Source organism: Bacillus sp. B2-WWTP-C-10-Post-4, from assembly GCF_009183805.1.
GTDB lineage: Bacteria > Bacillota > Bacilli > Bacillales > Bacillaceae_G > Bacillus_A > Bacillus_A cereus.
This window is the reverse complement of record NZ_WEII01000033.1, coordinates 1-47,585: the sequence shown is the minus strand read 5'-3', so window position 1 is coordinate 47,585 and position 47,585 is coordinate 1. Positions and strand designations below refer to the sequence as shown.

Below are 47,585 nucleotides of genomic sequence, written 5' to 3'. Positions count from 1 at the left end.
GCTCTAACACGTGCATATAGTTTAGAAGAGATGGCTACCAAAATGAAAAAAGAAGTAGGAAAAGAGTTTGAGAAAAAGTATGGTATGGCTGTCTCTGAAATACAAATAGTCGCAGCAGAAAATATAGAAGAAGTAAAGTCAGCGAAAGATATTCAATCTGTTGTTGTGACGTTGAAAGAAAAAGAACGTAGTAAAAATGATGCAATCGAAACAGTAAAGCCAATTGAAATTAACACGAAAGAGCCTCCAAAAAAAGTGGAAGAAACGAATGGAGAAATGAAAGATTTCTTTTCAAGCAGGTGGCAACTAGAGGGTAAACAAATCCAAGTTCAAATGGAAGGGAGGACAGGTAGAGTAAATGGACAATAAAGATAAAAATTCGAAGTTCTCATTTTTTCGAAACTTATTGAATGGGGATCAAAAAGAAAGCAACGAGAAGGGTAAAAAGGTAACACCTAAGTTTTTACTTGTCCTACTCATACTTGGAATTTTGCTTATGTTTTCTAGTAGTCTCTTTTCAAGTAAAAAAGAAGAAGTACCTGTATTTAAAGAACAAAAAACTCAAAACCAAGAAAAAGACGTACCAACTTTCGGACAAAAAAGTAATGATAGTATGTCAAATGTAGAAAAATATGAAAAAGCGTATGAACAAGAATTAAAAACTGCTTTAGAAGAAATAGCAGGAGTAAAAGACGTAACGATTAAAGTGAATTTAGATTCATCTGAAGAAAAAATTTTAGAAAAAAATACAGTGAAACGCTCACAAACAACAGGTGAAACAGATAAAACAGGCGGTAAGAGAGAAGTAGAGGACGAGTCTCTTGATGAAAAGACTGTCATTATACGTGAAGGGGATAAAGAAACTCCTGTTGTTTTACGAACAGAGAAGCCGAAAGTACGTGGTGTTCTTGTCGTAGCAAAGGGAGTGGATAATATACAAGTTAAAGCAATGGTAAAAGAAGCTGTGATAAGGCTGCTAGATGTACCGGCCCATCGCGTTTCAGTTTCACCGAAAAATTGATAGGGAGGAAATAAAGTGTTAAAAAAACAAACAGTTTGGTTATTAACGATGTTAAGTTTAGTTGTTGTACTATCTGTGTATTACGTGACAACTCCTGACAAAATGAATACAGCATCGCCAGCAACAGGTGAAAAGATTGGACAAGAAAAACAAGGTACTGATAAAGCAGTAACAAACGAAGCGCCTAAAGAAACTCCGAAAAAAGAAAATACAAGCAAAGAAACAATAAATAAAGAAACAGACAAAAAAGAAAATGCAAAAAAAGAAACAAGTAAAAAAGAGGGCAATGTATCAGTTCAATCAAGTGATGAGAATTTCACAGCTTTACGTATGCAAATGGAAGATCAGCGTAGTGAACAAAAAGCAAAATTACAAGAAGTGATGAGTTCAACAAAAGCTTCAGCAACAGAAAAGAATAAAGCGAAAGAAAATTTTGATGCCATTACGACAATGGAAACGAAGCAAGAATTACTTGAGACAGTAATTAAATCTCAAGGAGGATATCCAGATGCTCTTGTAAGAGCTGATGGTACTGATATTAAAGTAACGGTTAAAGCGGCAAAACATTCACAGAAAGAAGCAAATAAAATTATTCAACTTGTAAGAAGTGAAGGCGGATCAAAAGATGTAGGTGTGAAATTTGATCCACCAGCGAAATAAGTGAAACCTTAATCCGTAGGGATTTCCCTACGGATTATTATCTTTTACTAAGCAAAGGGTATGCAAATAGTAAAATAGAGTATGTAAGTAAACGTGTGTATAGAAAAAAGCTATCATTTTCGATAGCTTTTTTCTATTTCGTCTTTGTAATTATTTTTACTATGTTCAACTCGGAATGGAGAAACACGTTGTGAGTAAAAGATTAATGGTTCATGGTACTGATGATTACTTTTTCCGGATTTGACGTGGATGCAAAGAACGCATGCCCAAACGATTACGGCAGGTAAAAAGAGAATGAGCCATATCATATTTCCACACCTCGACACAATATATTTTCTACACTTTGAACATACTATTCTTATATGAAGGAATGATGAATGGCGTGTAAACAAAAAAATAATATTTGGTAAAAATATGTTGTTGACTATAGATGTGGTGAAGAGTGGAGAGGGGATGGCATGTTTGCTGTGTAACGTTTTGAAAAAGTAGTGAATGTTTTTTAAGAAGTGGTCTTGCCAATTTCGTGTGAAACTTGGTATTATTACTAGGTATTAAATTTTTATTGGAATAATATTTTTACAGGAGTTTCGATTTATTATAAAGAAATATAAATTGGAATGTTTAAAAAATTTATCGTAAGATGGAAATAGTAAATATTTCTATTAGTTAATGAAATATATTTTCTAATAGAATACATCGTATTTTTACAGTCAATCTAGTTTTCGTGACGAGAATCTGTAAAAACGGGACAAACAAGAGTATGGGAGTGGATTTTACATGTTTAAAATTCAAGAAGTTCGCGAATTAATTAAATTAATTGATAGCTCTAATATTGATGAATTTGAATACAAAAAAGACGGTACAACAATCAAAATGAAAAAGCGTGGTAATGAAGTTGTTGCTGTGCAAGCACCTGCAGCAAAACAAGCTATGCAACCAGTAGCGCCTGTTGAAGTTGAAACGAAAGTAGCAGCAGCACAAGCAGAAGCGCCAAAACAAGAAGAGAAGAAGGCTGTTCAAAATGAAAACCTACATAAAATCACATCACCGATGGTAGGTACATTCTATTCTTCTTCTTCGCCTGATACACCTCCATATGTAAGTGTTGGGGATAGAGTATCGAAAGATTCTATCGTATGTATTGTCGAGGCTATGAAGTTATTTAACGAAATTGATGCTGATGTAGAGGGCGAAATTGTTGAAATTCTTGTTAATAACGGACAGCTTGTTGAGTATGGACAACCGCTATTTCTTGTAAAAGCGTAATAAGGGAGTCTTTGTGATGATAAAAAAAGTATTAATAGCCAATCGTGGGGAAATTGCTGTACGAATTATTCGTGCTTGTAAAGAAATGGATATTGAAACAGTTGCAATTTATTCAGAAGCAGATAAAGAGTCACTTCACGTACAGATTGCAGACGAGGCGTATTGTGTAGGACCAACGATTTCGAAAGAAAGCTATTTAAATTTGACAAACATTATTAGCGTTGCGAAGTTAACAGGCTGCGATGCTATTCATCCGGGATACGGATTTTTAGCAGAGAATGCAGATTTCGCAGAGTTATGCCGTGAATGTAACTTGATTTTTATCGGTCCAAGTCCAGAAGCTATTTCAAAGATGGGCACAAAAGACGTTGCTCGTGATACAATGAAAGAAGCAGGGGTTCCGATTGTACCAGGTTCACAAGGGATTATTAAAAATACCGAAGAAGCGATCGAGCTTGCTGATCAAATTGGATATCCAGTTATTATTAAAGCGACTGCAGGTGGCGGTGGAAAAGGTATTCGTGTTGCACGCCATGAAGAAGAGCTTATAAAAGGAATTCAAATTACACAGCAAGAAGCTAGTACCGCTTTTGGGAACCCTGGTGTATACTTAGAAAAGTACGTTGAAGATTTCCGCCATGTTGAGATTCAAATAATGGCAGATACACACGGAAATGCCATTCATTTAGGAGAGCGTGATTGTACAATTCAGCGCCGTTTGCAAAAACTATTAGAAGAAAGTCCATCACCTGCACTTGATGAAGATATTCGCAAGCAGATGGGTGAAGCGGCAGTTAAAGCGGCGGTAGCGGTTGATTATACAGGTGCTGGTACGGTTGAGTTTATTTATGAATATAAAACGAAAACCTTTTATTTCATGGAGATGAATACGAGAATTCAGGTTGAGCATCCGGTTACTGAAATGGTAACGGGAATGGACTTAATTAAAGAGCAAATTCTTGTTGCTTCAGGAGAAAAGTTATCGTTACAGCAAGAAGAAGTACAATTTAATGGTTGGGCAATTGAATGTCGAATTAATGCGGAAAACCCTGCCAAAAAATTTATGCCATCTCCAGGTAAAGTAGAAATGTACTTACCACCAGGAGGATTTGGTATTCGCGTCGATTCAGCTGTATATCCGGGATATTCAATCCCACCTTTCTATGATTCGATGGTTGCTAAATTAATTGTTCACGGAAAAACACGTGAAGAGGCAATTGCAAAAATGAAGCGCGCACTTAGTGAATTTGTCATTGAAGGCGTACATACAACAATCCCGTTCCATTTGCAATTGCTAGATCATCCTGATTTTGTAAAAGGTGAGTTTAATACGAAATTTTTGGAAGAGCATGAACTTGTGACGCAGTGATACATTAAAGGAGGTTTTTTTCATGGCTGAACATATGTTAGATATGGGTCAAGATACAACTCTTGGTAAAGTAGAAATTGCACCAGAAGTAATTGAAGTAATTGCAGGTATTGCAGCTGCTGAAGTAGAAGGTGTAGCGGCAATGCGCGGTAATTTTGCTACAGATGTTGTTGAGAAGTTAGGTAAGAAAAATCATGGTAAAGGTGTAAAGGTTGAATTAGCAAACGAAGATATTATCGTTGACCTTTATGTTGTAATGTATTTTGGTGTAGCAATTCCAGTTGTTGCACAAAAGATTCAAGACAATATTCGCCAAGCACTCTTTACAATGACAGGACTTGAGCCAAAAGAAGTGAATGTTCACATCGTTGGCGTAACATTCGAAACACAAAAAACAGAAATCGAACCAGTGTAAGAATGAAAAGGTGCCTAGTAACATAGGCATCTTTTTTATCGTTTCATTTCTTCACAAATTACAACCCTCTAATTATTATACTATTTCAAAAAATAAGAAATAAACAAGAAAATGTGTCGTTTTTCCAAAAAACGTACATTGTGATAAGATATGGAACTTGAAGTTAATCTTTTTATTATTTTTCAGCCTTGTAACCCGTGTGTGAAACGATAAATTGTGTTATTATCATTGTATTATAAGGTTGGAAAATCAATGAAAACTGTAAGAGTAAGTGAATTGACGGCTTATAAATTATAATAATATAACAAAGTATAAGGAAAGACTTGAAGCATAAAGGAGAGTTACAATGAAACGTAGGACGGCTAGAGAAAGAGCAATGCAAGCATTATACCAAATGGATATTACAGGTGAATTAGAACCGAAAGTAGCAGTGGAAAACACGCTGGATGAAGGCGAAGAAACAAATGAGTTTCTAGAGTCACTTGTAGTAGGTTTTGTAGAAAATAAAGAAGCAATCGATGAAGCGATTCGTCAAAACTTAAAAAAGTGGAAGCTTGAGCGTATTAGTATTGTTGATCGCAGTATTTTACGTGTAGCTGTGTATGAAATGAAGTACATGGAAGAAATTCCACACAACGTAACAATTAACGAAGCAATTGAAATTGCAAAAACATTTGGGGATGAGGAATCTCGTCGTTTTATTAACGGCGTTTTATCTAATATAAAAGATACACTGTAAATTCTTTAAGGGGGAATCTTAAAATGGTAGCAGTAATCATCAAAGGAAATGAAGTTGCGGAGAAAAAACGAGCACAATTAACAGAAGAAGTTGTGAAGTTGAAAGAGCAAGGTATTGTACCAGGATTAGCAGTTATTTTAGTTGGAGAAGATCCAGCATCTCGTTCTTATGTGAAAGGAAAAGAAAAAGGCTGTGAACAAGTAGGGATTTACTCAGAGCTAATTGAACTTCCTGAAACAATTACTGAGGAACGTTTGCTTGCTGAAATCGATCGCTTAAATGGAGATGACCGTATTAATGGCATATTAGTGCAATTACCTTTACCAAAACATATTGAAGAAAAAGCTATCATTGAAAGAATTTCACCAGAAAAGGATGTAGACGGATTTCACCCAATCAGCGTGGGACGTATGATGACGGGACAAGATACATTCCTTCCATGTACACCGCATGGTATTGTAGAATTAGTAAAAGAAACAAATCTTGATATTTCTGGAAAACATGTAGTAGTAATTGGAAGAAGTAATATTGTCGGTAAACCAGTGGGACAATTGTTTTTAAATGAAAATGCCACTGTAACATATTGTCATTCTAAGACGCAAAATATGAAAGAGTTATCGAAGTTAGCTGATATTTTAATCGTAGCTGTTGGACGACCTAAAATGATAACAGCGGATTATATTAAAGAAGGAGCGGTTGTAATTGACGTTGGTGTTAACCGTTTAGAAACAGGAAAACTTTGTGGTGATGTTGACTTTGACAATGTGTTAGATGTTGCGGGTTACATTACACCTGTGCCAAAGGGTGTTGGTCCAATGACAATCACAATGCTTCTTCATAATACTGTTGAATCTGCCAAACGTGCAGGTGTCGTTTGTAAATAATTTGAGTCGGCTATGAGGAGAGAGAAATGGAGAAGCAATATTTAACCGTTACAGCGTTAACACGCTATATAAAAACAAAAATAGAATATGATCCGCATTTGCAGTCTGTTTGGTTAAAAGGTGAAATTTCCAACTTTAAAAATCATAGCCGTGGCCACATGTATTTTACATTGAAAGATGAAAATGCAAGAATCGCAGCGGTTATGTTTGCGGGCCATAATCGTAATATTAAATTCAAACCTGAAAATGGGATGAAGGTACTCGTGAAAGGGAAAATCTCTGTTTACGAGGCGAGTGGTTCTTATCAAATTTATATTCAAGACATGCAGCCTGACGGAGTCGGGAATTTACATTTAGCGTACGAACAGTTAAAAGTTCGTTTAGAAGAAGAAGGACTTTTTTCTCAAGTTTATAAAAAAGCGATTCCTCCTTACGCTAAAACAATAGGTGTGATTACGTCGCCAACAGGAGCAGCGATTCGTGATATTATAACAACGATTAAACGTCGTTATCCAATTGGGAATGTTATTGTATTTCCGGTACTTGTACAAGGGGAGTCAGCGGCTCCCTCGATTGTACAAGCGATTCGTACAGCGAATGAAATGGGAGAGATAGATGTACTAATCGTTGGTCGTGGTGGAGGTTCTATTGAGGAATTATGGGCTTTCAATGAGGAAATGGTTGCAAGAGCAATCTTTAAGAGTGAAATTCCTATTATTTCGGCAGTAGGCCATGAAACGGATTTTACAATCGCAGATTTTGTTGCAGATTTACGCGCGCCAACACCGACTGCAGCAGCTGAGCTGGCAGCACCTAACATTATAGAGTTACAAGAAAAGGTATTACAAAGAACTCTGAGATTGCAAAGAGCAATGAGAGAGTTAGTACATAAAAAAGAAGAAAAACTACAAGTGTTGCAAAAATCGTATGCGTTCCGTTATCCAAGACAAGTATATGAGCAAAAGGAAGAGCAATTAGATAGAGCGCTAGAACAGCTTGTTTTAGCGAAAGAGCGCTATATTGATAAAAAGGTGAATCAGTTAAAGCAACTTTCATTTTATTTAGAGAAGCACCACCCATCTCAAAAAATTATGCAAACGAAGGTAGCTGTTGAAACGTTGCAAAAGCAATTACAACGTGAAATGCAAACGTTACTTCAAACGAAAGAATTTGCCTTTGTAAGAGCTGCTCAAAAACTTGAAGCGTTAAGTCCGCTTAAAGTAATGATGAGAGGGTACGGGCTTGTATATGATGAAGAGAAGCAAGTGTTAAAAAGTGTGAAAGATGTAAGCCTTGGAGATGCTGTTTCAGTTCAATTACAAGATGGAATACTAGATTGTAGCGTATCAGGCATAGAGGAGCGTGAATTGAATAATGGAAAATAAATTAAGCTTTGAAGAGGCAATTTCGCAACTTGAGCATCTTGTTTCTAAGCTAGAACAAGGTGACGTACCTTTAGAAGAAGCGATTTCTTATTTTAAAGAAGGTATGGAATTATCTAAGCTTTGTGATGAGAAGCTGAAGAATGTACAAGAACAAATGGCAGTTATTCTTGGGGAAGATGGAGAGCTTGAACCGTTTACTGCTTTAGGAGATGAAGCATAGTGACGATTGCTTTTGATACTTTTTTGAAAGAAAGTAAAACTTTCGTAGAAGAAAAACTTGTAAGCTATGCAAATGAATTACAATGTCCAAATGTACTTCGTGAAGCGATGGCATATTCTTTGGAAGCGGGTGGAAAACGTCTCCGCCCGTTACTTTTGTTTGCAACATTACAAGCGTTTGGGAAAGAAAGAAATCTTGGAGTAGGTGCAGCTTGTGCTCTTGAAATGATTCATACATATTCATTAGTTCATGATGATTTACCTTGTATGGATGATGATGATTTAAGAAGAGGAAAGCCCACAAATCACAAAGTATTTGGTGAAGCGATGGCAGTTTTAGCAGGAGATGGCTTATTGACGTATGCTTTTCAAGTTATTATGGCATATGAGCAAAAAGAAATTTCTGCCGAAAAAAAAGTAAGACTTGTACTTGAACTTGCAAAAGCAGCAGGACCAGAAGGAATGGTTGGCGGACAAGTGGCAGATATGGAAGCTGAAGGGAAACGCCTTACGATTGATGAATTGGAGTACATCCATAAACATAAGACCGGAAAACTGCTTGAATTTGCTGTACTTGCGGGTGCGATACTTTCTGATGCGACAGAAGAGCAAGAAGAAAAGTTGCTTACGTTTGCCAAATATATCGGTCTAGCTTTCCAAATTCGAGATGATATTTTAGATGTCGAAGGAACTGAAGAAGAGATTGGAAAACCGATTGGTAGCGATCTTTCTAATGAAAAGAGCACATATACAACGTTGTTTACTGTAGATAGAGCAAAAGATATTTTAGAAGAAACAATTGCAGAAGCAAAAGGTGCGATTAGTTCCTTGCAATTACAAGATGAATATTTACTATCTATTTGTGATTTGATTGCAAAACGTAATAACTAATATAACAGCGTTTTCATTTGTTGAGTCATTCATCATTTTATGATATAAATGTAGGAAAAGGTTTTTCTTTTCTTGTTATTGGCAAAAATATATGTAGATTACATTGCCGTTATCACTTCGTGTTAGCGGCTATTTTTTTCATCGCCTAAAGAAATATGGTTTATAATAGGATTAGGGCGCAATAGACTGGTTAATAGCGGGACAAGACGAAAAATAGAAAAGAGAATTTCTTGTTTTGTGTAAATGTTTTTTATAATATTTGACATGTTGACAGATTATGAAATGAAAGTGAGTGATCCATGTGGATCTAACGCAAATTCAAAACCCTAGTTTTTTGAAAGATATGTCTATCAGTGAACTAGAGGGATTGAGTGAGGATATTCGTAAGTTTTTAATTGAAGAGCTCTCTCAAACAGGTGGACATATTGCACCTAATTTAGGTGTAGTAGAACTCACAATTGCTCTGCACAAATTATTTGATAGCCCGCAAGATAAATTTTTATGGGATGTAGGACATCAATCCTATGTACATAAAATTTTAACTGGACGTGCGAAAGAGTTTGGTACATTAAGGCAATATCAAGGTCTATGTGGTTTCCCGAAACGTTGCGAGAGTGAGCACGATGTATGGGAAACTGGTCATAGCTCGACTTCGTTATCGGCTGCAATGGGAATGGCTCTGGCACGTGATTTAAAGAAAACGAAAGAATATGTTATACCAATTATTGGAGATGGTGCTTTAACAGGCGGAATGGCTTTAGAGGCATTGAACCATATTGGACATGAAAAAACAGACATGATTGTTATTTTGAATGATAATGAAATGTCAATTGCACCAAACGTTGGTGCGCTTCATAATGTGCTCGGTCGTTTACGTACCGCAGGAAAATATCACTGGGTAAAAGATGAATTAGAGTATATATTAAAGAAAATCCCAGCAGTTGGCGGGAAAGTGGCTGCGACAGCAGAGAAAATAAAAGATAGTCTTAAATATTTACTAGTATCTGGTGTCTTTTTCGAAGAGTTAGGCTTTACATATTTAGGTCCAGTCGATGGGCATGATTATGAAAAGTTATTCGAAACGTTGCAATATGCAAAGAAAACAAAAGGCCCAGTGCTTGTTCACGTTATTACGAAAAAAGGAAAAGGTTATAAACCGGCTGAGAGTGACGTTATTGGAACTTGGCATGGAACAGGACCTTATAAAATTGAATCAGGTGACTTCGTTAAGCCGAAAGAAGTTGCACCAGCATGGAGTGCTGTTGTTAGTGAAACAGTACTTAAGCTAGCGAGAGCGGATGAGCGTATCGTAGCAATTACACCTGCAATGCCTGTTGGATCAAAACTTGAGAAATTCCAAAAAGAATTCCCAGATCGTATGATTGATGTAGGTATTGCAGAACAGCATGCTACAACAATGGCAGCAGGTATGGCAACGCAAGGAATGAAGCCATTCTTAGCGATTTATTCAACATTTTTACAAAGAGCATATGACCAAGTTGTTCATGATATATGCCGCCAAAATTTAAATGTTTTCATCGGAATAGATCGCTCGGGATTAGTAGGAGCAGATGGTGAAACGCATCAAGGCGTATTTGATATCTCATTCTTACGTCACTTGCCGAATATGGTGCTTATGATGCCGAAAGATGAAAATGAAGGGCAACATTTAGTTTATACGGCGATGCAATATGAAGATGGACCAATCGCATTGCGTTATGCTCGCGGTAATGGACTTGGCGTTCATATGGATAAAGAATTAAAGGCGATTCCAATCGGTACGTGGGAGACGTTAAAAGAGGGTACACAAGCAGCTATTTTAACGTTTGGTACGACAATACCAATGGCAATGGAAGCAGCTGAGCGTCTTGAAAAAGCTGGGGTTTCAGTGAAAGTAGTGAATGCTCGCTTTATTAAACCAATGGATGAAGCATATTTACATGATCTTCTAGGAAAGAATATACCGATTTTAACGATTGAAGAAGCTTGTTTAATCGGTGGTTTTGGAACAGGAGTAGTTGAATTTGCATCTGAAAATGGTTACCATAGTGCATTAGTTGAACGAATGGGTATTCCAGACCGCTTCATAGAGCACGGAAGTGTAACAAAATTATTAGAAGAAATTGGTTTAACGACAGATGCTGTTGTAGACCGTATTCATACAATGATTCCATCAAAACAAAAAAGGGCGTAACAAATGAGCGTAAAAAAAGAAAGAGTAGATGTACTATTAGTAGAGCGAGGACTTATAGAAACGCGTGAGAAAGCAAAGCGCGCCATTATGGCCGGACTCGTATATGCAAATGAGATGAGACTTGATAAGCCAGGAGAGAAAATCTCGCAAGATACTGAGATTACGGTGAAGGGACAAGTTATGCCGTATGTAAGTCGTGGTGGTTATAAACTTGAAAAGGCATTAGAGACATTTCATCTTGATTTACAAGATAAAGTTATGATAGATATTGGTTCATCAACTGGTGGCTTTACAGATTGCGCGCTTCAAAATGGAGCGAAATTATCTTATGCATTAGATGTAGGATACAATCAACTAGCGTGGAAATTACGTCAAGATGAGCGTGTTGTTGTAATGGAACGAACAAACTTCCGTTACGTGACACCAGCAGACTTAGAACGTGGTTTACCTCAATTTGCAAGTATTGATGTTTCATTTATATCATTAAAGCTTATACTGCCAGTTTTAAAAACAATGCTTATGCCTAACGGAGATGTAGCAGCGTTAATTAAACCGCAGTTTGAAGCTGGAAGAGAGCAAGTTGGGAAAAAAGGTATCGTTCGTGATAGAAAAGTACATGAAGCTGTTGTAGAAATGATTGTCGAGTTTGCTTTAAAAGAAGGCTATGATGTGGAAGGTTTAACATTCTCACCAATTACGGGTGGGGATGGTAATATTGAATTTTTAATTCATCTGAAATGGCATGGTGAACGTGAGAATGGCGAAAATCATTCTCCGATTTCTATAGAGCAAGTTGTTACAGAAGCGCATGACGTTCTAAAACAAAAAGGGAAAGGGGAATAACATATGTTGTTCCTCTTTTTGCTGTAATTGTATAATGATTGTAAAAACAATTGTGTACAAGAAACGAATTATAAGTTAACATAAATAAGTGAAGTATACCAATGTTTAAACTATGGTAAGAGATAGTGTGAGGTGCAAATGTATGAATAAAGGTCAGCGCCATATTAAAATCAGGGAAATTATTGCAAACAAAGAAATTGAAACACAAGATGAATTAGTTGATATTTTACGTAATGAGGGATTTAATGTAACGCAAGCAACAGTATCGCGTGATATTAAAGAACTGCACTTAGTGAAGGTGCCATTACATGATGGGCGCTATAAATATAGCTTGCCAGCAGATCAACGATTTAACCCGTTACAAAAATTAAAACGAAATCTAGTGGATTCATTTGTAAAATTAGACACGGCAGGACATATGCTTGTGCTAAAAACATTGCCTGGTAACGCTCATTCACTTGGAGCACTTATTGATCATTTAGAGTGGGATGAGATCATCGGAACCATCTGTGGTGATGATACTTGCTTAATTATTTGCCGTACACCTGACGATACAGGTGTTGTCTCTGATCGTTTCTTAAATATGTTGTAACAAAAAATCTTGTTTGCTTTCCATCGTAAAGTGGAAAGTGAACAAGATATTTTTATTGGTTAAAAATATGAATTTTCAATTGTAATATAATATTTTGTTTGCATAAAGTTAAAAAATAGATGGATTGACCCGTAAAACAAATGTTTGGTACAATGAAGCGGGTTAGAAGAGTATATACATACAAATATATAGCATGATTATTTGAATGAAGAACTGAGAAAATCCTTTAGTAAGGGATTATTTTATAACGAGGTGAATGGGGCATTGTTATCGGAATTATCGATTAGAAACTTTGCTATTATTGAAGCATTAAATATTTCTTTTCAAAAAGGTTTAACGGTTTTAAGCGGTGAAACAGGGGCCGGAAAATCGATTATTATTGATGCAATTAGTTTACTTGTAGGTGGCCGTGGGTCAGCAGAATTTGTTCGATATGGAACAGAAAAGGCTGAGATTGAAGGGCTATTTTATGTTGAAGATGAGAAGCATCCATGTATTGAAAAGGCAGAAGAGTTAGATATAGAAATAGAAGATGGTATGATTATTTTAAAGCGTGATATTGCTGCGAACGGGAAGAGTGTATGTCGTGTAAATGGGAAGCTTGTTACACTTAGCATATTAAAAGAAATTGGGAAAACACTTGTTGATATTCATGGACAGCACGAAACGCAAGATTTAATGAATGAAGAACGACATCTGTTTATGCTTGATCACTTTGATGGGGATCGAATCGTTAAACAATTAGACATATATCAAAACGTATACGCTGACTATGAAAAATTAAAAAAACAATTGAAATCGTTAAGTGAAAATGAGCAACAAATGGCACATCGCTTAGATTTAATTCAATTTCAGCACGAGGAAATTCGCAAGGCGGATTTAAAGATGGATGAAGAAAATGAATTAACTGAGGAACGATTGCAAATTTCTAATTTTGAAAAGATTTATAAAGCGTTAGGTGATGCATATCGTTCTTTAAGTGCCGACGGACAAGGATTAGATAATGTAAGAAGTGCAATGGGGCAAATGGAAAGTATTACACATTTAGATGATGTGTATCAAGAGAATCATGATTCAATTGCAAATAGCTATTACTTATTAGAAGAGGTTGCCTATCAACTGAGGGAAAAGCTCGATATGATGGAATATGATCCAAATCGTTTAGATGAAATCGAAACACGTTTGAATGAAATTCGTATGCTAAAGAGAAAATATGGAAATAATGTAGAAGAGATTTTAGCGTATGCTGATAAAATTGAACAGGAAATTTTTACGATTGAAAATAAAGACGTTCATATTGAAACGACGAAGAAACAGTTGAAGGAATTAGAAAGTGTTATTATGAAAGAAGCAACGTTGTTAAGTAATATGCGTCATGAGCTTGCAGAACACCTTACAAATGCAATTCATCAGGAATTAAAAGAATTATATATGGAAAAAACGAAATTTGAAGTGAGAATTATGAAGAGAGAAGGAAATGCAGAAGAGCCCCTTGTGGAAGGTGCGCCGGTAAGACTTACGGCGGATGGTTACGATCATGTGGAATTTTATATTTCAACGAACCCAGGAGAGCCGCTAAAACCACTTTCAAAGGTTGCTTCTGGCGGAGAGTTATCTCGTATCATTTTAGCTTTAAAAAGCATTTTTTCTAAGCATCAAGGGGTTGCATCTGTTATTTTTGATGAAGTGGATACGGGTGTAAGTGGCCGGGTCGCACAGGCTATTGCGGAAAAAATTTATCGAGTATCAGTAAACTCGCAAGTACTTTGTATTACGCACTTACCTCAAGTAGCTTCAATGGCGGATTCACATTTATTTATTCGAAAACAAGTAGCGAATGATCGGACAATTACATCAGTTACTGTTTTAACTATGGAGGATAAAGTAACAGAAATAGCTCGAATGATTTCTGGTGTGGAAATCACAGATTTAACGACAGAGCATGCGAAAGAATTACTTACGCAAGCGCATCATTTTAAACAGACAGCAGAGGCTATCCAGTAATGGATAGCTTTTTTTCTCAAATGACGATTTCTTAATTCTTCCGGTTATAAATAAAGCACTGCAAGGAGAGATTAAAAAGTGAAGCCAAGAGGCTGAATGTGGGGTAGGAGCGAGGAGAGTGAACAAGTTGAAATTAGAAAAATTTCGAAAAATAATAGGTCTTTGTCTCCTTGTTTCTTTAGTTTTTATTGGATGTTTTAAACCGCTTCGAACGTTTATTTCATCACCGAAACAACTTGTTGTTTTTGAAGGACAACAATCAGAAATATCATCATTACCAGTTTTCAAAGCTTCATCCACAAATCGTCATGTATTTACAGTGAGTTCGAATGAACAAAAACAAGGACTTATGGTAAATTCTCATCAAAATGGTGAAGCTGATATGGTATTTCAGCTTGCTGGTTTTCCAGTGAAAAAAGTAAATGTGAAAGTGTTAAAAGATTTTAAAGTGATTCCAGGTGGACAATCAATTGGTGTGAAATTAAATACAAAAGGTGTACTTGTTGTAGGCCATCATTTAATTCAAACTGAAAAAGGTAAAATATCTCCTGGTGAAACAGCAGGTGTACAAATTGGAGATATGATTACTGAAATTAATGGTAAAACAATTGAAAGAATGAGTGATGTAGCACCGTTTATTCATAATAGTGGAGAAACAGGTGAACCGCTTAATCTTGTATTGTTAAGAGATGGAAAATATATTCGTACGAAGCTAACTCCACAAAAAGACAACGGTGAATCGTCTTATCGAATTGGCTTGTATATCCGTGATTCGGCAGCTGGAATTGGAACGATGACATTTGTTCATCCAGATTCTATGAAATATGGGGCACTTGGTCATGTTATTTCTGATAATGATACGAAAAAGCCGATTCAAGTCGAAGATGGACAAATTATGCGCTCGACAGTTACATCAATTGAAAGAGGTAGTCATGGGAATCCAGGGGAGAAATTAGCAAGATTCTCACCAGACCGTGAAGTGATTGGCAATATTACAATTAATAGTCCATATGGTATTTTTGGAAAATTAAATACGAATATGAAAAACGGTATAATGGATAAAGCAATGCCTATCGCATTATCTCATCAAGTAAAAGAAGGACCGGCAAAAATATTAACAGTTATTGATCAAGATAAAGTAGAAGCGTTTGATATTGAAGTTGTTAGTACAGTGCAGCAAAAATTCCCAGCCACAAAGGGTATGGTAATAAAAGTAACAGATAAACGTCTATTAGCGAAAACGGGCGGTATCGTACAAGGAATGAGCGGAAGTCCAATTGTACAAAATGGAAAAGTAATTGGTGCTGTTACGCATGTATTTGTAAATGATCCAACATCAGGATATGGTGTTCATATTGAATGGATGTTACATCAAGCTGGAATTAATATTTATGATCAAGAGAAAAAAGCGAGCTAATATATATTATTAGCTCGCTTTTTCTGTTGAAAAATTCGTTGAAATTTTGTAAAAGCTCCGCAAGAGGTGTTTTTTGTTGTAAAATAAAAGGAAAGGGTTGAACGTTTCGTTGTATTTCTATGATGGAATGTGTTGCGAAAGGGAATAAATGAACGATAAACATATTTTTTTGTGATTTTATCGGAAAGTAAGAAACTTTAAAAGGGAATTTTCACACAATTGTCGAACAATTCATGTAGCCTAGAAGGATACACATGTCGGAGAATCGATTCGGTAAGGGAGGAAAAGCTGTGGAGAAAATTAAAGTATGTCTTGTGGATGATAATAAAGAACTAGTATCAATGTTAGAGAGCTATGTAGCCGCTCAAGATGATATGGAAGTAATCGGTACTGCTTATAATGGTCAAGAGTGTTTAAACTTATTAACAGATAAGCAACCTGATGTACTCGTTTTAGACATTATTATGCCACACTTAGATGGTTTAGCTGTATTGGAGAAAATGCGACATATTGAAAGGTTAAAACAGCCTAGCGTAATTATGTTGACAGCATTTGGCCAAGAAGATGTGACGAAAAAAGCAGTTGACTTAGGTGCCTCATATTTCATATTAAAACCATTTGATATGGAGAATTTAACGAGTCATATTCGTCAAGTGAGTGGTAAAGCAAACACTATGATTAAGCGTCCACTACCATCATTCCGATCAGCCACAACAGTAGATGGAAAACCGAAAAACTTAGATGCGAGTATTACGAGTATCATTCATGAAATTGGTGTACCCGCTCATATTAAAGGATATATGTATTTACGAGAAGCAATCTCCATGGTATACAATGATATCGAATTATTAGGATCGATTACGAAAGTATTGTATCCAGATATCGCAAAGAAATATAATACAACAGCAAGCCGTGTGGAGCGCGCAATTCGTCACGCAATTGAAGTAGCTTGGAGCCGTGGGAATATTGATTCTATTTCGTCCTTATTCGGTTATACAGTATCCATGTCAAAAGCAAAACCTACGAATTCTGAGTTTATCGCAATGGTTGCGGATAAGCTGAGACTTGAACATAAAGCTAGTTGAGAGTAAAAGTAGTAAGGGATTTAAGTTTTAGTAAAGCTTAATAATTCTTGAAATTGATACTCGATATCAAATTTAAAACCAATGAACTTTTTATTTAAAGACCAATGAATGTTATAATTCGTTGGTCTTTTTATTTTGTTGAGAAAAAGAGATTATTTGATGGTATGGAAAATAAAACCTATTTTTAGTAATATTACATGTAAGTGAGTTTTTTATAAGGCAATAAAATAGATATAGATAGGGAGAAGGGGAATGGAAAATAAAATTTCAACTTGGCTAGGAATAGTAGCAGCTATGGGAGTTCTTGCTATTGCAGTTACATTTGGAATGTTAGAACTTGCAGATAATCCCGTAGATAAAGAAGTGAGTGCTCAAATAGATAAAAAAGAAGACCGAACAATAGTAGGTAGAGAGGTAGATGGGGTCTTTGTTGATGTGTATGTTACTGAAAATTCTACTGAAAGCGAAGTCATTACAGCGATGCATCGCATGACTCATCAAAAAGTGGTGGCAGAACGAAAATCGGGCTCTATCCCAATGATTCAAAGTAATACTAAAAAATTAAAAGAAATTATAAATAAGAGTAGCTTTGCGAAGAAAAATGAACTTTTAGCAATTGCTGATAGATGGGCGAAAAAAGATTTTAGTAAAATTGTAGAAGATCACAATTATTTCTCAGATGCTCAAGAAGATAGCGTTTGTAAAGCAACTAGAGCAATGGATGCGTTAGAAGAGCAACATTATATTTTAACTACATTCGGGGAGGAAAAAGCGAAAGAACTATACGAATCAGGGGATGCTCCGCACGTTCAATAAAAACAATATAAAGGGCTTCTAGTTTTTTTATGATCGTGTTTTTAGGACGCAATGGGGACTTATAAATAAATGGTCTGCTTTCTTTATGACGTGTAACAAAAAAGAAAAGATGTGATTCATTATTAAATGATGAAGGAACGGCTAAATCACATCGTAGTACATCTGTTAAAGGATTTTAGTAGGAAAGGCATCCGTGATATAATAGAAAATAATAAAAAGTCCTGCAAAAAACAGGACTGTATTATTCTTCGTCTTTATTTTGTTTTTCTAATTCAACTAGTTTTTGAATTAAAATGTGCTGCGGCATATGCATGAGTTGTTCAAGTGGAACACCTAGTGCTTTTGATAAGCGGACTGCAGTATCTGGAGAGATTTGTAATGGTCTCATAGAAGTACCTCCTTTTTCGTATAGTATAGCATAAGATTGGGGGAGTGAGGATGACTCTTATATTTGCACATCGTGGTGCGGCTGGAACGTACCCAGAAAATACAATGATTTCATTTGAAGCAGCTGAGTCTTTTAGAGCGGATGGAATTGAACTTGATGTTCAATTAACGAAAGATGGAAAAGTTGTCGTCATTCACGATGAAACGGTGGACCGGACAACAAATGGAAAAGGTGCGGTTCGGAATTATGTATATGAGGACTTATGCAAGTTAGATGCAAGTTATAAATTTGGTGATAAAGTAGGTTTTTGTAAAATACCACTTTTAGAAGAGGTATTAGAATGGCTTGAACAAACGAGTTTGCTACTTAATATTGAACTTAAAAATAATAAAATTCCATACAGAGGTTTAGAGGAAGAAGTTATAACGCTTGTACGGAAATTTAGTCTAGAGGATCGTGTTATATTTTCTTCGTTTAATCACTACAGTATGAAACGGTGCCATATGATGGCTCCTGATATTCAAACAGCAATTTTATATCGCGAAGGTTTGCATAGTCCGTGGGCATACGCGAAAAAAATGGGGGCTACAGCAGTACATCCGAATTATCGTTATCTTCAAGATGCTATCGCCGAACTAACGATGGAAAGTGGTGTAGAAGTTCGCCCTTATACAATTAATGAAGAAACGCTTATGCGCAAATATTTTGATATGAATATATCGGCGATTATTACTGATTACCCTGAAACGGCAAGAACGTTATTGCCAATAAAAAAATGAGACCGCGTGTAACGGTCTCATTTTTTTATTTATAAATAGTGGGGTATTCCTATCTTCTAAAGCGAGCTTGTACTTTATTTCGTTTGCGATCTCGGTGCAAGACGAAGCCACCAAAGATATAAAACCCGAGCGCGAAGCAGAGAGCGCCGATTAAAAATTGTAACCACAGTATAGAAATTGGTGGAAATAGAATCCCGAATACAGTATCTCTCATTAACTTTATACCAAACACAGCTAATGAAATAGGGATGAGTGCTAATAGTAGAGCAACGTAACGCTGCATACATAACGCTCCTTTTCAGATTATTTCGTATATTTTAATGATGTTATACGGAAAGGGGGTTTGTCAAGAGGGTGCTGAACGAGTAAGATAAGGGTGTGAAAAAATTTGCAGAGTTACTTCGAGAGGAAGTGTAATATATGAAACAAAAAGTATTAATTGTTGGTGCAGGTGAAGGCGGGAGCGCGCTGCTGAATCTGTTACAAAGTTCGAATATATTTCAAATTATAGGGATTATTGATATAAATCCGTTGGCAAAAGGACTACAAATTGCTAAGGAATACGGGATTGCAATTGGAGAAAGTGTAACTCCATTTCTTTCTATGCATATCGATGTAATATTTGATATGACAGGTGAAGATGATGTACATAAAGTTTTATTAGAAAAAAAGAAAAAAGACACTCTTCTTATACCAGGTGATATCGCAAAAATTGTTACAGGATTAGCGCATGAGAAGGAAGAGCTAATTGGGCGGTTAGAGGAACAGACGCAACAAGGAGAATTAATTTTAAATTCTACACATGACGGCATGATTGTAATTGATCGAGAGGGACAAGTTCGTCTTTTTAATAAAAGTGCAGAGCGTATTATCGGATATAAAAAAGAAGAGGCGATAGGAAAGTATATTTTAGAAGTCATTCCAACTAGTAAATTACTTCGCATTATACGTACGAAACAAATAGAAGTAAATTATGAACTGACATTAGAGAATGGAAAGAAAATTATTACAACGCGTATTCCAATATTAAAAGAAGGAGGAGAGGTACAAGGGGCATTTGCAATTTTTAAAGATATAACAGAAGTTGTAGATCTTGCGGAAGAAGTTACAGACTTAAAAGAAATTCAAACACTATTAGAGGCAATTATTAACTCATCTGAAGAAGCGATTTCGGTTGTGGATGAAAAAGGAAGAGGTTTAGTCATTAACCCAGCATATACGAAATTAACGGGTTTAACAGAAGAAGATATTATTGGGAAGCCTGCTACAACTGATATTGTAGAAGGCGAAAGTATGCATATGAAAGTACTTCGAACGCGTCGTGCGGTGCGCGGAATACATATGAAGATTGGGCAAAAAAAGCGAGATGTAATTGTAAACGTAGCACCAGTTATTGTGGATGGAATATTGAAAGGAAGCGTCGGTGTTATCCGTGACGTGTCGGAAATTCAAAAATTAACAAATGAATTGAATAGAGCAAGGCAAATTATTCGTACATTAGAAGCGAAATATTCATTTGATGATATTGTCGGAAATTCAGATGAAACAACGGCAGCTATCGAACAGGCGAAGCTAGGAGCGAATACACCAGCAACAGTACTGTTACGCGGGGAATCTGGGACTGGTAAAGAATTGTTTGCACATGCAATCCATAATGGAAGTAATCGAAAATACAATAAGTTCGTCCGTGTAAACTGTGCGGCCATTTCGGAGACGTTGTTAGAAAGTGAATTATTTGGTTATGAGGAAGGGGCGTTTTCTGGAGCGAAAAGAGGCGGGAAACGTGGGTTCTTTGAGGAAGCGAATAACGGTAGTATTTTTTTAGATGAAATAGGGGAGTTGTCTGCAAATACACAAGCGAAACTCCTTCGTGTATTGCAGGAAAAAGAAATTGTAAAAGTTGGTGGAACGAAAGCGATACCTATTAATGTTCGAGTAATTGCAGCGACACATGTGAATTTAGAAAAGGCTATTCTAGAAGGGAAGTTTAGGGAGGATTTATATTATCGATTAAATAAAATTCCAATTCAAATTCCATCTCTTCGTCAACGTAAAGGAGATATACCGACAATTGCGGACAGATTGATTCAAAAAATTAATCAAGATTACGGTCGTAATGTAGAAGGGCTCACTGATTCAGCCGTTTTATATTTACAATCATACGAATGGCCAGGAAATGTGAGGGAACTTGAAAATATTTTGGGGAGAGCTATTATCTTTATGAATTATAACGAGACCTATATTGATGTACACCATTTACCGCCATTACATAACGAAGAGCAGGTGGAGTCAAAGCAATCTCATTTATTACCTGAATTAGAAGAAAAGCCACTTGAACATTTAGTGACAGAGTTTGAAGGGAATATTATTTATGAATATTTGGAGAGATTTGATGGGAATAAAACACAAACTGCAAAAGCGTTAGGAATTTCCGTTCGAAATTTATATTACAAGCTAGAAAAGTATGACTATGCAAAAAATAGCATGCAATAAATTGCGCACCGTGCAATTTATTGCATGGTATACAAAAAGCGACAAAATAAGACAGAATCTTTCGTTATTTTTCAAAGTATTGATTTTACTGCATTTTGAATGCGTTTTCATTATTGGTAAGACCACTTTTAAAAGTTGGCACGGTATTTGCTTTATAAATAGACGAGGGACGACGGAAAGGGTTGATTACAAAATATGAAGTTAGAATACTTAATTGATCAAGCAGCAGGAAAGCCTAAAAAAACTGTGGCTGTAGCAGTAGCTGAAGATCATGAAGTAATTGAAGCTGTAGCGAAAGCAATTAAATTACAGCTAGCTCAATTTCGTCTATATGGAAATCAAGAAAAAATAATGGGGATGCTACAAGAACATGGTTTACAAACTTCAGAACATGTTGAAGTGATTGCAGCAATGTCTAGTGCTGAAGCTGCAGAACTTTCTGTTAAAGCTGTGAGAAATGGTGAAGCAGATGTGCTTATGAAGGGGAACATCCCAACAGCGAATATTTTGAAGGCTGTGTTAAACAAAGAGTGGGGCCTACGTAAAGGTAGCGTACTTTCACATGTAGCAGCATTTGAAGTTCAAAATTACGACCGTCTTATTTTCGTTACAGATGCAGCGATGAACATCGCACCTGACGTAACACAAAAAGCTGCTATTATACAAAATACTGTAGAAGTTGCCCAGGCAATAGGAATCGACTTGCCCAAAGTGGCACCAATCGCAGCAGTAGAAGTTGTGAATCCAGCGATGCAGGCGACAATTGATGCAGCGATGTTAACACAAATGAATCGCCGCGGACAAATTAAAGATTGTATCGTTGATGGACCACTTGCTTTAGATAATGCAGTATCACAAATTGCAGCAGAGCATAAAGGCATAGTAAGTGATGTAGCAGGTAAGGCAGATATTTTACTCGTCCCAACGATTGAAGCTGGAAATGTGCTATATAAATCACTCGTATACTTTGCGGATGCAAAAGTAGGAGCAATGATTGCTGGCGCAAAAGCACCGATTGTTTTAACATCTCGTGCTGATTCAGCAGAAACAAAAGTATATTCATTAGCATTGGCAGTTGCGACTGCTTCAAAATAAACCAAAAAGGGTAAAACATTAGGGGGAAACGACAATGACATTAGAAATCTTCGAATACTTAGAAAAATATGATTATGAGCAAGTAGTATTTTGTCAAGATAAAGAATCTGGTTTAAAAGCAATTATTGCAATTCATGATACAACACTTGGACCGGCTCTTGGTGGAACAAGAATGTGGACATATGATTCTGAAGAAGCGGCGATTGAAGATGCATTGCGTCTTGCAAAAGGGATGACATACAAAAACGCAGCAGCTGGTTTAAACTTAGGTGGTGCGAAAACAGTAATTATCGGTGATCCTCGTAAAGATAAGAGCGAAGCAATGTTCCGTGCACTAGGACGTTATATCCAAGGACTAAACGGACGTTACATTACAGCTGAAGATGTTGGTACAACAGTAGATGATATGGATATTATCCATGAAGAAACTGACTTTGTAACAGGTATCTCACCATCATTCGGTTCTTCTGGTAACCCATCTCCAGTAACTGCATACGGTGTTTACCGTGGTATGAAAGCAGCTGCAAAAGAAGCTTTCGGTACTGATAATTTAGAAGGAAAAGTAATTGCTGTTCAAGGCGTTGGTAACGTAGCATATCACCTATGCAAACATTTACACGCTGAAGGAGCAAAATTAATCGTTACAGATATTAATAAAGAAGCTGTACAACGTGCTGTAGAAGAATTCGGTGCATCAGCAGTTGAACCAAATGAAATTTACGGTGTTGAATGCGATATTTACGCACCATGTGCATTAGGCGCAACAGTTAATGATGAAACTATTCCACAACTTAAAGCAAAAGTAATCGCAGGTTCTGCAAATAACCAATTAAAAGAAAATCGTCACGGTGACATCATTCATGAAATGGGTATTGTATACGCACCAGATTATGTAATTAATGCAGGTGGCGTAATTAACGTAGCAGACGAATTATATGGATACAATAGAGAACGTGCACTAAAACGTGTTGAGTCTATTTATGACACAATTGCAAAAGTAATCGAAATTTCAAAACGCGATGGCATAGCAACTTATGTAGCGGCAGATCGTCTAGCTGAAGAGCGCATTGCAAGCTTGAAAAATTCTCGTAGCACTTACTTACGCAACGGTCACGATATTATTAGCCGTCGCTAATCATTCATATATAACTTTTACAAAAGGCGTGGTTACCTCTTATGAGGTTTCCACTTCCTTTTGAATTTATTAGTGGAGGTAGCAACATTGTCTGTAAATCGAATTCTTGTTATTAACCCAGGTAGTACATCCACAAAAATTGGTGTTTTTGATAATGAAAGACCCGTTTTAGAAGAAACGATTCGTCATGACGTAGAACAGATTGGGAAATACAAGCGAATTATCGACCAATATGAGTTTCGAAAAGAAACGATTTTAGAAGTTCTACATTCTCATGGTATTAACATTTCAAAATTAAACGCTGTTTGTGGACGTGGTGGATTACTTCGTCCAATCGAAGGCGGTACGTATACAGTAAACGATGCGATGTTAGAAGATTTAAAAAATGGGTTTAGCGGTCATCACGCTTCAAACCTTGGAGGCATTTTAGCATATGAAATTGCTTCTGGATTAAACATTCCTGCATTTATTGTGGATCCTGTCGTTGTAGATGAGATGGAGCCAGTTGCTCGTATAAGTGGTATTGCTGGTATGGAACGTAAAAGTATCTTCCATGCATTAAATCAAAAAGCAGTTGCTCGTAAAGTAGCCGAACAGTTAAACCACAAATATGAGGATTTAAATTTATTAGTTACACATATGGGCGGTGGTATTACAGTTGGTGCTCATAAAAAAGGAAGAGTAATCGATGTGAATAACGGTTTAAACGGAGAAGGACCATTTAGTCCAGAGCGTGCTGGTACAGTGCCAGTAGGGCAACTAGTAGAAATGTGTTTCTCTGGTGAGTATTACCGAGATGAAATGATTAAAAAGCTTGTCGGACAAGGTGGACTTGTAAGTTTAATCGGTACAAATGATGCGATTAAAGTAGAGAAAATGGTTGAAAAAGGTGATCCTGAAGCAACTCTTATTTATAAAGCAATGGCATATCAAGTTGCAAAAGAGATTGGCGGAGCTAGCGCTGTACTTCACGGGAAAATCGATGCAATCGTATTAACTGGTGGACTGGCATACAGTAAAATTCTTGTCGATGAAATAAAAGAGCGAGTGGACTGGATTGCAGATGTTATCGTACATCCAGGCGAAGATGAGTTAGAAGCGTTAGCAGAAGGAGCACTTCGTGTATTACGTGAAGAAGAAGCTCCAAAAGAATACGTTGTACGTGAAAAAGAAACGGTAGCTAGGGGTTGAGATAATGGCAAAAGAATATGATTTAGTCATCGTTGGCGGCGGTACTGGTGGATATGTTGCTGCAATTCGTGCATCACAACTAGGGTTAAAAACTGCACTAGTCGAAAAAGAAAATCTTGGTGGTACTTGTTTACACAAAGGATGTATCCCTAGTAAAGCTCTTTTACGTAGTGCGGAAGTATATGCAACTGCTAAAAAAAGCGAAGAGTTCGGAGTTATTGCAAGCAATGTAGAACTAAACTTTGCGAAAGTACAAGAGCGTAAAGAGAAGATTGTAACGCAGCTTCATAAAGGCGTTCAACACTTAATGAAACAAGGTAAAATTGATGTGTTTGAAGGTATTGGCCGTATTCTTGGCCCATCTATTTTCTCTCCGATGCCAGGGACAATTTCAGTTGAACTTGCAAGTGGAGAAGAGAATGAAATGTTAATTCCAAAAAATGTACTTATTGCAACAGGTTCTCGTCCAAATTCATTACCAGGTTTAGAATTAGACGGAGAGTACGTAATGTCTTCAGATCATGCCCTAAAAATGGAAACGCTTCCTAGTTCGATTATTATCGTTGGTGGCGGTGTAATCGGTATTGAGTGGGCATCTATGCTTGCTGACTTCGGTGTAGAAGTTACAGTATTAGAGTATGCAAAAACAATATTACCACTAGAAGATCAAGACGTTTCAAAAGAAATGCAACGTCTATTTAAGAAAAAAGGTATTAAAGTGGTAACTGGTGCAAAAGTATTACCAGAAACATTGGTAAAAGATAATGGAGTAACAATCCAAGCTGAACACAACGGTGAAAATAAAGAATTTAAAGCAGAAAAAATGCTTGTATCTGTAGGAAGACAAGCGAATACGCAAAATATTGGCTTAGAGAACACAGATATCGTTGTGGAAAAAGGATACATTCAAACAAATGAGTTTTATCAAACGAAAGAATCGCATATTTACGCAATTGGAGATGTAATCGGTGGCCTGCAACTTGCTCACGTTGCTTCTCATGAAGGAATTGCTGCAGTAGAACATATTGCAGGGAAAGAAGTTACACCAATTGATTACTCTATGGTATCAAAATGCGTATATAGCAGTCCAGAAGTTGCTTCTGTCGGTTTAACAGAACAAGAAGCGAAAGAAAAAGGCTATAAGTTAAAAGTAGGTAAGTTCTCATTCCGCGCAATCGGAAAAGCACTTGTATACGGAGAATCAGATGGTTTCGTAAAACTTGTAGTTGATGAAGAGACAAATGACATTCTTGGTGTTCATATGATTGGACCACATGTAACAGATATGATTTCTGAAGCGGGTCTTGCAAGAGTACTTGATGCAACACCTTGGGAAGTAGCACATACAATTCATCCGCATCCATCATTATCTGAGGCGATTGGTGAAGCAGCACTTGCTGTAGATGGAAGAGCGTTACACGCATAAAAATGTGGATTTAGGAGGTTATGAAAAATGGCAGAAGTAAAAGAAAAGCGCCATGAAGAGCTTGGCTTAAGTGATGAGCAAGTATTAGAAATGTTCCGTACGATGTTACTTGCACGTAAAATTGACGAACGTATGTGGTTATTAAACCGCGCTGGTAAAATTCCATTCGTAATTTCTTGTCAAGGACAAGAGGCTGCACAAGTTGGAGCGGCGTTCGCTCTTGATAGAGAGAAAGATTATGCATTACCATACTACCGTGATATGGGTGTTGTACTAGCATTTGGTATGACAGCTAAAGAGCTTATGTTGTCTGCTTTTGCGAAAGCTGGAGATCCAAACTCTGGTGGTCGTCAAATGCCTGGTCACTTCGGTCAAAAGAAAAATCGTATTGTTACAGGTTCATCTCCAGTAACAACACAAGTACCACATGCAGTTGGTATTGCACTAGCTGGAAAAATGGAGAAGAAAGATTTAGTAACGTTCGTTACATTTGGAGAAGGTTCTTCAAACCAAGGTGACTTCCATGAAGGGGCAAACTTTGCTGGTGTACACAAACTACCTGTTATTTTTATGTGTGAAAATAACAAATATGCAATCTCTATTCCAGTCGAAAAACAATTAGCATGTAAAAACGTATCAGATCGTGCGATTGGTTACGGTATGCCTGGATATACAATAGACGGAAACGATCCACTTGCAGTATATAAAGCTGTAAAAGAAGCAGCAGATCGCGGTCGTCGTGGTGAAGGACCAACTTTAATTGAAACAGTATCATATCGTTTAACAGCACATTCTAGTGACGATGATGATCGTGTTTATCGTGATAAAGAAGAAGTAGAAGAAGCAAAGAAAAAAGATTCAATTATAACATTCGCAGCTTATTTAAAAGAAGCTGGTGTGTTAACTGAGGAATCCGAAAAACAAATGTTAGACGAAATTATGCATATCGTAAATGAAGCAACAGAATATGCAGAAAATGCTCCGTATGCAGCACCTGAAGATGCATTGAAGCACGTATACGCAGAATAGGGGGGAACGTTTCATGGCTGTAATGTCTTATATTGATGCTATTACATTAGCAATGCGCGAAGAAATGGAACGCGATGAGAAAGTATTCGTTTTAGGAGAAGATGTTGGTAAAAAAGGTGGCGTGTTTAAAGCGACACACGGTTTGTATGATCAATTTGGTGAAGATCGTGCGCTTGATGCACCGCTTGCAGAATCTGCAATTGCTGGGGTAGCAATTGGTGCAGCAATGTATGGTATGCGTCCAATCGCTGAAATGCAGTTTGCTGATTTCATCATGCCAGCAGTAAACCAAATTGTTTCTGAGGCAGCAAAAATTCGTTATCGTTCTAATAATGATTGGACTTGTCCAGTTACAATCCGTGCACCATTTGGCGGGGGTGTTCACGGTGCATTGTATCATTCACAATCTGTAGAAGCGATGTTTGCAAACCAACCAGGTTTAAAAATCGTTATCCCTTCTACACCATATGATGCAAAAGGCTTATTAAAAGCAGCCATTCGTGATGAAGATCCAGTATTATTCTTTGAACATAAACGTGCATATCGTTTAATTAAAGGTGAAGTACCGGAGGATGACTACGTATTACCAATCGGAAAAGCAGATGTAAAACGTGAAGGTGATGATATTACAGTTATCACGTACGGATTATGTGTTCATTTTGCTCTTCAAGCGGCTGAAAAGTTAGCACAAGATGGCATCTCTGCACACATTCTTGATTTACGTACTGTATATCCATTAGATAAAGAAGCAATCATTGAAGCAGCTTCTAAAACAGGTAAAGTTCTTCTTGTAACAGAAGACAATAAAGAAGGAAGCATTATGAGTGAAGTGGCAGCAATTATCGCTGAAAACTGTCTATTTGATTTAGATGCGCCAATCGCACGTCTTGCAGGTCCAGACGTTCCAGCAATGCCATATGCACCAACAATGGAAAAATTCTTTATGGTAAATCCAGATAAAGTTGAAAAAGCAATGCGTGAACTTGCGGAATTTTAATCGGGGGGACTATACATGGCTGTAGAAAATATTACAATGCCTCAGCTCGGGGAGAGCGTTACAGAGGGCACAATTAGTAAATGGCTCGTTAATGTTGGCGATCACGTAAATAAGTATGATCCGCTTGCAGAAGTAATGACTGATAAAGTAAATGCTGAAGTACCATCTTCTTTCACGGGTGTTGTGAAAGAGTTAATCGCTGGTGAAGGTGATACGTTAGCTGTAGGTGAAGTAGTTTGTGTTATTCAAGTAGAAGGCGCAGATGAAGTAGCAGCAACAGCTGTTGAGGAAAAAACAAAAGAAGAATCAAAGGCAGAAGTAGCTACGTCTGAAAAAGCACCGAAAGTAAAACAACCAACTGATGGAAAACCACGTTTTTCACCAGCTGTGTTAAAGCTTGCAGGTGAGCATAACGTTGATTTAGATCTAGTAGAAGGTACGGGAGCAAATGGCCGTATCACTCGTAAAGATATTTTAAAGCTAGTGGAATCTAGAAATATCCCACAAGCAGGTGCGGCGAAGAAAGAGGAAGCTGTAGCGGCAGTAGTAGAAGCTCGCCCAGAAGCACCAAAAGCAGCACCAGTAGCGCAAAAAGTAGAAGCTGCGAAACCAGTTTCTGTACCTACAATGCCTGGAGATATCGAAATTCCAGTAACAGGTGTGCGTAAAGCAATCGCAGCAAACATGTTACGTAGTAAACACGAAGCACCACATGCTTGGATGATGATTGAAGTAGATGTGACAAACCTTGTGTCATACCGTAACTCAATTAAAGGTGACTTTAAGAAGCGTGAAGGCTTTAACTTAACGTTCTTTGCTTTCTTCGTAAAAGCAGTAGCACAAGCGTTAAAAGAGTATCCTCAAATTAATTCAATGTGGGCTGGCGATAAAATTGTTCAGAAGAAAGATATTAACCTTTCTATCGCTGTTGCAACAGAGGAAGAACTATTTGTACCAGTAATTAAGCAAGCGGACGAGAAAACAATTAAAGGTATCGCTCGTGAAATTACAGAACTTGCAGGAAAAGTACGTACGAAATCGTTAAAAGCAGACGAAATGCAAGGTGGAACATTTACAATTAATAACACAGGATCATTCGGTTCTGTTCAATCTATGGGTATTATTAATTACCCGCAAGCAGCTATTTTACAAGTTGAATCAATTGTAAAACGCCCAGTAATTATGGATAACGGAATGTTCGGTGCTCGTGATATGGTTAACTTATGTTTATCACTTGATCACCGAGTACTTGATGGTTTAATTTGTGGTAAGTTCTTAGGACGTGTTAAAGAAATTTTAGAAAACATGTCAGAAAACAATACATCTGTATATTAATAAAAAGCTCGCTTATGCGAGCTTTTTATTATCTTATTTCTTCATCTACATCCTACTATATGTATAAATATCTTTCCCAGTAATCTTACAATAAACGATTATGTATTAGGAATTTACGAAAATACATTGCTGATATATGGTATATGGATATAAAATAAGAAAAGAATAATTTTTTTGGCAAATCTTACTGACGAAACTGTAGTATAATATATTGTATTGTATGAAAAAGAGAGTTATTCTATATAAGTGTTTTATAGATAATGTGTAATCAGTCGTCAAAACATGAAGAATGTTGACTCCTGGTTTTTTATTTTTGCCGTAACAATGTTTCAGGAGGATGTCATGAAAAGAAGTACCGAGTTTCTAAAAAGTTTAGATGTAAAATTAATTTTAATTTTGTGTGCACTATGTGTGACGAGTATAGCTGCTATATATAGCAGTCAGCAAACGGGACAGTATGGAGCTGCAAACTTTGCTATGAAACAAGGTGTTAACTACATAATTGGGGTTGTATTGTTACTTCTTGTTGCAAGCATCGACTTAGATCAATTGCAAAAATTATCTTGGCCACTTTATATTGCCGGGTTTGGTTCACTTATTCTTTTGAAAATACTACCGGTTTCCACCTTCACACCTGAAAAATTAGGTGCAAAAAGATGGTTCGTTTTTCCAGTACTTGGACAAATTCAGCCGTCGGAGTTTTTCAAAATTGCATTGCTTCTTGTAGTAGCAAGCATAGCTGTGAAACATAATGCGCAGTATATGGCGAGGACATTCCAAACGGATTTAAAATTAGTAGGTAAAATTATGCTAGTTTCTCTTCCGCCTATGGCTGTTGTATATAGCCAACCGGATACAGGTATGGTGTTCTTATATGCTGCTGCTATTGCATGTATTTTATTTATGTCAGGTATTCAAAAGAAATTGATAGCATTATGTACAGTTATTCCGTTGACCATATTATCTGCTTTAATATTTATTTTCTTTAAGTATCCAGATTTTTTCTATAATAAGTTAGTTACTTTACTAAAACCTCACCAACAGTCGCGTATTGTAGGTTGGTTAAATCCATTTGAAAATGCAGATCAAGGTTATCAAACGCAACAATCGATTTTAGCTGTAGGTAGTGGAGGAATGGAAGGTAAAGGATACGGTGGAGGAAGCGTCTATATCCCAGAGAAGCATACTGACTTTATTTTCGCTACAATTGCCGAAGAAGGTGGATTTATCGTAGCAGCCTTAGTTGTCTTCTTGTTCCTATTACTACTATATCGAACAATTATTATTGGTTATTCCGCTGATAATTTATTTGGTACATTATTATGCGCTGGATCAATCGGTATATTAACAGTTCAAATATTCCAAAACATCGGTATGATCGTTGGATTAATGCCTGTAAAAGGTATTGCATTACCTTTCTTATCGTATGGGGGAAGTTCCTTATTCTCAAATATGATTATGATGGGGCTCATATTATCGGTACGGAAAACTTATAAAAAATATATGTTTTCAGTTAAGTAAAAAAAGCTGGTTCGTTTTTAAACGAACCAGCTTTTTTACATATATGCTCATAAACGTTGCAAACTAAACAGGATAGCAGTTTGAGACGGGTAAGGAGTGCAAAGTGATGCATATGCATATTTTTGAAGGAGCACGACATCTTTCTACTAGTGAATGGGTTATTCGGGCTATTATAGCATACATATTTTTAATATTAGTTGCGAAAGCGATGGGGCAAAGGTCTATCGCACAACTTCGTTTTTTAGATGTTGTATTAGTGTTATTGCTTGGTGGGAATATTTCTAACGCATTGTCTGATGAAAAAGTAGGGTTACTGGGATCGATGATTACAACGTTCATACTTGTTGTACTTCATATTATAAGCTCAGTTTTAATGCTGAAATGGGATAGATGGAGACGCTTTTTAGAGCCTGCACCTATTATTCTTATACACAATGGTTCCATTGATTTTAGCAATTTGAAAAAGGCGAGAATTACCTTGGAATATTTGTTTTCGGAACTTCGTATGCGAAATGTGAGCGATATTCAAACGATTAAATTAGCGTTATGGGAAGCAAACGGTGTCGTTTCTATATTTCGGTATCCAGAATATGAAGCAGTTTCGCGGCTTGATCTTAAAGTGGCGGGAAAAAAATCTCCAGTTTCTTTTGTATTAGTAAAGGATGGGAGGATACAGAAAGATGTTCTTGCATTATTAGGAAAAACAGAAGCGTGGGCGAGAGAATTTCTAGAGGAGAGTACAGAAGTCGAATCTATTATGTTAGCTACAGTAGATGAATCACATAAAATAAATATTTTGTTAAAAAAATGAAAAATATACGCATTTTGTCGTTTCGTACATATGATACAATAGTGTGGACAACGAAAAAGGAGGCGATACGGTGGGATATGTAGAAGAATTACGAAAAATAGTTGGTCATCGCCCTTTAATTTTAGTTGGTGCTGTTGTACTCGTTATAAATGAAAATGGATATGTTTTATTGCAGCAGCGGACAGAGCCGTACGGAAAATGGGGGCTACCTGGCGGGCTAATGGAGCTTAGTGAATCACCAGAAGAAACAGCTTATCGTGAAGTATATGAAGAGACAGGAATAAAAGTGAAGAACTTGCGACTAATCAATGTATTTTCTGGAGCGAACTACTTTACAAAATTAGAAAACGGTGATGAATTTCAATCTGTAACAACCGCCTATTATACGGATGAATACGAAGGGGATTTTGTTATGAATAAAGAAGAAGCAGTTCAGCTTAAATTCTTTTCAGTAACAGAACTACCTGACTATATTGTAGGATCGCATAAAAAAATGATTGCTGAATATATGAAGATTATGGAAAAAAAGATATAATAATAGTGAAAGAAATACAAAAACACAGCTCTGGTTGGTAGTCCAGACGCATGATTTCATGTCAGTAACCTTCCCCTCCGGGATGTCCCGTATTTCTAATCTTTTAAAGGAGGGGCTGTCCATGGATTTGACAGTATATCACGATGGCCAATTTTTTGTTGGAATCATTACATGTAAAGAAAAAGGGAAATTGTATGGGGCGAGGTATATTTTTGGGGCGGAACCGTCAGATGAAGAAGTGCTTATGTTTGTGAATGGTTCACTTTTAGAGCATTTTCAGCACTTTGCAAAATGTGGTGTAGAAGTTAAAGAAAAACAGCGTCCTAAAAACATAAAGCGTATCATACGACAAGCAGCAAAAGAAACAACTATTAAACGTTTTACTAAGGCGCAAGAGGCGATTAGTTTATCTTATGAATTGCATAAACAAGAAAAGAAACTGCAGTCTAAAGAGAAGCGAGAAGCTGAAAAAGAAAGAAGATGTTTAATGAAAGTACAAAAAGCAAAGCAAAAACATCGTGGTCATTAAAGAAAAGGTGTTAGAGCAAGAGCTCTAACACCTTTTCTATACTTAAATACAAGTAAACTTACTTGTATTTCATAAACATTAACTGGTAAGATACAAATAGGTAGTTTTAGAGGAGGGAAAAGAGTGATTAATTTTAACTTTTTTATGAATGATGTTGTCCGCCAAGCGCGTGAAGAGATTGTCTCTGCTGGATATACAGAATTGACGACGCCAGAAGCGGTAGAAGAAGCGTTTAAAAGAAATGGAACAACACTTGTAATGGTAAACTCTGTATGTGGTTGTGCAGGTGGTATTGCTCGTCCTGCTGCTGCGCATTCCGTACATTATGATAAACGTCCTAACCACCTTGTAACGGTGTTTGCAGGTCAAGATAAAGAAGCGACAGCAAGAGCGCGTGAATATTTCGAAGGGTACCCACCTTCTTCTCCATCATTTGCTTTATTAAAAGATGGAAAAATTGTAACGATGGTAGAGCGTCATGAAATTGAAGGTCATGAACCGATGCAAGTTATTGCGAAATTACAATCGTATTTCGAAGAGAATTGTGAAGAACTATAAAAAATAAGAGAAAAGGCGGCACGTCCACAATCAAGTGGATGTGCCGCCTTTTTTATTTATTATTAAAATTTCTGAGATATGCATAGTTGTGTTATTTTATGCATCATTTTATACATAACAAACAGCATTTATATTGTTTCATTATTTATTTTTATTTTATATATTGCATAAAAATAAAAGTGCTGATACAATACAAACATCGAATAAATATTCTATTAAACTTTTAAATATACATTATTAGGGGGAAGAAAGATGAAGAAGTTAGTATCAATATCGTTTGCACTTATTTTAATTGTAAGTATATTCAGCGCTTGTAGTAATGGGGAATCGAAAGAAACAAAAGGAAATAAAAAAGTACTCGTAATGGGAACTTCAGCAGATTATAAACCTTATGAATATGTAGATGCGTCAAAGAGCGATGAAATTATTGGCTTTGATGTTGATGTTGCTAAATATATCGGAAAAGAACTTGGGTATGAAGTGAAAGTGAAAGATATGGATTTTGGTGGTTTATTAGCATCTCTTAGTTCAGGAAAAGTTGATTTCGTAATGGCAGGTATGACGCCAACTGCAGAGCGTAAAAATAATGTTGATTTTACAGATATTTATTTTGTTGCGAAAAATATGGTCGTTTCTAAAAAGGATTCTAACATTAAATCTGTAGAGGATTTAAAAGGGAAAAAAGTAGGGGTACAAACAGGGTCTATTCAAGAAGAGAAAGCTTCAGAATTTAAAAAACAAGTAGATTTCCAAGTTGAGGGACGTGACCGTATACCAGAAATCGTACAAGAAATTAAAGCTGGTCGTTTTGACGCTGCAATTATAGAAGATACAGTTGCTAAAAATTATTTAGAGAAAATGAAAGATTTACAAGGAATTGAAATTAAAGAAGCACCAGAAGAAGTTGGAGCAGCAATTGCCCTTCCGAAAAACAGTGATAAAACAGCTGAATTTAATAAAGTAATTAAAAAAATGCAAGAAAGTGGAGAAATGGATAAATTAGTGAAGAAATGGTTTGGCAGCGGAAAATAAGCTGCCTTTCACTTTTCTGTGAGGGGAATGAAAAGAATGAACTTAGATTTTTCGGCGATTACGCCTTCGATACCATATATACTAAAAGGTTTAGAAGTTACTTTGAAAATTGTAGCAGTATCAGCTTTAGCAGGATTTATTTTAGGAACGCTATTAGCACTTTGTAAAATTGCTAGAATACGAGCATTAAATATAGCAGCAGATTTTTATACATCAATTTTTCGTGGTACACCCCTTGTATTGCAATTAATGATTATTTATTTCGGCGTCCCACAAATAATTGGTTATGAAATACCAGCATTCTTAGCTGCTGTACTTGCATTTAGCTTGAATTCAGGTGCATACATGTCAGAAGTAATTCGTGCTGGTATTCAAGCGGTTGATAAAGGACAAACAGAAGCAGCAATGGCTTTAGGGATACCGTACGGAAAAATGATGAGAAATATTATTTTCCCTCAAGCATTAAAAAATATATTACCAGCGCTTGTGAACGAATTTGCGACACTTACGAAAGAATCGGCTGTAGTAACAGTAATAGGCGCGACTGATTTAATGCGTCGTGCTTACATTGTAGGCGGTGAGACATTTAAATATCTTGAACCATTACTTTTTGTTGGACTGATTTATTATATGTTAGTCATTATTCTTACATTAGTCGGGAAGGCAATTGAAGGGAGAATGAAGAAAAGTGATTAAAATTGAAAACCTTCATAAATCATTTGGTAAAAACGAAGTATTAAAAGGAATTACAACAACAATTGAAAAAGGGGAAGTAGTCGCAATTATAGGGCCTTCTGGATCAGGGAAATCAACATTTTTACGTTGTATGAATATGTTAGAAGCACCAACGGATGGTCACATTTGGATTGGGACGGAAGAAGTAACGAATCCGAAAACGAATGTTATGCATGTTCGTGAAAATGTCGGTATGGTATTTCAGCATTTTCACTTATTTCCTCATATGACTGTATTAGAAAATATTACGTATGCTCCTATCAATGTAAAAGGGGTAACGAAGCAAGAAGCTGAAAAGAAAGCTGAGAAACTTTTAGAAAAGGTTGGATTAGTAGATAAAAAAGATACGTATCCCAATCGTCTTTCGGGAGGACAAAAGCAACGTGTAGCAATTGCAAGAGCGTTAGCGATGGAACCGGAAGTTATGTTATTTGATGAACCGACATCGGCGCTAGATCCAGAGATGGTGAAAGAAGTGTTAGAAGTTATGAAATCGTTAGTTACGACAGGAATGACGATGGCTATCGTTACACATGAAATGGGCTTTGCAAAAGAAGTGGCAGATCGTGTTCTTTTCTTGGACGGAGGAAAGCTTGTAGAAGATAGTGCGCCAGAAGAATTTTTTGCAGCGCCGAAAAGTGAACGTGCGCAACAATTTTTACAAAAAATATTGTAATATGAAAAGGTTATGTGAATAATAAGTAGAAAAGGATGACATTGTGTCATCCTTTTTTTATACTAGCTGTAAATACGTTTATACATATAGGAGTAATGATATGTTTAAAATTGGATATCGTACAGTAAAAACAGCAATAGGGACAGGTGCGGCAGTTTTTATTGCTCAGTTATTAGGGTTAGAATTTTATAGTTCAGCAGGTATTTTAGTTATTTTATGTGTACAAAATACGAAGCGCAAATCACTTCAAGTGTCGTTACATCGTTTTCTAGCGTGTGTATTATCAATGGCATTCGCGTTTTGTATTTTTGAAACGATTGGCTATACACCACTTGCAATTAGCATATTGTTACTTACATTTATTCCGACTGCAGTAATGCTTAAAATTCAAGAAGGTATTGTCACGAGTTCAGTTATTGTTATGCATCTATATTCATTGAAGCAAATTACATGGCTTATAGTTGGAAATGAAATTGCTATATTAACGATAGGGATTAGCGTGGCGTTATTAGTAAATATGTATATGCCGAGTAGTGAAAATAAGCTAAAAGAGTATCAGGATAAAATAGAGAATAATTTTAAAACGATTTTGTTTGAAATGGTTGTGTATTTACGAAATCGAGAAAGTAGTTGGAGTGGAGCAGAACTCATTGAAACCGAGAATATGTTAAATGAAGCAAGAGATTTATCGTTTAAAAAACTTGAGAATGCATTTATGCGAGAAGATGATTATTACTATCGTTATTTTAATATGCGTATGCAACAATTCGAAATTTTAGAGCGAATGATACCACTAGCAGCTTCTTTATCGTGGACATATGAACAAGCTGACATGATTGCAGATGTTGTTGAAAACATTGGTAATGCTATTAGCCCTGAGAGTACTGGCGTTATTTCCTTAAGGCAGCTTCAAGAAATGAGGGGATTATTTAGAGACATGCCATTGCCAGCTACACGCGAAGAATTTGAGATACGTGCGAAACTTGTTCAACTTGTGTATGAAATGGAACAATATTTACTCATTAAAAGTCGCTTTAAGGGAAAGGATAATATAAAAGAACTTATATAGAAGGTAGGAATTATCTATGCCGTATCTTCTCTCTATCATATTATGTCTTTCTTTATCGCCGATTTGGCCTCTTGGGGATAATCCACGTGCCGGAGATCCTTTTATTATTGTAAATAAAGCAACGAATAAATTAGCTTACATTGACGATGGAAAGATTCAAAAGGTTTTTCCAGTAGCGACAGGGAAAACGAATGAATTAACTCCAGAAGGAAATTTTGATGTTGTAATGAAAGCAAAGGATCCGTATTACATTGCGAAGGATATTCCAGGTGGATCGCCAAAAAATCCACTTGGGTCAAGGTGGATTGGATTTAATGCAAGAGGAACTGATGGAAGTAAATATGGAATACATGGAACAAACCAACCGAGTTCAATTGGAAAGTATATTTCACAAGGGTGTATAAGAATGAAGAAAAACGATGTGGAATATTTGTTTGATCGCATTCCAATTGGAACGAAAGTATGGATTGTGAAATCGAAAAAATCATTTCAGCAATTGGCAAAAGAAAAAGGAGCCGTTGCATATGAAAAAGCCAACGAAAAGGTTGGCTTTTTCTATTATAATAAGTTGTCTTGACATGTGTACATAACCGTGCGTTAATGAGAGTATAGAAAGATAAAATTAGATAAAGGGGTTGCTCATATGTACTTGAATCCAAAACTTTCGTATATGCAGTTTTTTATGGGATTTCTATTTGTTATTACATTCATATTGGCAACTTTTAATATATGTTCTTATCTTGTAGCGATTGTATGTATGGCATTACTTAATCTCACTTTTGTTATTGGGGCATTTCAGCAGAAACAATATACAAGTTTTGTAATAGCGCTTGTAATGTCATTTTCCTTTAGTATTGTAGCGATTGTGTTTTATATAAAATAAACCATCTCGATGTCGAGATGGTTTATTTTGTTATGTGTAAAAAGTAAAAAAAGGACGAACACATCGCCCTTTTTACCAAAACATACTCGCGCCAGCAAGTAATGTTGTTACAAGCATAGAAATTAGCATCACATAAACCATAACTTTTTGAGCTTTTTTATGCATCGTTATACCTCCTTGCAAATCAGTACAATTTCATTGTAACGAGAAATGAAATTATGGACAAGGGGAGAGTGAGGACAAAATTCGGGAGGGGATTGCAAAATATAACAGGAAATTTGAGAGTGTGTAGAGAATATAGTAAAAGGGTATATTGTTAATTTTTAGTTGGGCAAGCTGAAGAATGGAGATACGATGATGAAAATATACGAAACAGATCGTTTATACTTAAGGGAAATTGATGAGTCGTATGCTGAAACAGTTCTTCAATATTACGACAGAAATCGTGAATTTTTAAAAGCTTGGGAAGAGTATAGACCGGATGATTTTTTTACGCTAGATTATCAAAAGAAAAAGTTGCAAAAGGATAGAAAAGAGTTCGAAGAAGGGAAAATCATCAGACTATGGATTTTTAAAAAGGGTGATGATACGAAAATAATTGGGTGTATTTCATTTAATTTAATCGTTCGTGGCATTTATCAATCTTGTGTACTCAGTTATAAATTAGATAAAGCAGAGTTAAACAAAGGGTATACGACAGAAGCGCTTAGAAAAGCAATTCAAGTTGCTTTTGGGGAATTTCAGTTACATCGTATAGAAGCTCCGATTATGCCTCGTAATTTAGCATCTATACAAGTAGTAACGAAGATAGGTTTTCAATATGAAGGCGTGTCTAGGAAGATGTTAATGGTAAATGGCGTGTGGGAAGATCATATGCGCTGGGTATTGTTAAATGAGTAATAGAAAGCAGATGGTTATCTAGACATGTAAACCATCTGTTTTTTGTCTTGTATTTCGAAACTTTTGCGAAATTCTGTTATAATTAATAGTGTTACATACATAATGGTAGTGCAGGAGGCGCAGTCTTATGATTAATCAAGAACGTTTAGTAAATGAATTTATGGAATTAGTACAAGTAGATTCTGAAACGAAATTTGAAGCAGAAATCTGCAAAGTATTAACGAAGAAATTCACAGATTTAGGTGTAGAAGTATTTGAAGATGACACAATGGCTGTAACTGGTCATGGTGCAGGTAACTTAATTTGTACTTTACCAGCAACAAAAGATGGTGTTGATACAATTTACTTTACTTCTCATATGGATACAGTAGTTCCTGGTAATGGAATTAAGCCTTCTATTAAAGATGGATATATCGTATCAGATGGTACAACAATTTTAGGTGCGGATGATAAAGCTGGATTAGCATCAATGTTCGAAGCAATCCGTGTTTTAAAAGAGAAAAATATCCCTCATGGTAAAATTGAATTTATTATTACAGTCGGAGAAGAATCAGGTCTTGTTGGTGCAAAAGCATTAGACCGTGAGCGTATTACAGCGAAATATGGCTACGCATTAGATAGCGATGGAAAAGTTGGTGAAATCGTTGTTGCAGCTCCAACACAAGCGAAAGTGAACGCAATTATTCGCGGAAAAACAGCTCACGCTGGTGTAGCGCCGGAGAAAGGTGTATCTGCAATTACTATCGCAGCGAAAGCAATTGCGAAGATGCCACTTGGTCGCATTGACTCTGAAACGACTGCAAATATTGGACGTTTTGAAGGTGGTACACAAACGAATATCGTTTGCGATCATGTACAAATCTTTGCAGAAGCTCGTTCTTTAATCAATGAGAAAATGGAAGCACAAGTTGCGAAAATGAAAGAAGCATTTGAAACAACTGCAAAAGAAATGGGCGGGCATGCAGACGTTGAAGTAAACGTTATGTACCCAGGATTTAAATTTGCTGATGGCGATCACGTTGTAGAAGTTGCAAAACGTGCAGCTGAAAAAATTGGTCGTACACCTTCTCTTCACCAAAGTGGTGGCGGAAGTGATGCAAACGTAATTGCAGGACATGGTATCCCAACAGTTAACTTAGCAGTTGGTTATGAAGAAATTCATACAACAAACGAGAAGATTCCTGTTGAAGAATTAGCAAAAACAGCAGAATTAGTTGTTGCAATTATTGAAGAAGTAGCGAAGTAATGAAATAGAAAAAGCGTGTAAATCAATTGTGATTTACACGCTTTTTATTTTGATTCGATTGCTTTGACAAGACGTATAAGCCAATATAAGAAAACCTATGGAAGTATATACGTTGTTGCTACATGTACTAGACGAAGGAATAATCCTAACGTATTCATATTGAAAATCGGAAGTAGTAAATAATTAATTGCAATGATTAATATAACTACAAGGCATGTATAGTTGAGTTTATCCCGCTATTTGCCGGACAGTAAGCTCCCTACCTCAAAATTCTGCGAAAGTAAAGAAGTTAAGTGGGGGCCCTGCTGCCCGCAAAAACCCGATTGGTGAGGCTGATTAAAGTTTCACTTTATTAGTTGATCTCATCATAATCAGACCCTTTCACATATATATCCTCTTTATATCGATTATAAAAAAGAACAAGTAATTATTATAACTATTGTGCAAAATTTGATATAATGAAAGAACGAACGTTCTGATTAGGGAGTGAGTACTATGCGAGAAATGTATCCGAAAAATGGTCGTGTTATTTTACATGTAGATATGAATTGCTTTTTCGCATCTGTTGAAATTGCTCATGATCCATCATTACAAGGAAAGCCATTAGCGGTTGCTGGAAATGAAAAAGAGAGAAAAGGAATTATTATAACATGTAGTTATGAGGCCAGAGAATACGGAATACGTACGACGATGCCCCTTTGGGAAGCGAAAAGGTTATGCCCGCAATTAGTTGTAAGGCGTCCTAATTTCACATTATATCGCGAAGCTTCATTTCAAATGTTTCAAGTCCTTTCCCGTTTTACAGAAAAGATACAACCAGTCTCAATAGATGAAGGATATTTAGATATTACAGATTGCTACGCACTTGGTTCGCCTCTTGAAATAGCAAAGATGATTCAACAAGCACTATTAACAGAGTTGCAGCTTCCGTGTAGTATCGGAATTGCTCCAAATCTTTTCCTAGCAAAAACAGCTTCTGATATGAAAAAACCTCTCGGTATTACCGTACTTCGAAAACGTGATGTTCCAGAAATGATTTGGACACTTCCAGTTGAAGCAATGCATGGGATTGGAGAAAAAACAGCTGAAAAATTAAATGAAATTCATATACATACAATTGAACAGTTAGCGAAGGGAGACGAGCATATCATTCGCGCTAAAATTGGGAAGCACGGTATTGATTTACAAAAGCGTGCAAAAGGTACGGATGATAGGGAAGTGGATCCGAGTCAAATGGGCCAACATAAAAGTGTCGGTAACTCGATGACTTTTTCAAAGGATATGGATGAAGAGAAAGAATTGCTTGATATGTTAGAACGTTTATCAAAATCAGTGAGTAAAAGATTACAAAAGCGAACCCTTGTCAGCTATAATATTCAAATTATGATTAAATACCATGATAGGCGAACAGTAACACGGAGTAAGCAATTGAAAAATGCAATTTGGGAAGAACGCGATATTTTTCAAGCAGCATCCCGTTTATGGAAGCAACATTGGGATGGTGATTCCGTTCGTTTACTAGGTGTTACAGCTACTGAAATAGAGTGGAAGACAGAATCGGTGAAACAATTAGATTTGTTTTCATTTGAAGAGGATGCGAAAAAAGAACCACTACTTGCTGTCATTGATCAAATTAATGATAAGTATGGAACACCGATTTTACAACGAGGTAGTCAACTACTACGTAAGCAAGAGAAGTCGTTTCAACAAAAGTTAGAAAATAAATTTATGTAGAAGGTGTCATGAAGTAGTAAAATCATGACACCTTTCCTATTATACAGGTACCAAGTGATACGAGAGCATTTGTCCGTAACCCAGCCATTCGGTGTCTCCATTGTCTTTCCATTCCAATGCAAGCTCCTACAATAATTGCGATAACTAATCTGAATACAATGTCGTACCATACCATCATGGTCACCTCCATATATAAATATGTGTTATGTTTTTTAGAATGAGCGGGGAATATCCACTCATTCTTATTTTTACAACCAGCTATGAAACTTTTTAATATAAAGCTTTTTTAGGAACTGTGTTAAAAAAGCGTAGCCTAATAGTATTCCTACTAACCAAGGGAAGTAGTTAAGTGGCAATGCTTGCAAACCAACGGCTGCACCAAGTGGTGAGAATGGAATATAAATCCCGATTGCCATAATAAGAGCGGTTAATAAAACGACTGGTGTTGATGCAGTGCTTTGAATAAATGGAATCTTTTGTGTTCTTATCATGTGAACAATTAAAGTTTGTGTTAACAATCCAACGACAAACCAACCGGACTGGAATAATGATTGCTCGCTCGGTGTATTTGCACCAAATACATTCCACATGACTACGTATGTGATAATATCAAATACGGAACTAATTGGGCCGATAGAAATAATGAAGCTTCGTAAGTTTGCAGTATCCCATTTTCGTGGTTTTTCTAGAAACTCTTTATCCATTTTGTCCCATGGAATAGAAAGTTGTGAAATATCATAAAGTAAGTTTTGAATTAAAAGATGAATGGCAAGCATCGGTAAAAAAGGAATGAAAGCACTTGCTACTAACACGCTAAACACATTACCGAAGTTAGAGCTAGCTGTCATCTTAATATATTTTAAAATATTTCCGAATGTAGTACGTCCTTCTAAAATACCTGCTTCTAATATAGTTAAACTTTTTTCGAGTAGAATAATATCGGAAGCTTCTTTCGCAATATCAGTAGCAGTATTAACAGATATTCCGACATCAGCTTCACGTAATGCTACAGCATCGTTAATGCCGTCTCCCATGTAACCTACAGTGTGTCCATTTCCTTGTAATGCGTGTATAATACGAGATTTTTGCATTGGATTAAGCTTCGCAAATACAGTCGTTTCTTCAGCAAGTTTTGCTAATGCTTTATCTGGTAAAGAATCAATCTCGTAACCGAGGATTGGTTCGCCGATATCTAATCCAACTTCTTTACAAACCTTTCTTGTAACAATTTCGTTATCGCCAGTTAAAATTTTCACTTGTACACCATGTTTTTGTAATGCTTGAATTGCAGCTGCTGCAGATGGTTTCGGTGGATCTAAAAAGCCGATATATCCACTGAGAATCATATCAGTTTCGTCTTTTACTGCGTACTCTGTATCATTTATTCTTCTATCTTTTTTATAAGCCACAGCAATAACTCGCATACCTTCACTATTTAGTGTCTCACTTAGTTTTTTGACATTTGAACGTATTTCCTCGGTGAGTGGAACGATTTTTTCATCCACTTCAGTGTAGTTACAAATTGATAAAATTTCTTCTACGGCACCTTTACAAACCATTGTATGTTCACCTGAAATATCCTTTACGATAACTGACATACGCCGGCGGGCGAAATCGAATGGAATTTCATCTAGCTTTTGAAAAGCTGATGGATTAAATTTATTGTTTTCCTCTGTATGCTTAATAACAGCTTTATCTATTAAATTTTTCAATCCAGTTTGATAGAAACTATTTAAATAGGCAAATTGCAAGACGCGATTGCATTCATTTCCCTTGGGATCTAAGTGACGAACAAGGACCACTTTATCTTCTGTTAAAGTTCCGGTTTTATCTGTACAAAGAATGTTCATAGCACCTAAGTTTTGAATAGAATTTAGCTGTTTTACAATTACTTTTTGTTTAGACATGTTAACGGCACCTTTAGCTAAATTAGCAGTTACAATCATTGGTAACATTTCAGGTGTAAGGCCAACAGCAACGGCAATAGCGAAGAAGAAAGCTTCTTGCCAATCTCCTTTTGTGAATCCATTAATGAGAAGGACAATAGGTGCCATAATAAGCATGAATGTAATTAAGAGCCAGCTTACTTTGTTTACACCTTTATCAAAGCTTGTTTCTACACGCTTTCCAATTACCTTATTTGCTAAAGAGCCGAAATACGTATCGGTACTTGTTGAGATGACAACAGCTTTTGCGCTGCCACTTACAATATTTGTTCCCATGAAACAAAGGTTTTCCATATCGAGTGGATTGTAATTTTTTTTCATGTTTTTCGGTAAGATATGCTTATTTTCTGTATGGTAGCAGTGTTCGTATTTTTCTACAGGAAGTGCTTCCCCTGTCAAAGAAGATTGATTAACAAATAAATCTTTAGCGGATACAACACGCACATCAGCTGGAACGATATCACCAGCTGAAAGGGAAATAATATCGCCAGGTACAAGTTCCTCAATTGGAATTTCTGTTGTGTAATTTCGGTTTAAATTCTTTACATTTTTTGTTTCATGTACAAATCCATTTATTCTAAATACGCTCGCAGTTGTTCGAACCATAGCTTTTAACTTATCGGCAGCTTTTTGAGAACGAAATTCTTGGGAGAACCGAATCGTTGCACTAAGTAGGACCATTACAGATACGACAATCGTTCCTTGCATATCATCTGTGAAAAAGGAGAGTGCTCCAAGAGCTAATAAAACGAAAATAAATGGATTTTTAAATGCCAATAGAAATTGAATGTACCACGGCGCCATTTTATTATGAGCTATTTCATTCGGACCATATAAAGAAAGTCTACGAGACGCTTCTTGTTTAGATAATCCATCTTGTGTTGTTTCTAAAAGTTTTAACGCAGAGCTTACATCTTGTGTCGCAACCTCCACTAATAATTCGTTATTTGTTTTCATGCTATCTTGCTCATAAGCATGCTTTGTTTCTTGTCTTTGTAAATTAAACATCGGTAGTTCCTCCTCTGTCATGAAGGAGGAAACAATCTGTTACCTAACTATTTGAAATGGTGAGGAACAGTTTCTTTCCTACCTACATGATGAAATATGAATGTAAAACGTATGGGTATCTGGGCCGAATCATCAATTGCCAACTGTTCCTCACCTCCGTACAATTTAGTAGTTTCTGAATATGCTATGTTTGTTTCATAGTAAGGTGCATATAGACGTAAAAAGACCTTTACTCAAAACGAGTAAAGGTCTGAATTCGCAGTTAAAAGAGTCCACAACAAAGACTGTTAGTAGATATAAATAAAAACAGTTTTTGTGTATGACAAAATACATGCACCTCTCCCTCGTTGAGTTTTAGCACTGTATAGCATAGGTACTGAAACCAGCTACGTTAAAAAAGGCCTTCATTCCGACCTTTCCTGTTGACCCATTGGCGTCTCTCGACATTTTTGGGCAGCAGCGTTTCTCTATACAGGAGCCTCACCTAACAGAGACCATATTCAATTACATGTTGATGTTAGCACTGTAAAATCTTAGTGTCAATATCTTTTTTATCTGTGTTTTTAAAATATTAAATGGATTTATAATAGATATATGGGATGAAATGCATGATATTGATTATAAATAATATGGAAAATAAATATTTTTATAAAAGGGGAATTTGTAATGGTACCACAAAATTTTATTATAAATATTGAGAATCAAAAATGGTTGTTTAATGAGCAGGAAGATTTATGTTCTCATGGAGAAATATATTTAAATATGGCTGGAACGATTATTACGCAGGCAGGTATGGATGAGGAATGGGGAATAAGTGAATCAGCTTTAGCTTTGTTACGAACTTTAGATAAAGAATATATTTGTGATATTGAAAATGAAGAGGGGCTTATTTTGCACGGATGTGGCACTATGCTAATGTTAGGATGCCCAATTTCAATTCATTGGACTATAAACCATATAGGTAAAAACGTGATTTTAAAGGACTTTGTCAAAGTTATTTCTACTGATCAAAAGGCTATATACTATGAAGGACTTCATATAGAATTGAATGAAAATGAATATAGAAGACAAATTGTTTCTTTTGCACTACAAGCAAAAGAATTATTTAATAAATCAAGTGACAAGATAATTTTAGATGAGTTTGATCAAAGGATGTATACAAACTTTTGGACGGAATATGACGATTTACTAAATAAGTATAAATAAAAAAGCACTGTAACCAGTGCTTTTTTATTTATAGATTACGAGATTGTAGGGTTTTCAAAAATAACAATCTCTGAACTGTTTGTAGTTGAAACACGTTGGGCGTAATATGTTAAAGCTGAAGAAATATATGCTGGTAACGTATCATTTGTATGTGATGTTGTATATTCATGGATTAATTCCTTTAAAGTTGTCCATTCTAATTGTGCTGGGTGATCAGACACGAAAGAACTTACCCAGCGATCAAATGAAGATGAAAAATCAGTTTGTAAACGAAATACTTCTTTCATAATAAAACGCTCCCTTAAAATGTAGTATAATCATTTTACCATAAAACACGAACGATAGCTAAATTTTTTAAGTATAATGTTCGTGTTATATAGTTGTCTAGATGATTGGTTATGTAAATTCAATTTGCCATTTGAAATAACATTCCGTAAGATGAGAGATAGAGTATATTTAGAGCTGGAGGAAAGAAAGTGGAATTTGTATTTTTAGGAACTGGTGCAGGTGTTCCTTCAAAAGGAAGGAACGTTTCAGCAATTGCTTTACAATTGTTAGAAGAACGAGGACAAACTTGGTTATTTGATTGTGGCGAGGCCACGCAACATCAAATATTACATACATCTGTACGTCCGCGCCGCATTGAAAAAATATTTATTACGCATTTACATGGCGATCATATTTTTGGATTGCCTGGTTTATTAGGTAGCCGTTCATTTCAAGGAGGAACTACGCCTTTAACGGTGTATGGACCGAAAGGAATTAAACAATTTATTGAAGTGGCATTATCGGTAAGTACGACACATGTGAAATATCCACTTGAAGTTGTGGAGATAACAGAAGAAGGTACCGTATTTGAAGATAATGAATTTTATGTAGAAACGAAAAGATTGTCACACGGTATAGAATGTTTTGGATATCGTATTGTAGAGAAAGATATACAAGGTGCTCTTTTAGTTGATAAGTTGCTTGAGATGGGTGTGAAACCAGGTCCAATCTTTAAACGTTTAAAAGATGGTGAAGCAGTTGAATTAGAGGATGGCACGATATTAAATGGAAATGAGTTTATCGGCCCACCTCAAAAAGGAAGAATTATTACTATCTTAGGTGATACGCGATATTGCGAAGCGAGTAGGGAGCTTGCGCAAGATGCAGATGTACTTGTCCATGAAGCGACTTTCGCAGCAGAAGATGAGCAACAAGCGTATGATTATTTTCATTCTACATCTAAGCAAGCTGCGAGCATTGCACTTCAGGCAAATGCGAAGCGACTAATATTAACTCACATTAGTTCTCGCTATCAAGGAGATACATATAAGGAATTATTGAAAGAGGCTAGAGAGTTGTTTTCTAATACAGAAATAGCGACGGATTTGAAATCATTCCCAGTAGAAAAATGATAATTTTATAAAAAATGGTAACGGCGGGTTACCATTTTTTTATGTCTAAAAAAATTTAAAAATAAAACTGTTATTATTTTATACTTATACTTGGATGATACAGAAAATTAGGATGGTTTGAATATATA

The 47,585-nt window shown here is 36.2% G+C and carries 49 protein-coding genes, 1 pseudogene and 1 riboswitch; of the genes and pseudogenes, 43 read left to right on the top strand and 7 right to left on the bottom strand.

Annotation, left to right across the window (positions count from 1 at the left end):
• From GBN78_RS15070 to GBN78_RS15060, 3 genes are all read left to right on the top strand, one after another.
• Positions 1–369: stage III sporulation protein AF (locus tag GBN78_RS15070; RefSeq protein WP_193224739.1), on the top strand; the 369-nt coding region annotated here is incomplete at its 5' end.
• Positions 359–1,021 carry a stage III sporulation protein AG gene (gene spoIIIAG, locus GBN78_RS15065; protein ID WP_000368890.1) on the top strand — a complete coding sequence of 221 codons (663 nt, stop codon included), beginning with the start codon at positions 359–361 and terminating at the stop codon, positions 1,019–1,021. The genes GBN78_RS15070 and spoIIIAG, both read left to right, overlap by 11 nt.
• 15 nt (positions 1,022–1,036) lie before the next feature.
• Positions 1,037–1,681, top strand: coding sequence for a SpoIIIAH-like family protein (locus tag GBN78_RS15060; RefSeq protein ID WP_152127493.1), 645 nt, complete (start codon positions 1,037–1,039; stop codon positions 1,679–1,681).
• A 113-nt stretch (positions 1,682–1,794) separates the two neighbouring features.
• On the opposite strand, the gene GBN78_RS15055 is transcribed toward GBN78_RS15060, so the two are convergent.
• On the bottom strand, positions 1,795–1,989 hold the full coding sequence (locus tag GBN78_RS15055) for a hypothetical protein (RefSeq protein WP_002000935.1): 195 nt from the start codon (positions 1,987–1,989) through the stop codon (positions 1,795–1,797).
• A gap of 469 nt (positions 1,990–2,458) precedes the next feature.
• Between GBN78_RS15055 and accB the strand changes: the two genes are divergently transcribed.
• The 15 genes from accB (at position 2,459) to GBN78_RS14975 (ending at position 17,800) form a co-directional block, all read left to right on the top strand.
• On the top strand, positions 2,459–2,947 hold the full coding sequence (gene accB / locus GBN78_RS15050) for an acetyl-CoA carboxylase biotin carboxyl carrier protein (protein ID WP_000472859.1): 489 nt from the start codon (positions 2,459–2,461) through the stop codon (positions 2,945–2,947).
• Positions 2,948–2,963: 16 nt separating this feature from the next.
• Positions 2,964–4,316 (top strand): acetyl-CoA carboxylase biotin carboxylase subunit, encoded by a 1,353-nt coding sequence (accC, locus tag GBN78_RS15045; RefSeq protein ID WP_061138960.1) that lies wholly within the window; start codon positions 2,964–2,966, stop codon positions 4,314–4,316.
• A 22-nt stretch (positions 4,317–4,338) separates the two neighbouring features.
• The gene (locus tag GBN78_RS15040) at positions 4,339–4,731 is read left to right on the top strand and encodes an Asp23/Gls24 family envelope stress response protein (RefSeq protein ID WP_000807630.1); all 393 of its coding nucleotides are present in this window, start codon (positions 4,339–4,341) and stop codon (positions 4,729–4,731) included.
• Positions 4,732–5,077: 346 nt separating this feature from the next.
• Positions 5,078–5,470 carry a N utilization substance protein NusB gene (gene nusB, locus GBN78_RS15035; RefSeq protein WP_000830247.1) on the top strand — a complete coding sequence of 131 codons (393 nt, stop codon included), beginning with the start codon at positions 5,078–5,080 and terminating at the stop codon, positions 5,468–5,470.
• 23 nt (positions 5,471–5,493) lie between these two features.
• The gene (gene folD, locus GBN78_RS15030) at positions 5,494–6,354 is read left to right on the top strand and encodes a bifunctional methylenetetrahydrofolate dehydrogenase/methenyltetrahydrofolate cyclohydrolase FolD (protein WP_000226732.1); all 861 of its coding nucleotides are present in this window, start codon (positions 5,494–5,496) and stop codon (positions 6,352–6,354) included.
• A 26-nt stretch (positions 6,355–6,380) separates the two neighbouring features.
• Positions 6,381–7,739, top strand: coding sequence for an exodeoxyribonuclease VII large subunit (gene xseA / locus GBN78_RS15025; protein WP_000415249.1), 1,359 nt, complete (start codon positions 6,381–6,383; stop codon positions 7,737–7,739).
• On the top strand, positions 7,729–7,959 hold the full coding sequence (gene xseB, locus GBN78_RS15020) for an exodeoxyribonuclease VII small subunit (RefSeq protein ID WP_000428423.1): 231 nt from the start codon (positions 7,729–7,731) through the stop codon (positions 7,957–7,959). The genes xseA and xseB overlap by 11 nt, the downstream gene beginning before the upstream one ends.
• On the top strand, positions 7,959–8,849 hold the full coding sequence (ispA, locus tag GBN78_RS15015; protein ID WP_000150374.1) for a (2E,6E)-farnesyl diphosphate synthase: 891 nt from the start codon (positions 7,959–7,961) through the stop codon (positions 8,847–8,849). Before xseB ends, ispA begins: the two co-directional genes overlap by 1 nt.
• Positions 8,850–9,150: 301 nt before the next feature.
• Complete coding sequence (dxs, locus tag GBN78_RS15010) at positions 9,151–11,043, top strand: 1-deoxy-D-xylulose-5-phosphate synthase (RefSeq protein ID WP_000366454.1); 1,893 nt, start codon at positions 9,151–9,153, stop codon at positions 11,041–11,043.
• 3 nt (positions 11,044–11,046) lie between these two features.
• Positions 11,047–11,886, top strand: coding sequence for a TlyA family RNA methyltransferase (locus tag GBN78_RS15005; RefSeq protein WP_000111874.1), 840 nt, complete (start codon positions 11,047–11,049; stop codon positions 11,884–11,886).
• A 142-nt stretch (positions 11,887–12,028) separates the two neighbouring features.
• Entirely contained in the window at positions 12,029–12,478 is a 450-nt protein-coding gene (argR, locus tag GBN78_RS15000; RefSeq protein ID WP_001032580.1) for an arginine repressor ArgR, read from the top strand.
• Positions 12,479–12,742: 264 nt separating this feature from the next.
• Positions 12,743–14,482 (top strand): DNA repair protein RecN, encoded by a 1,740-nt coding sequence (gene recN, locus GBN78_RS14995; RefSeq protein ID WP_000947763.1) that lies wholly within the window; start codon positions 12,743–12,745, stop codon positions 14,480–14,482.
• A gap of 118 nt (positions 14,483–14,600) precedes the next feature.
• Positions 14,601–15,899 (top strand): SpoIVB peptidase, encoded by a 1,299-nt coding sequence (spoIVB, locus tag GBN78_RS14990; protein WP_002000940.1) that lies wholly within the window; start codon positions 14,601–14,603, stop codon positions 15,897–15,899.
• Between the two features lie 290 nt (positions 15,900–16,189).
• On the top strand, positions 16,190–16,984 hold the full coding sequence (gene spo0A, locus GBN78_RS14980; RefSeq protein ID WP_021727703.1) for a sporulation transcription factor Spo0A: 795 nt from the start codon (positions 16,190–16,192) through the stop codon (positions 16,982–16,984).
• A gap of 252 nt (positions 16,985–17,236) precedes the next feature.
• Positions 17,237–17,800 carry a PRK06770 family protein gene (locus GBN78_RS14975; RefSeq protein ID WP_152127492.1) on the top strand — a complete coding sequence of 188 codons (564 nt, stop codon included), beginning with the start codon at positions 17,237–17,239 and terminating at the stop codon, positions 17,798–17,800.
• A gap of 241 nt (positions 17,801–18,041) precedes the next feature.
• On the opposite strand, the gene GBN78_RS14970 is transcribed toward GBN78_RS14975, so the two are convergent.
• A complete protein-coding gene (locus GBN78_RS14970) occupies positions 18,042–18,188 on the bottom strand; it encodes a YycC family protein (RefSeq protein ID WP_001247671.1) in 147 nt (48 codons plus the stop codon).
• Positions 18,189–18,238: 50 nt separating this feature from the next.
• Here GBN78_RS14970 and GBN78_RS14965 point away from each other — a divergent pair, with 50 nt between their 5' ends.
• Positions 18,239–18,967 (top strand): glycerophosphodiester phosphodiesterase, encoded by a 729-nt coding sequence (locus GBN78_RS14965; RefSeq protein WP_000172580.1) that lies wholly within the window; start codon positions 18,239–18,241, stop codon positions 18,965–18,967.
• Between the two features lie 49 nt (positions 18,968–19,016).
• On the opposite strand, the gene GBN78_RS14960 is transcribed toward GBN78_RS14965, so the two are convergent.
• The gene (locus GBN78_RS14960; protein WP_001190210.1) at positions 19,017–19,250 is read right to left on the bottom strand and encodes a DUF2627 domain-containing protein; all 234 of its coding nucleotides are present in this window, start codon (positions 19,248–19,250) and stop codon (positions 19,017–19,019) included.
• 137 nt (positions 19,251–19,387) lie between these two features.
• Between GBN78_RS14960 and GBN78_RS14955 the strand changes: the two genes are divergently transcribed.
• The 19 genes from GBN78_RS14955 (at position 19,388) to GBN78_RS14860 (ending at position 38,017) form a co-directional block, all read left to right on the top strand.
• Positions 19,388–21,460 carry a sigma-54 interaction domain-containing protein gene (locus tag GBN78_RS14955; RefSeq protein WP_069605395.1) on the top strand — a complete coding sequence of 691 codons (2,073 nt, stop codon included), beginning with the start codon at positions 19,388–19,390 and terminating at the stop codon, positions 21,458–21,460.
• 195 nt (positions 21,461–21,655) lie between these two features.
• Entirely contained in the window at positions 21,656–22,555 is a 900-nt protein-coding gene (gene yqiS, locus GBN78_RS14945; RefSeq protein ID WP_000764670.1) for a phosphate butyryltransferase, read from the top strand.
• Between the two features lie 34 nt (positions 22,556–22,589).
• Positions 22,590–23,690: a leucine dehydrogenase gene (locus tag GBN78_RS14940; RefSeq protein ID WP_000171357.1), complete on the top strand. Its 1,101-nt coding sequence runs from the start codon at positions 22,590–22,592 to the stop codon at positions 23,688–23,690.
• An 87-nt stretch (positions 23,691–23,777) separates the two neighbouring features.
• Positions 23,778–24,881, top strand: a complete 1,104-nt coding sequence (gene buk / locus GBN78_RS14935; RefSeq protein WP_000115780.1) for a butyrate kinase — start codon at positions 23,778–23,780, stop codon at positions 24,879–24,881.
• A 4-nt stretch (positions 24,882–24,885) separates the two neighbouring features.
• Positions 24,886–26,307, top strand: coding sequence for a dihydrolipoyl dehydrogenase (lpdA, locus tag GBN78_RS14930; protein WP_001051289.1), 1,422 nt, complete (start codon positions 24,886–24,888; stop codon positions 26,305–26,307).
• 27 nt (positions 26,308–26,334) lie between these two features.
• Positions 26,335–27,336: a 3-methyl-2-oxobutanoate dehydrogenase subunit alpha gene (gene bfmBAA, locus GBN78_RS14925; RefSeq protein ID WP_000852551.1), complete on the top strand. Its 1,002-nt coding sequence runs from the start codon at positions 26,335–26,337 to the stop codon at positions 27,334–27,336.
• A gap of 13 nt (positions 27,337–27,349) precedes the next feature.
• Positions 27,350–28,333, top strand: a complete 984-nt coding sequence (gene bfmBAB / locus GBN78_RS14920) for a 3-methyl-2-oxobutanoate dehydrogenase subunit beta (RefSeq protein ID WP_000290071.1) — start codon at positions 27,350–27,352, stop codon at positions 28,331–28,333.
• 15 nt (positions 28,334–28,348) lie between these two features.
• A complete protein-coding gene (locus tag GBN78_RS14915; RefSeq protein WP_152127491.1) occupies positions 28,349–29,668 on the top strand; it encodes a dihydrolipoamide acetyltransferase family protein in 1,320 nt (439 codons plus the stop codon).
• A 342-nt stretch (positions 29,669–30,010) separates the two neighbouring features.
• The gene (locus tag GBN78_RS14910) at positions 30,011–31,189 is read left to right on the top strand and encodes an FtsW/RodA/SpoVE family cell cycle protein (RefSeq protein ID WP_000831182.1); all 1,179 of its coding nucleotides are present in this window, start codon (positions 30,011–30,013) and stop codon (positions 31,187–31,189) included.
• A 106-nt stretch (positions 31,190–31,295) separates the two neighbouring features.
• A complete protein-coding gene (locus tag GBN78_RS14905; protein ID WP_000550978.1) occupies positions 31,296–32,000 on the top strand; it encodes a DUF421 domain-containing protein in 705 nt (234 codons plus the stop codon).
• Between the two features lie 70 nt (positions 32,001–32,070).
• Positions 32,071–32,535: an NUDIX hydrolase gene (locus GBN78_RS14900; protein ID WP_000542555.1), complete on the top strand. Its 465-nt coding sequence runs from the start codon at positions 32,071–32,073 to the stop codon at positions 32,533–32,535.
• Between the two features lie 121 nt (positions 32,536–32,656).
• Complete coding sequence (locus GBN78_RS14895; protein ID WP_152127490.1) at positions 32,657–33,064, top strand: YjdF family protein; 408 nt, start codon at positions 32,657–32,659, stop codon at positions 33,062–33,064.
• Positions 33,065–33,208: 144 nt separating this feature from the next.
• Positions 33,209–33,622 (top strand): BrxA/BrxB family bacilliredoxin, encoded by a 414-nt coding sequence (locus tag GBN78_RS14890; RefSeq protein ID WP_001979317.1) that lies wholly within the window; start codon positions 33,209–33,211, stop codon positions 33,620–33,622.
• 252 nt (positions 33,623–33,874) lie between these two features.
• Positions 33,875–34,654 (top strand): transporter substrate-binding domain-containing protein, encoded by a 780-nt coding sequence (locus GBN78_RS14885; RefSeq protein WP_000737677.1) that lies wholly within the window; start codon positions 33,875–33,877, stop codon positions 34,652–34,654.
• Positions 34,655–34,690: 36 nt separating this feature from the next.
• Positions 34,691–35,350, top strand: a complete 660-nt coding sequence (locus GBN78_RS14880; RefSeq protein ID WP_001046915.1) for an amino acid ABC transporter permease — start codon at positions 34,691–34,693, stop codon at positions 35,348–35,350.
• Entirely contained in the window at positions 35,343–36,065 is a 723-nt protein-coding gene (locus tag GBN78_RS14875) for an amino acid ABC transporter ATP-binding protein (protein ID WP_000590202.1), read from the top strand. Before GBN78_RS14880 ends, GBN78_RS14875 begins: the two co-directional genes overlap by 8 nt.
• A 100-nt stretch (positions 36,066–36,165) precedes the next feature.
• Positions 36,166–37,134, top strand: a complete 969-nt coding sequence (locus GBN78_RS14870) for an aromatic acid exporter family protein (RefSeq protein WP_000472666.1) — start codon at positions 36,166–36,168, stop codon at positions 37,132–37,134.
• A 16-nt stretch (positions 37,135–37,150) separates the two neighbouring features.
• On the top strand, positions 37,151–37,711 hold the full coding sequence (locus GBN78_RS14865; RefSeq protein ID WP_001146563.1) for a L,D-transpeptidase: 561 nt from the start codon (positions 37,151–37,153) through the stop codon (positions 37,709–37,711).
• Between the two features lie 66 nt (positions 37,712–37,777).
• Entirely contained in the window at positions 37,778–38,017 is a 240-nt protein-coding gene (locus GBN78_RS14860; RefSeq protein ID WP_000281167.1) for a DUF3894 domain-containing protein, read from the top strand.
• Positions 38,018–38,089: 72 nt separating this feature from the next.
• Here the strand turns inward: GBN78_RS14860 and prli42 are convergent, their stop codons facing one another.
• A complete protein-coding gene (gene prli42, locus GBN78_RS14855; protein WP_000549040.1) occupies positions 38,090–38,182 on the bottom strand; it encodes a stressosome-associated protein Prli42 in 93 nt (30 codons plus the stop codon).
• Positions 38,183–38,371: 189 nt separating this feature from the next.
• Here prli42 and GBN78_RS14850 point away from each other — a divergent pair, with 189 nt between their 5' ends.
• The 3 genes from GBN78_RS14850 (at position 38,372) to GBN78_RS14840 (ending at position 41,897) form a co-directional block, all read left to right on the top strand.
• Positions 38,372–38,917, top strand: a complete 546-nt coding sequence (locus GBN78_RS14850; protein ID WP_001987197.1) for a GNAT family N-acetyltransferase — start codon at positions 38,372–38,374, stop codon at positions 38,915–38,917.
• Between the two features lie 127 nt (positions 38,918–39,044).
• The gene (locus tag GBN78_RS14845; RefSeq protein WP_000609803.1) at positions 39,045–40,163 is read left to right on the top strand and encodes a tripeptidase T; all 1,119 of its coding nucleotides are present in this window, start codon (positions 39,045–39,047) and stop codon (positions 40,161–40,163) included.
• 495 nt (positions 40,164–40,658) lie between these two features.
• Positions 40,659–41,897, top strand: coding sequence for a DNA polymerase IV (locus tag GBN78_RS14840; protein ID WP_152127489.1), 1,239 nt, complete (start codon positions 40,659–40,661; stop codon positions 41,895–41,897).
• 40 nt (positions 41,898–41,937) lie between these two features.
• Here the strand turns inward: GBN78_RS14840 and GBN78_RS14835 are convergent.
• Both GBN78_RS14835 and mgtA read right to left on the bottom strand, forming a co-directional pair.
• Positions 41,938–42,072: pseudogene (locus GBN78_RS14835) on the bottom strand (MgtC/SapB family protein); the annotation flags it as partial.
• A 73-nt stretch (positions 42,073–42,145) separates the two neighbouring features.
• Positions 42,146–44,851, bottom strand: a complete 2,706-nt coding sequence (mgtA, locus tag GBN78_RS14830) for a magnesium-translocating P-type ATPase (protein WP_000482690.1) — start codon at positions 44,849–44,851, stop codon at positions 42,146–42,148.
• 331 nt (positions 44,852–45,182) lie between these two features.
• A riboswitch (M-box (ykoK) riboswitch) is annotated at positions 45,183–45,350 on the bottom strand.
• 167 nt (positions 45,351–45,517) lie between these two features.
• Here mgtA and GBN78_RS14825 point away from each other — a divergent pair.
• Positions 45,518–46,057 (top strand): hypothetical protein, encoded by a 540-nt coding sequence (locus GBN78_RS14825; RefSeq protein ID WP_000249056.1) that lies wholly within the window; start codon positions 45,518–45,520, stop codon positions 46,055–46,057.
• Positions 46,058–46,092: 35 nt separating this feature from the next.
• On the opposite strand, the gene GBN78_RS14820 is transcribed toward GBN78_RS14825, so the two are convergent.
• On the bottom strand, positions 46,093–46,344 hold the full coding sequence (locus GBN78_RS14820; protein ID WP_000665709.1) for a DUF3932 family protein: 252 nt from the start codon (positions 46,342–46,344) through the stop codon (positions 46,093–46,095).
• Between the two features lie 189 nt (positions 46,345–46,533).
• Between GBN78_RS14820 and rnz the strand changes: the two genes are divergently transcribed.
• Positions 46,534–47,457 carry a ribonuclease Z gene (gene rnz, locus GBN78_RS14815; protein WP_000397453.1) on the top strand — a complete coding sequence of 308 codons (924 nt, stop codon included), beginning with the start codon at positions 46,534–46,536 and terminating at the stop codon, positions 47,455–47,457.
• Positions 47,458–47,585 lie beyond the last annotated feature (128 nt).

Bases quoted from the DNA above. Each gene is read 5' to 3' on its own strand.
- GBN78_RS14840 (WP_152127489.1), top strand. From the start codon at position 40,659: ATGCGAGAAATGTATCCGAAAAATGGTCGTGTTATTTTACATGTAGAT.
- GBN78_RS15055 (WP_002000935.1), bottom strand. From the start codon at position 1,989: ATGATATGGCTCATTCTCTTTTTACCTGCCGTAATCGTTTGGGCATGC.
- folD (WP_000226732.1), top strand. From the start codon at position 5,494: ATGGTAGCAGTAATCATCAAAGGAAATGAAGTTGCGGAGAAAAAACGA.
- bfmBAB (WP_000290071.1), top strand. From the start codon at position 27,350: ATGGCTGTAATGTCTTATATTGATGCTATTACATTAGCAATGCGCGAA.
- GBN78_RS14865 (WP_001146563.1), top strand. From the start codon at position 37,151: ATGCCGTATCTTCTCTCTATCATATTATGTCTTTCTTTATCGCCGATT.
- GBN78_RS14890 (WP_001979317.1), top strand. From the start codon at position 33,209: ATGAATGATGTTGTCCGCCAAGCGCGTGAAGAGATTGTCTCTGCTGGA.
- GBN78_RS14880 (WP_001046915.1), top strand. From the start codon at position 34,691: ATGAACTTAGATTTTTCGGCGATTACGCCTTCGATACCATATATACTA.
- GBN78_RS14825 (WP_000249056.1), top strand. From the start codon at position 45,518: ATGGTACCACAAAATTTTATTATAAATATTGAGAATCAAAAATGGTTG.
- lpdA (WP_001051289.1), top strand. From the start codon at position 24,886: ATGGCAAAAGAATATGATTTAGTCATCGTTGGCGGCGGTACTGGTGGA.
- prli42 (WP_000549040.1), bottom strand. From the start codon at position 38,182: ATGCATAAAAAAGCTCAAAAAGTTATGGTTTATGTGATGCTAATTTCT.
- accC (WP_061138960.1), top strand. From the start codon at position 2,964: ATGATAAAAAAAGTATTAATAGCCAATCGTGGGGAAATTGCTGTACGA.
- spoIIIAG (WP_000368890.1), top strand. From the start codon at position 359: ATGGACAATAAAGATAAAAATTCGAAGTTCTCATTTTTTCGAAACTTA.
- mgtA (WP_000482690.1), bottom strand. From the start codon at position 44,851: ATGTTTAATTTACAAAGACAAGAAACAAAGCATGCTTATGAGCAAGAT.
- GBN78_RS14895 (WP_152127490.1), top strand. From the start codon at position 32,657: ATGGATTTGACAGTATATCACGATGGCCAATTTTTTGTTGGAATCATT.
- accB (WP_000472859.1), top strand. From the start codon at position 2,459: ATGTTTAAAATTCAAGAAGTTCGCGAATTAATTAAATTAATTGATAGC.
- GBN78_RS14910 (WP_000831182.1), top strand. From the start codon at position 30,011: ATGAAAAGAAGTACCGAGTTTCTAAAAAGTTTAGATGTAAAATTAATT.
- GBN78_RS15005 (WP_000111874.1), top strand. From the start codon at position 11,047: ATGAGCGTAAAAAAAGAAAGAGTAGATGTACTATTAGTAGAGCGAGGA.
- xseB (WP_000428423.1), top strand. From the start codon at position 7,729: ATGGAAAATAAATTAAGCTTTGAAGAGGCAATTTCGCAACTTGAGCAT.
- GBN78_RS14960 (WP_001190210.1), bottom strand. From the start codon at position 19,250: ATGCAGCGTTACGTTGCTCTACTATTAGCACTCATCCCTATTTCATTA.
- GBN78_RS14850 (WP_001987197.1), top strand. From the start codon at position 38,372: ATGATGAAAATATACGAAACAGATCGTTTATACTTAAGGGAAATTGAT.
- GBN78_RS14955 (WP_069605395.1), top strand. From the start codon at position 19,388: ATGAAACAAAAAGTATTAATTGTTGGTGCAGGTGAAGGCGGGAGCGCG.
- GBN78_RS14860 (WP_000281167.1), top strand. From the start codon at position 37,778: ATGTACTTGAATCCAAAACTTTCGTATATGCAGTTTTTTATGGGATTT.
- GBN78_RS14975 (WP_152127492.1), top strand. From the start codon at position 17,237: ATGGAAAATAAAATTTCAACTTGGCTAGGAATAGTAGCAGCTATGGGA.
- GBN78_RS14870 (WP_000472666.1), top strand. From the start codon at position 36,166: ATGTTTAAAATTGGATATCGTACAGTAAAAACAGCAATAGGGACAGGT.
- nusB (WP_000830247.1), top strand. From the start codon at position 5,078: ATGAAACGTAGGACGGCTAGAGAAAGAGCAATGCAAGCATTATACCAA.
- GBN78_RS14885 (WP_000737677.1), top strand. From the start codon at position 33,875: ATGAAGAAGTTAGTATCAATATCGTTTGCACTTATTTTAATTGTAAGT.
- GBN78_RS14905 (WP_000550978.1), top strand. From the start codon at position 31,296: ATGCATATGCATATTTTTGAAGGAGCACGACATCTTTCTACTAGTGAA.
- yqiS (WP_000764670.1), top strand. From the start codon at position 21,656: ATGAAGTTAGAATACTTAATTGATCAAGCAGCAGGAAAGCCTAAAAAA.
- GBN78_RS14965 (WP_000172580.1), top strand. From the start codon at position 18,239: ATGACTCTTATATTTGCACATCGTGGTGCGGCTGGAACGTACCCAGAA.
- xseA (WP_000415249.1), top strand. From the start codon at position 6,381: ATGGAGAAGCAATATTTAACCGTTACAGCGTTAACACGCTATATAAAA.
- GBN78_RS14970 (WP_001247671.1), bottom strand. From the start codon at position 18,188: ATGAGACCATTACAAATCTCTCCAGATACTGCAGTCCGCTTATCAAAA.
- argR (WP_001032580.1), top strand. From the start codon at position 12,029: ATGAATAAAGGTCAGCGCCATATTAAAATCAGGGAAATTATTGCAAAC.
- GBN78_RS14940 (WP_000171357.1), top strand. From the start codon at position 22,590: ATGACATTAGAAATCTTCGAATACTTAGAAAAATATGATTATGAGCAA.
- GBN78_RS14820 (WP_000665709.1), bottom strand. From the start codon at position 46,344: ATGAAAGAAGTATTTCGTTTACAAACTGATTTTTCATCTTCATTTGAT.
- GBN78_RS15040 (WP_000807630.1), top strand. From the start codon at position 4,339: ATGGCTGAACATATGTTAGATATGGGTCAAGATACAACTCTTGGTAAA.
- GBN78_RS14915 (WP_152127491.1), top strand. From the start codon at position 28,349: ATGGCTGTAGAAAATATTACAATGCCTCAGCTCGGGGAGAGCGTTACA.
- bfmBAA (WP_000852551.1), top strand. From the start codon at position 26,335: ATGGCAGAAGTAAAAGAAAAGCGCCATGAAGAGCTTGGCTTAAGTGAT.
- GBN78_RS14845 (WP_000609803.1), top strand. From the start codon at position 39,045: ATGATTAATCAAGAACGTTTAGTAAATGAATTTATGGAATTAGTACAA.